This is a genomic window from Rhizobium sp. N122 (assembly GCF_002211295.1).
Taxonomy (GTDB): domain Bacteria; phylum Pseudomonadota; class Alphaproteobacteria; order Rhizobiales; family Rhizobiaceae; genus Rhizobium.
In genome coordinates this window covers 167,179-224,849 of record NZ_LOKU01000023.1, presented here as the reverse complement: position 1 = coordinate 224,849, position 57,671 = coordinate 167,179, and the positions used below count along the sequence as shown (strand labels likewise).

The 57,671-nt window shown below is 62.6% G+C and carries 46 protein-coding genes and 1 pseudogene (2 of these 47 only partly in view); 21 read left to right on the top strand and 26 right to left on the bottom strand.

Features of this window, described 5'->3' with window-relative positions; translation table 11 throughout:
• The 3 genes from ATY75_RS17865 to ATY75_RS17855 form a co-directional block, all read left to right on the top strand.
• On the top strand, nt 1-52 hold the final stretch of the coding sequence (locus ATY75_RS17865) for an amino acid ABC transporter permease (protein ID WP_088938607.1). Its footprint begins 605 nt before the window's first position; the window shows 52 of its 657 coding nt (coding positions 606-657); the start codon falls outside the window, past its left edge; it ends in the stop codon at nt 50-52.
• An 87-nt stretch (nt 53-139) separates the two neighbouring features.
• The gene (locus ATY75_RS17860) at nt 140-871 is read left to right on the top strand and encodes a GntR family transcriptional regulator (protein WP_088938606.1); all 732 of its coding nucleotides are present in this window, start codon (nt 140-142) and stop codon (nt 869-871) included.
• 10 nt (nt 872-881) lie between these two features.
• Nucleotides 882-2,462, top strand: a complete 1,581-nt coding sequence (locus ATY75_RS17855; RefSeq protein WP_088938605.1) for an FAD-dependent oxidoreductase — start codon at nt 882-884, stop codon at nt 2,460-2,462.
• An 82-nt stretch (nt 2,463-2,544) separates the two neighbouring features.
• Here ATY75_RS17855 and murI read toward each other — a convergent pair whose 3' ends face one another.
• The 4 genes from murI to ATY75_RS17835 form a co-directional block, all read right to left on the bottom strand.
• Nucleotides 2,545-3,345 (bottom strand): glutamate racemase, encoded by an 801-nt coding sequence (murI, locus tag ATY75_RS17850; protein ID WP_088938604.1) that lies wholly within the window; start codon nt 3,343-3,345, stop codon nt 2,545-2,547.
• Nucleotides 3,326-4,156 (bottom strand): RNA methyltransferase, encoded by an 831-nt coding sequence (locus ATY75_RS17845; RefSeq protein ID WP_088938603.1) that lies wholly within the window; start codon nt 4,154-4,156, stop codon nt 3,326-3,328. The genes murI and ATY75_RS17845 overlap by 20 nt, the downstream gene beginning before the upstream one ends.
• A gap of 4 nt (nt 4,157-4,160) precedes the next feature.
• On the bottom strand, nt 4,161-6,194 hold the full coding sequence (locus ATY75_RS17840; protein ID WP_088938602.1) for an FUSC family protein: 2,034 nt from the start codon (nt 6,192-6,194) through the stop codon (nt 4,161-4,163).
• 103 nt (nt 6,195-6,297) lie between these two features.
• Nucleotides 6,298-6,825: a hypothetical protein gene (locus ATY75_RS17835; protein ID WP_088938601.1), complete on the bottom strand. Its 528-nt coding sequence runs from the start codon at nt 6,823-6,825 to the stop codon at nt 6,298-6,300.
• 187 nt (nt 6,826-7,012) lie between these two features.
• Between ATY75_RS17835 and ATY75_RS17830 the strand changes: the two genes are divergently transcribed.
• The 3 genes from ATY75_RS17830 to ATY75_RS17820 all read left to right on the top strand — a co-directional run bounded on the left by ATY75_RS17830 (nt 7,013) and on the right by ATY75_RS17820 (nt 9,435).
• Nucleotides 7,013-8,224, top strand: coding sequence for an NADP-dependent isocitrate dehydrogenase (locus tag ATY75_RS17830; protein ID WP_003586206.1), 1,212 nt, complete (start codon nt 7,013-7,015; stop codon nt 8,222-8,224).
• A gap of 69 nt (nt 8,225-8,293) precedes the next feature.
• Nucleotides 8,294-8,740 (top strand): GNAT family N-acetyltransferase, encoded by a 447-nt coding sequence (locus ATY75_RS17825; RefSeq protein ID WP_064838642.1) that lies wholly within the window; start codon nt 8,294-8,296, stop codon nt 8,738-8,740.
• Nucleotides 8,741-8,808: 68 nt separating this feature from the next.
• Nucleotides 8,809-9,435 carry a glutathione S-transferase family protein gene (locus ATY75_RS17820; protein WP_088938600.1) on the top strand — a complete coding sequence of 209 codons (627 nt, stop codon included), beginning with the start codon at nt 8,809-8,811 and terminating at the stop codon, nt 9,433-9,435.
• Nucleotides 9,436-9,508: 73 nt separating this feature from the next.
• On the opposite strand, the gene ATY75_RS17815 is transcribed toward ATY75_RS17820, so the two are convergent.
• From ATY75_RS17815 to recA, 3 genes are all read right to left on the bottom strand, one after another.
• Entirely contained in the window at nt 9,509-10,360 is an 852-nt protein-coding gene (locus tag ATY75_RS17815) for an AraC family transcriptional regulator (RefSeq protein ID WP_088938723.1), read from the bottom strand.
• Nucleotides 10,361-10,745: 385 nt separating this feature from the next.
• A complete protein-coding gene (gene alaS / locus ATY75_RS17805; protein ID WP_088938599.1) occupies nt 10,746-13,400 on the bottom strand; it encodes an alanine--tRNA ligase in 2,655 nt (884 codons plus the stop codon).
• 154 nt (nt 13,401-13,554) lie between these two features.
• Nucleotides 13,555-14,643: a recombinase RecA gene (gene recA, locus ATY75_RS17800; protein ID WP_003586201.1), complete on the bottom strand. Its 1,089-nt coding sequence runs from the start codon at nt 14,641-14,643 to the stop codon at nt 13,555-13,557.
• Nucleotides 14,644-14,871: 228 nt separating this feature from the next.
• Here recA and ATY75_RS17795 point away from each other — a divergent pair, with 228 nt between their 5' ends.
• Together ATY75_RS17795 and ATY75_RS17790 are read left to right on the top strand one after the other, a co-directional pair.
• Nucleotides 14,872-15,816: a carbohydrate kinase family protein gene (locus ATY75_RS17795; RefSeq protein WP_088938598.1), complete on the top strand. Its 945-nt coding sequence runs from the start codon at nt 14,872-14,874 to the stop codon at nt 15,814-15,816.
• Nucleotides 15,817-15,901: 85 nt separating this feature from the next.
• The gene (locus ATY75_RS17790) at nt 15,902-16,828 is read left to right on the top strand and encodes a pseudouridine-5'-phosphate glycosidase (protein WP_088938597.1); all 927 of its coding nucleotides are present in this window, start codon (nt 15,902-15,904) and stop codon (nt 16,826-16,828) included.
• A 255-nt stretch (nt 16,829-17,083) separates the two neighbouring features.
• Here the strand turns inward: ATY75_RS17790 and ATY75_RS17785 are convergent, their stop codons facing one another.
• Entirely contained in the window at nt 17,084-19,687 is a 2,604-nt protein-coding gene (locus ATY75_RS17785) for a PAS domain-containing sensor histidine kinase (protein WP_064838649.1), read from the bottom strand.
• 307 nt (nt 19,688-19,994) lie between these two features.
• Between ATY75_RS17785 and ATY75_RS17780 the strand changes: the two genes are divergently transcribed.
• Both ATY75_RS17780 and ATY75_RS17775 read left to right on the top strand, forming a co-directional pair.
• Complete coding sequence (locus ATY75_RS17780; protein ID WP_088938596.1) at nt 19,995-21,077, top strand: flagellar biosynthetic protein FliO; 1,083 nt, start codon at nt 19,995-19,997, stop codon at nt 21,075-21,077.
• Between the two features lie 412 nt (nt 21,078-21,489).
• A pseudogene (locus tag ATY75_RS17775) lies at nt 21,490-22,119 on the top strand (DUF1062 domain-containing protein).
• Between the two features lie 79 nt (nt 22,120-22,198).
• Here the strand turns inward: ATY75_RS17775 and dksA are convergent.
• Complete coding sequence (gene dksA / locus ATY75_RS17770; protein WP_003569003.1) at nt 22,199-22,618, bottom strand: RNA polymerase-binding protein DksA; 420 nt, start codon at nt 22,616-22,618, stop codon at nt 22,199-22,201.
• A 275-nt stretch (nt 22,619-22,893) separates the two neighbouring features.
• On the opposite strand from dksA, the gene ATY75_RS17765 reads away from it, so the two are divergent.
• The 4 genes from ATY75_RS17765 (at nt 22,894) to ATY75_RS17750 (ending at nt 26,777) form a co-directional block, all read left to right on the top strand.
• Complete coding sequence (locus tag ATY75_RS17765) at nt 22,894-23,388, top strand: histidine phosphatase family protein (RefSeq protein ID WP_088938595.1); 495 nt, start codon at nt 22,894-22,896, stop codon at nt 23,386-23,388.
• A 75-nt stretch (nt 23,389-23,463) separates the two neighbouring features.
• Nucleotides 23,464-24,939 carry a YcjX family protein gene (locus ATY75_RS17760; protein ID WP_088938594.1) on the top strand — a complete coding sequence of 492 codons (1,476 nt, stop codon included), beginning with the start codon at nt 23,464-23,466 and terminating at the stop codon, nt 24,937-24,939.
• A complete protein-coding gene (locus tag ATY75_RS17755; RefSeq protein ID WP_088938593.1) occupies nt 24,936-26,015 on the top strand; it encodes a TIGR01620 family protein in 1,080 nt (359 codons plus the stop codon). The genes ATY75_RS17760 and ATY75_RS17755 overlap by 4 nt, the downstream gene beginning before the upstream one ends.
• A gap of 210 nt (nt 26,016-26,225) precedes the next feature.
• A complete protein-coding gene (locus tag ATY75_RS17750) occupies nt 26,226-26,777 on the top strand; it encodes a hypothetical protein (RefSeq protein WP_003579600.1) in 552 nt (183 codons plus the stop codon).
• Between the two features lie 68 nt (nt 26,778-26,845).
• Here ATY75_RS17750 and folK read toward each other — a convergent pair whose 3' ends face one another.
• From folK to folP, 3 genes are read right to left on the bottom strand one after another with little or no spacing between them, the layout of a single operon-like run.
• Nucleotides 26,846-27,364, bottom strand: a complete 519-nt coding sequence (gene folK, locus ATY75_RS17745) for a 2-amino-4-hydroxy-6-hydroxymethyldihydropteridine diphosphokinase (RefSeq protein ID WP_190241382.1) — start codon at nt 27,362-27,364, stop codon at nt 26,846-26,848.
• Nucleotides 27,357-27,722: a dihydroneopterin aldolase gene (gene folB / locus ATY75_RS17740; RefSeq protein ID WP_003586182.1), complete on the bottom strand. Its 366-nt coding sequence runs from the start codon at nt 27,720-27,722 to the stop codon at nt 27,357-27,359. The genes folK and folB overlap by 8 nt, the downstream gene beginning before the upstream one ends.
• Nucleotides 27,719-28,588, bottom strand: a complete 870-nt coding sequence (gene folP / locus ATY75_RS17735; protein ID WP_088938591.1) for a dihydropteroate synthase — start codon at nt 28,586-28,588, stop codon at nt 27,719-27,721. Before folP ends, folB begins: the two co-directional genes overlap by 4 nt.
• A gap of 101 nt (nt 28,589-28,689) precedes the next feature.
• Here folP and ATY75_RS17730 point away from each other — a divergent pair, with 101 nt between their 5' ends.
• Nucleotides 28,690-29,316 (top strand): DUF922 domain-containing protein, encoded by a 627-nt coding sequence (locus ATY75_RS17730; RefSeq protein WP_088938590.1) that lies wholly within the window; start codon nt 28,690-28,692, stop codon nt 29,314-29,316.
• Between the two features lie 312 nt (nt 29,317-29,628).
• Here ATY75_RS17730 and ATY75_RS17725 read toward each other — a convergent pair whose 3' ends face one another.
• Both ATY75_RS17725 and ATY75_RS17720 read right to left on the bottom strand, forming a co-directional pair.
• Nucleotides 29,629-29,949: a 2Fe-2S iron-sulfur cluster-binding protein gene (locus ATY75_RS17725; protein WP_088938589.1), complete on the bottom strand. Its 321-nt coding sequence runs from the start codon at nt 29,947-29,949 to the stop codon at nt 29,629-29,631.
• 201 nt (nt 29,950-30,150) lie between these two features.
• A complete protein-coding gene (locus ATY75_RS17720) occupies nt 30,151-30,534 on the bottom strand; it encodes an Hpt domain-containing protein (protein WP_003569019.1) in 384 nt (127 codons plus the stop codon).
• 464 nt (nt 30,535-30,998) lie between these two features.
• Between ATY75_RS17720 and ATY75_RS17715 the strand changes: the two genes are divergently transcribed.
• Together ATY75_RS17715 and ATY75_RS17710 are read left to right on the top strand one after the other, a co-directional pair.
• Nucleotides 30,999-38,000 carry a hypothetical protein gene (locus tag ATY75_RS17715; RefSeq protein ID WP_088938588.1) on the top strand — a complete coding sequence of 2,334 codons (7,002 nt, stop codon included), beginning with the start codon at nt 30,999-31,001 and terminating at the stop codon, nt 37,998-38,000.
• 121 nt (nt 38,001-38,121) lie between these two features.
• Nucleotides 38,122-38,682: a cysteine hydrolase family protein gene (locus tag ATY75_RS17710; protein ID WP_088938587.1), complete on the top strand. Its 561-nt coding sequence runs from the start codon at nt 38,122-38,124 to the stop codon at nt 38,680-38,682.
• A 39-nt stretch (nt 38,683-38,721) separates the two neighbouring features.
• Here the strand turns inward: ATY75_RS17710 and ATY75_RS17705 are convergent, their stop codons facing one another.
• Together ATY75_RS17705 and ATY75_RS17700 are read right to left on the bottom strand one after the other, a co-directional pair.
• On the bottom strand, nt 38,722-39,222 hold the full coding sequence (locus tag ATY75_RS17705; protein WP_088938586.1) for an AAA family ATPase: 501 nt from the start codon (nt 39,220-39,222) through the stop codon (nt 38,722-38,724).
• A 144-nt stretch (nt 39,223-39,366) separates the two neighbouring features.
• Nucleotides 39,367-40,116 (bottom strand): aminoacyl--tRNA ligase-related protein, encoded by a 750-nt coding sequence (locus ATY75_RS17700; protein WP_088938585.1) that lies wholly within the window; start codon nt 40,114-40,116, stop codon nt 39,367-39,369.
• A gap of 368 nt (nt 40,117-40,484) precedes the next feature.
• Between ATY75_RS17700 and ATY75_RS17695 the strand changes: the two genes are divergently transcribed.
• Nucleotides 40,485-41,360, top strand: a complete 876-nt coding sequence (locus ATY75_RS17695; RefSeq protein ID WP_064838662.1) for a D-alanyl-D-alanine carboxypeptidase family protein — start codon at nt 40,485-40,487, stop codon at nt 41,358-41,360.
• A gap of 110 nt (nt 41,361-41,470) precedes the next feature.
• Here ATY75_RS17695 and ATY75_RS17690 read toward each other — a convergent pair whose 3' ends face one another.
• From ATY75_RS17690 to ATY75_RS17670, 5 genes are all read right to left on the bottom strand, one after another.
• On the bottom strand, nt 41,471-42,724 hold the full coding sequence (locus tag ATY75_RS17690; RefSeq protein ID WP_088938584.1) for a sensor domain-containing diguanylate cyclase: 1,254 nt from the start codon (nt 42,722-42,724) through the stop codon (nt 41,471-41,473).
• A 147-nt stretch (nt 42,725-42,871) separates the two neighbouring features.
• A complete protein-coding gene (locus tag ATY75_RS17685; protein ID WP_088938583.1) occupies nt 42,872-43,483 on the bottom strand; it encodes an ABC-type transport auxiliary lipoprotein family protein in 612 nt (203 codons plus the stop codon).
• 24 nt (nt 43,484-43,507) lie between these two features.
• Nucleotides 43,508-44,878, bottom strand: a complete 1,371-nt coding sequence (locus ATY75_RS17680; protein WP_064838665.1) for an MlaD family protein — start codon at nt 44,876-44,878, stop codon at nt 43,508-43,510.
• Nucleotides 44,879-44,886: 8 nt separating this feature from the next.
• Nucleotides 44,887-45,726 (bottom strand): ABC transporter ATP-binding protein, encoded by an 840-nt coding sequence (locus ATY75_RS17675; protein ID WP_088938582.1) that lies wholly within the window; start codon nt 45,724-45,726, stop codon nt 44,887-44,889.
• A gap of 1 nt (nt 45,727) precedes the next feature.
• Entirely contained in the window at nt 45,728-46,897 is a 1,170-nt protein-coding gene (locus ATY75_RS17670) for an MlaE family lipid ABC transporter permease subunit (RefSeq protein ID WP_172599170.1), read from the bottom strand.
• 98 nt (nt 46,898-46,995) lie between these two features.
• Here ATY75_RS17670 and dgcA point away from each other — a divergent pair, with 98 nt between their 5' ends.
• On the top strand, nt 46,996-47,979 hold the full coding sequence (dgcA, locus tag ATY75_RS17665; RefSeq protein ID WP_088938580.1) for an N-acetyl-D-Glu racemase DgcA: 984 nt from the start codon (nt 46,996-46,998) through the stop codon (nt 47,977-47,979).
• Here dgcA and ATY75_RS17660 read toward each other — a convergent pair.
• Nucleotides 47,931-49,148 (bottom strand): MFS transporter, encoded by a 1,218-nt coding sequence (locus ATY75_RS17660; RefSeq protein WP_088938579.1) that lies wholly within the window; start codon nt 49,146-49,148, stop codon nt 47,931-47,933. The genes dgcA and ATY75_RS17660 overlap by 49 nt on opposite strands.
• 164 nt (nt 49,149-49,312) lie before the next feature.
• Nucleotides 49,313-50,125 (bottom strand): UDP-2,3-diacylglucosamine diphosphatase, encoded by an 813-nt coding sequence (locus ATY75_RS17655; protein ID WP_088938578.1) that lies wholly within the window; start codon nt 50,123-50,125, stop codon nt 49,313-49,315.
• A 172-nt stretch (nt 50,126-50,297) separates the two neighbouring features.
• Here ATY75_RS17655 and ATY75_RS17650 point away from each other — a divergent pair, with 172 nt between their 5' ends.
• Nucleotides 50,298-51,047, top strand: coding sequence for a phosphoglycerate mutase family protein (locus tag ATY75_RS17650; RefSeq protein ID WP_088938722.1), 750 nt, complete (start codon nt 50,298-50,300; stop codon nt 51,045-51,047).
• Between the two features lie 91 nt (nt 51,048-51,138).
• Here the strand turns inward: ATY75_RS17650 and ATY75_RS17645 are convergent, their stop codons facing one another.
• Both ATY75_RS17645 and ATY75_RS17640 read right to left on the bottom strand, forming a co-directional pair.
• Complete coding sequence (locus tag ATY75_RS17645; RefSeq protein ID WP_088938577.1) at nt 51,139-54,294, bottom strand: efflux RND transporter permease subunit; 3,156 nt, start codon at nt 54,292-54,294, stop codon at nt 51,139-51,141.
• A 5-nt stretch (nt 54,295-54,299) separates the two neighbouring features.
• Nucleotides 54,300-55,472: an efflux RND transporter periplasmic adaptor subunit gene (locus ATY75_RS17640; protein WP_088938576.1), complete on the bottom strand. Its 1,173-nt coding sequence runs from the start codon at nt 55,470-55,472 to the stop codon at nt 54,300-54,302.
• Nucleotides 55,473-55,711: 239 nt separating this feature from the next.
• Between ATY75_RS17640 and ATY75_RS17635 the strand changes: the two genes are divergently transcribed.
• The gene (locus ATY75_RS17635) at nt 55,712-56,272 is read left to right on the top strand and encodes a TetR/AcrR family transcriptional regulator (RefSeq protein WP_088938575.1); all 561 of its coding nucleotides are present in this window, start codon (nt 55,712-55,714) and stop codon (nt 56,270-56,272) included.
• A gap of 227 nt (nt 56,273-56,499) precedes the next feature.
• On the opposite strand, the gene ATY75_RS17630 is transcribed toward ATY75_RS17635, so the two are convergent.
• Nucleotides 56,500-57,671 carry the 3' portion of an FAD-binding oxidoreductase gene (locus ATY75_RS17630; RefSeq protein ID WP_088938574.1) on the bottom strand. 268 nt of this gene lie beyond the right edge of the window, so the window shows 1,172 of its 1,440 coding nt (coding positions 269-1,440); the start codon falls outside the window, past its right edge; the stop codon is at nt 56,500-56,502.

Genomic DNA, 57,671 nt, shown 5'->3' with positions numbered 1-57,671 from the left:
ACTGTCCAGGCTAAGCATGAGTCTGGAACGACGTTTGGCTTGGAGGCGATGAGGCTTGCTGAAGACGATCAAAGGCGGTAGGTCAAAAGGAAATCAAATCTGATTTTCAATTTGATTGTTGTCGTTGGAGAGTAAACGCATGACACGGGGTGTGGCATCCGCCGCGGAAGCTACAAGCAAGCAGCAGCTTGCATACGACTACATCAAAGAGGGTATCGACCGCGGCCTTTACGCGCCCAAGCAGCGCCTGGTGATCGACACGCTTGCAAAGGAATTGTCGATCAGTCCTGTTCCGGTTAGGGAAGCAATTCGCCGGCTTGAAGCTGAAAGCCTCGTGATCTTCAGCAAGAATTCCGGCGCGATCGTTGCGGGTGCGGATCCGGATCTCTGGGCTGAGCAGATGGAGCTTTTAGCGGTATTGGAGGGCTACGTGACAGGCGCTGCGGCGCCGAGGATCACTGGCGCCGATATCAAACAATTGAAGGCCGTCAACGGTGAGATGGCAAAGGCGCTCGCGTCGTTCGACCTTGTCGGATGGACCCAAGGCAACCTGGACTTCCACGCGGTCATCAATCGACGCTGCCCGAATGCGTCAATCGTGGATCAAATCGGTCAGCTGAGGTCGAGGATCGCGATGATCAACCGTTTCATTCAACCCCGAACGGAAGCGACCATCCTTCATACTTTGGGCCGAGACAGCGGAAAGTCCACACTGGCCGGGCACGGGTGGATCATCGAAGCATATGTGAGCGGAAAGTCTTCCAGCGAGATCGAAGCACACGTTCGAACCAACATTCTCATGTTGACGGAAGAAACGCGCCGCAACCTTTCAAATAGCCACGACAGGCGAGTGAGCAGGTCGCTTGAATAGAAACAAAAACATGCGAAGTTATGACGTCGTCGTTCTGGGAAGCGGCGGCGCTGGTCTGGTGGCTGCCCTCACTGCAGCCTCGAGAGGTTTATCGGTTGGGATCTTTGAAAAGTCGCCGTTGATTGGTGGGACAACAGCTATCTCCGGTGGCGGTATCTGGATCCCGAGCAACCACGTCATGGCTGTCTCCGGTTTCGACGATAACGAGGGCGACGCTAAGATTTACCTTGACCGCCTGACGCTCGGCGAAACTCCGTTCGATTTGCTGCAAGCGTTTCTGAAAACCGGCCCCGAAATGCTGCGGTTCATCGAGAGGCATTCGGACCTTCGCTTCTTTAGCGTCGACCGCCCCGATTATCATCCTGGGTGGCCTGGTGCGAAGACGGGACGATCCGTCGAACCTTTGCCGTTTGAGCCCGCAATGGATGCCTCGCTTTTCGAGAAACTGCGATACTCAACCTTGCGACAACCAGTTACTTCAACGGAAGCCAGGAAGGGCATATCTGCCGACATAGTCGCCGATCGTCTAGATCGAAACATCCGCACGCAAGGTGCCGGCCTGGTTGCAGGGATGGTTCAGGCTTGTGCGAAGGAGGGCGTCGAGTTTCATGTCAACATGCCCGCGACTGGTCTCTTTTTCGATGGCGGGCGCTGCCTCGGCGTTGAGACGGCAGAGGGATCAGTTTCGGCAAACGTCGGCGTCGTACTGGCAACCGGCGGCTTTGAGTGGAACCGGGAGATGGTTGCTGCTTTCCTTCCCGGTTTTTCCAGCGCACCGACGACGCCTCCCGGAAATGACGGGGATGGGCTCAGATTTGGCTTGGAAGCCGGCGCCGCGGTCGCGAATATGACGGAAGCGTGGTGGACAGCAGCTTTTCAGATTCCTGGCGAACAGTTGGATGGAAAGCCGTTAACGCGGAACATTGTTCGAGAACTGGCACTTCCCGGATCTATCCTGGTGAACGGCAACGGCGAGCGATTTGTCAATGAGGCCACCTCCTACAATGATCTAGGAATGGCCTTCAACAATTTCGATCCAGGATCATTCTCCTATATTAATCGGCCGGCCTGGCTGATCTTCGACCATGCTTTCAAAAACCGCTACGCCGTCGCGTCGATTTCTCCGAGCCAGGCTGCGCCAGGCTGGATGCGCACCGCGACGTCGCTCAAGGAGCTTGCTGACAAACTCTCAGTCAAAGCGGAACGCCTGCGGACGACGGTCGCCCGCTTCAACGAAGACGCGCTCGGCGGCCATGACCGGGCGTTTCGGCGAGGAGCAGACGCTCACGGACTCTTTTATGGTGACCCGACCGTTTTACCCAATGCATGCCTTGGACCAATCAGAGAAAGTCCTTTCTATGCCGTGCAAATCTTGCCTGGCAATAACGGGACGAAAGGCGGTCTAAGGACGACGATACATGGGAAAGTTAGGCGTAACGACGGGACAACTATCGACGGGCTATACGCCTGCGGTAACGTCGCCGCGAGTGTCTTCGGAAAGGGATATCCCGGGCACGGCGGATCTTTAGGGCCAATCATGGCCGCAGCCTATGCCATCGGCGTCAATCTGGGAAAGAGTGGCAAGAGGTGAACGCTGACATGACTTCGGGCTCCGGTCAGAGCTTCTAGCCGAAATCGGCGACATTCAGTCAGCCGAGCGTCAAATTACAATTCTACGCCCTCAAGCCAAAACCCTGCATCAGCCGCCGCGTCGCGAAATCCTGTTGCCCAGAGGTGAAGACCGCGAAGTCGAAATTATCGGGATGCACGGCATCGGCAACCAGCGGAACCAGCGTGCGGGCGCGCCGTGCGATCGCTTCGGCCGGATCGAGCCAATCGACCGGCCAGGGGGCAATCCGCCGGAAAAGATTGGCCATGAAGGGATAATGGGTGCAGGCGAGCACCACGATATCGGTCTTGTGGCCGTCCTTCTCGACGAAACATTGGTCGATTTCCGCAAGCACGGCGTCATCGGAGACGGCGTCGCCGCGAATATAGGCTTCGGCCATACGCGCCAGGTTCTCCGAGCCGACGAGGCGGACATGGCACTGCTGCGCGAAGGACTGGATGAGATCGCGCGTATAGGCCCGCTTCACCGTGCCCGGCGTGGCCAGCACCGAGACGAGGCCGGAGCGCGTGCGCTCCGCCGCCGGCTTGATGGCCGGCACGGTGCCGACGAAGGTCATCTGGGGAAAGGCGGCGCGCAGATCGGCGCCGACCAGCGTGAAGGCGGTGTTGCAGGCAATGATGCAGACTTCGGGATCGTGCTCCGCGAGCAGCCGGCCGAAGAGCCCGATCACACGCTCCTTCAGCGCCTGCTCTTCCCAGCCGCCATAGGGAAAGCCGGCATCGTCGGCGACGTAGATGAAGCCGCGCTCCGGCATCAGCACACGCGCCTCACGCAGCACGGTCAGCCCGCCGATGCCGGAATCGAAGAGCAAGATGGGTTTCAGCTCACGCGTCGTCGCTGTCATCTGGCGGTGTTTCCTTGGCCGATGTCGGGAACCTGCCGCCGCGCGGGCTCTTGCGCGAGAAGCGGTCGAGGGAAGAGATGACGCCGCGCAACACGCTGATTTCCTGCTCCGTGAAAGCCCGGCGGGATAGAACTGCACGCAGATTGTCGACCATTTTGGGCTTTTTCCCGGCAGGATGGAAATAACCGCGCGCATCGAGCGCGTCTTCCAACTGATCGAACAGACCGAACAATTGCTCCTTGGTCGAGGGCGTCTGCCCAATTGCCTGGAAGGGCACGGCGCCAATATCCTCCATGCCGGATTTCATCCATTCATAAGACATCAGCAGCACGGCCTGGGCGATATTCAGCGAGGCAAAGGCCGGATTGACGGGAAAGGTGACGATCTCGTCGGCCAGCGCCACTTCCTCATTGGTCAGCCCCCAGCGCTCGCGCCCGAAGAGAATGCCGGTGCCCTCGCCCGCGCGGAATTTCGCCCTCAGCGTCTCGGCGGCGATGACCGGGGAGCGCACCGGCTTATAACCGTCGCGCTCGCGCGCCGTCGTCGCATAAACGAAGTTGAGATCGGCGACCGCCTGCTCCAGCGTGTCGTAGACCTTCGTTGCCGTGATCACATGATCAGCCTTGGAGGCGGTCGCCAGCGCCTTTTCGTTCGGCCAGCCGTCACGCGGATTGACGAGGCGCAGTTCTGCCAGACCGAAATTCGCCATGGCCCGCGCCACCATGCCGATATTCTCGCCCATCTGCGGCTCGACCAGAATAATGGCCGGCCCTTCGGCCAGAAGTTGACGCTCGCTGTTCGTGCCTGCCATGGTCTTATCCTTGTTTCGAGCGGGCAATAGCCTCGCCCGCTGCAAACGGCAAGACGTCGGCCTGCGGATATAGCCTTTCCAGCGCCGAACCGATCATTTCGAGCCCCAGCCTCGCACCCTCGCGCGACAGCGGCAGGTGCCGCCCCGTTGTCCGCGAGGCCTTGCGCTTGATCAAGAAGCAACTGGAGCCGCGCGGGGCGGCATCGTCGATCAGCGCCAGGTCCGCTGCGATCAGCCTGTTCTGAGTGTCCTCGGCGGCCGGCGCTTGATAATTCTTCGCCAGGATACGCGCCCAATAGGTGCAGGACAGGAAGATCGCCAGCGTCTGGCGAATCTGGCCCGGCCGCGTCACCACCGACCAGGAAGAGCCGAGTGGCCGCGCCGCCACCGTCACGTCGCGGTAGCAGGCATCGATCTTCTGTGACAGCGCCATCAGCTCGAAACCGCTCTTGCCTTCGCTGAGCGCGCCCAGCAGGTCGCGCAGCGCCTGGAACCAGCGGGCAAGCGCGGAATCGAGCGCGCCGCGTGTGCGTGTGGGAAAGACGATGAAAGCGACCGCCGTTCCGGCCGCAGCCCCAATCATGGTCTCCCCGATGCGCAGCTTCAACAGATCGAGCGTCAGCACGCCTGTCATGCCGTAGACCAGGCAGAGCACGATCGAGATGAAGAAGGTCATCGTCGCATAGGAAACCTGCAGGAAATAGAAGGCGAGGAAGATACAGACGGCGGCAACCGGAATGGCGATATCGGGCTTGCCTGAAATCAGCGTTGCCAGCACAAGGCCGATGGCAATCCCGAACACGGTGCCGAGCGAACGCGACAGCGCCTTCATCGCAGTGTCACCGCGCGAATTGGTGTTGGTGAAGACAAGGAAGGAAGCAAGCACCGCCCAGAACCAGCGTTCGCGCGACAAGAGCAGGCCGAAGCTCATGGCGATTGCCGACGCGATGGTGATCTGCAGTGCCGCGCGCAGCAGCGGATTGGCGAGCGAAACGTCGATCGACGGGGATGGTGCCGCATCACTGACCGCATCGATCTCGGAGAAGCCGGAGGCCTGCCCCTCGCCGATCGCCTGCGTCAGTTGCTGCCTGGCCTCGCCGAGCCAGAGGAGCGCTCGCACGGTTTCGCCCTGCGGCTGATCCGGGATGCCCTCGTCCATCCCCTCGAATCTTGCGAGTTCGGCCGCATCCGCCTCGATGACGGCATGGACGAGCGCAAAAGGCGGCGGGCTCTGGAAGCTCAGCACGATCGCGCTCTCGGCCGCAAGATGGGCGTCGAAGAGCCGGATCGCCAGCTCGGCTGCAGGATCGGAGGCGCCGTCGAAAACGCCGGCCGGCGGGCGCGGGATGAAGGTCTCCGCCATCAGCACGACTTCCTTCAGCCGATCTTCCAACTGGCGCAGCTCCTGCCGGTCGGCTTCGCCGATCTCGCCGCCGCCGGCGATGGCGGCGAGCTTGAAAAGGATCTGGTTGATCCGCCCGCGCACGCTTTCGAGCGCGCGCAGCAGGTCGCGCCGCCAGTCGTCGGGCAAAAGCACCGTCCTGACGAGATGGCCGACGAGCACCGAGACGACCGGGCCGATCGTCACCTCAGGCAGTTCGGCAAGCGGCGGACGGAAATAGGCGCCCATAAAATAGGAGGTGAAGGCGAACATGCCGATGGCAAAACCGCGCGGCCCGAACACCCGTCCCGCCGATGCGAGCGCAATCACCGCCAGGAAGACGAGATCGGAGAGAAAACGGCGATCCTCGAGCCCCGCGGCAATGCCGACGACGGCAAGGCTTGCCACACAACCGAAGAGCCGCGTCACCAGCTGGCGGGAATTGCCCTTGTCGCGCACCGCCACTCCGCCTTCGATCGACAGCACGATGCCGAGGCCGAAGGCCGCGGTCGGCAACGGCAGGATGAACATGTCGATGGCAAGAAGGACCAAAAAGGAGAAAACGATCGTCAGCGTCACCCGCAGCGCCATGCGCAGGCGCGAAAGCGCCGGATCATTGGCAAGCAGCCAGTCGCGAGCCTGAAAGCCGGAAAACAATGCAGAAACCCCTCATGCCGCGGAAGGATCGACAGATAATGCCATGCCGGGCGAAAGCAAACTGCCCGAGATCGAAATCTCGACGCTCGCGAATGCCGCGTCCCTATTGGCCCTTGGCAATCAGCGCCATCGTCGCCTTCAGGGAATCGCGGCCCTGCGTTTCCAGATTCTCGGTGACGATATCGTCGATCACGGCTTGGCCGGCCTCCTCGACCACCTCGAAACGAACGGTGGTGTAGTCCTTGGCGTCAGCTGTGTCCGCGCAGGCGGATTTCTTGAAGCGCACCGTGACCTCGGTCGTGCCGTTGACCGGCGCCGCCGCCGCCATCGTCATATCCTCCAGCGGGCATGCATCCTGGCCGTTGACGATGACGTCGTAATCGAACGGCGATATGCCGTCGTCGTCGGCGGCAGGAAATTGCGCGGCCGCCTTGTATCTGGCGACGAAATCCTGGCTGTAGAGATGGTCGAGCCGGCTCGCTTCGAAAACGTCGGTCCAGTCGCTGTTGTTGTCGGCCCAGTTGCTCTTGGTCGCGTCCATGATCTCCTTCACCGGAGCAGTGGCGTCGGCCGCGTAAGCGGCGCCTGAAAAGGCGATAAGGCTTGCGATAACAAGGGTGATTGTCTTCATGGTCGAATGTTCCGGGCGGGCAAATCAAGCGGGACAGTAGCCAGATTTCGGCGCTTGGCAATGGCGGCAAAAACGCATTGTGAAACCCGTTGCAGCTTTGCGTTCCCGGTTCACAGTGCTATAGCGCTCCTCATCAGGTCACCCACCCGGGACGCTTGTCCCCTTCAAGCTCGAACGAGGCAGATACATGAACAAGATCAAGGTCGCCAATCCCGTCGCCGATCTCGACGGCGATGAAATGACGCGCATCATCTGGCAGCTCATCAAGGATAAGCTGATCCATCCGTATCTCGACCTCGATATCGACTATTTCGACCTCTCCGTCGAAAACCGCGACGCCACCAACGACCAGGTGACCGTCGACGCCGCCAATGCCATCAAGAAGTACGGCGTCGGCATCAAGTGCGCGACGATCACGCCGGATGAGGCTCGCGTCAAGGAATTCAACCTCAAGGAAATGTGGAAGAGCCCGAACGGCACGATCCGCAACATCCTCGGCGGCGTCATCTTCCGCGAGCCGATCATCTGCAAGAACGTGCCGCGCCTGGTTCCCGGCTGGACCCAGCCGATCGTCGTCGGCCGCCACGCCTTCGGCGACCAGTACCGCGCCACCGACTTCAAATTCCCCGGCAAAGGCAAGCTGACGATCAAGTTCGTCGGCGAAGACGGCACCGTCATCGAGAAGGAAGTCTTCAACGCGCCGGGCGCCGGCGTCGCCATGGCGATGTACAACCTCGACGAATCGATCCGCGAATTCGCCCGCGCCTCGATGATGTACGGCCTGATGCGCAAGTGGCCGGTCTACCTGTCGACCAAGAACACCATCCTCAAGGCCTATGACGGCCGCTTCAAGGACATTTTCGAGGAAGTCTACGAGACCGAATTCAAGGATCAGTTCAAGGAAGCCGGCATCACCTATGAACACCGCCTGATCGACGACATGGTCGCCTCGGCGCTCAAGTGGTCGGGTGGTTATGTCTGGGCCTGCAAGAACTACGACGGCGACGTCCAGTCCGACACCGTTGCCCAGGGCTTCGGCTCGCTCGGCCTGATGACCTCGGTGCTGCTGACGCCGGATGGCAAGACGGTCGAAGCCGAAGCCGCCCACGGCACGGTTACCCGCCATTACCGCCAGCACCAGAAGGGCCAGGAAACCTCGACGAATTCGATCGCCTCGATCTTCGCCTGGACCCGCGGCCTTGCCCATCGCGCCAAGCTCGACGACAACGCCGAGCTGGCCCGCTTCGCCTCGACGCTGGAAAAGGTCTGCGTCGATACCGTCGAATCCGGTTTCATGACCAAGGACCTGGCGCTCTTGATCGGCCCCGACCAGCCGTGGCTCTCGACCACCGCCTTCCTCGACAAGATCGACCAGAACCTGCAGAAGGCGATGGCGTAAGCCTCCTCTTTCGGGATAGCGTTGAAACGGCGGGGATTTCCCCGCCGTTTTCATTTGGGAGAACAGCTGATGACGACGACCGTGCGCCCGCTCGAACCATCCGACCGCGCTGCTTGGCAACCCCTGTGGGAGGCGTATCAGCGCTTCTACGAAGTGGTCATCCCGCCCGAAACCACTGATCTCACCTGGGGCCGCTTCCACGAGCCCAGCGAACCGATGCATGCGCTCGGCGCCTTCGATGGAGACGGCCGCCTTGTCGGCATCGTCCATGCCATCTTTCACCGCTCCTGCTGGCTGCCGCAATGGACCTGCTACCTGCAGGATCTCTATGTCGAAAACAGCCAGCGCGGGCTCGGCACTGGCGCCGCGCTGATCGACGCCATCGCCGATTTTGCCCGTCAAAACGGCGCAGGCAGGCTTTATTGGATGACGCATGAAACGAATGCAACGGCGCGGCGGCTCTATGACCGGATCGCCGAGCGCTCAGGCTTCATCCAGTACCGCAAGGCACTCTGAAGATCGGGGGTTGCAGAAAGACCTCGCCGCGCTATTGATTCCTGGCGACGCAAGAGGAGGAGGATGTCATGACCGAAGAATTGGTATTCTACACGAACCCGATGTCACGCGGCCGCATCGCGCGCTGGATGTTGGAGGAAATCGGTCAGCCCTATCGCACCGAACTCCTGACCTTCGGCGACGGCATGAAGGCGCCGGAATATCTGCGGCTCAACCCGATGGGCAAGGTGCCGGCGATCCGCCATGGCGACACCGTGGTCACCGAATGCGCGGCGATCTGCGCCTACCTCGCCGAGACCTTCCCGGAAAAGGGGCTGGCCCCCGAACCGGAAGAGCGCGCCGCCTATTACCGCTGGATGTTCTTTGCCGCCGGCCCGTTGGAATCGGCGGTGACGATGAAGGCACTCGGCTTCGAAATTCCGGCAGAGCGCCTGCGCATGGCCGGCTGCGGCAGTTTCGGCGACGTCATGAACACGCTTGAAAAGGCTGTGTCCGGCTCGACCTACCTCGCCGGCGAACGCTTCACTGCCGCCGACGTCTATGTCGGTTCCCATATCGGCTGGGGGCTCGCGTTCGGCAGCATCGAGAAACGCCAGGCCTTCATCGATTATTTCGGCCGCATCAGCGAGCGTCCGGCCGGCAAGCGCGCCAAAGCCCTGGACGACGAGGCCGGCGAGAGGATGCAGGCCGCCTGAGCGTTTGATAACGACATGCGTAAAACAAAGAGCTATGGAGGACGCGGCAGCTCAGCCGCGTCCCCGGACGATGTCAGACAAGCGGCATGTGGATTTCCGTCAGAAGCTCGGTTGGCGGCACATCGCGCGGGTTGTTGAGGTATTCCTCGAACATGACGCTGTCCTTCAACTGCCGCCCGGATTTCGGCAGCCACTCCGCATAAAGCCACTGGTAGGCCTTGTGCATGTCGGCATAGGGACCTTTATGGCGCAGCACGGCGTAGTCGCCGCCGTCGATCGTACGCCTCTCGAACGGCGCTTCGGCCGGCCCCGCGGAAACGCCGGTGACGCAGGCGATCGAGCGCAGCTTTTCGGCCGGCACGATATCGGGATCGTCGAGATAAACGCCGATCATCCGCATGTCGGGTCTGGCGAGACCGCGTGCGTAAAGCGTGCCGAACAATGTTTCGAAGGCCTTGCCGATCTCCATATAGGAGCCGGCATGGGCGACACCGATCAGCTCCGTCGGTGCGATCTCACGTATGGTAACGTCGAACATGGCTTTGGTCTTTCCGTAAGGTGAGGGTTGAAAGGCTGTGTGGCTTCCCTCTTTCCGGTAGCGTGCCGGCGGCATGCCGTAGACCGACTTGAAAATGCGGTTGAAGGATTGGAGATTGGGATAGCCTGATCGCTTCGCAATCTCACGGACGGCAAGCTCCGTGCGGACAATCTCGCCCGCCGCGCGATGCAGCCGGAGCCGCTTGACGGTGGCCGCCAGCGTCTCGCCGTAAATCGCCCGATAGATCCTGTGCCAGTGATAGCTCGACATACAGGCAATTTCGGCCAGGCGTCCCATATCCAACTCCTCGTCGAGGTGGTCGTGAATATAAGCCGAAACCCGTCTCAGACGGGTTTCATAGAGCGCCCATGCTGCATCGCCATTCATGTCAAAGCCCTTATGCAAATCGATCGGCTGCAGAGAACCATATCCCGATTTGACAAATCCTGCTGACTTGCCGGCTCCGGAACGCCAACGCTGCGCCATCGACCCGCTAAGCGACAGAGGAAAACGTCGCCATATGCCGCTACGCCGATTTCCCCTCCCTCATTCCTGTGCTCGTCACGGGAATCCAGCCACGGCGCGTCCGCGCCGTGAATGAATCAAAACCTAAAGAAAAGGGTCTTTGGCGCCCAAGGACTTGGGCGCACTGGATTCCTGTGACGAGCACACGAATGAGGAGGGCTGGAGGGGCGGCGAATAAAGAACAAATCTATCAGAATGGCGGAAGCCAAGCTTCCGCCTTTTCGAAACTTAGGAATGAACCCGCAGCTCACCCGGCGAGTGCCAGGGCCACCGCTTCGATCGCCTCGTCTGCCTTCGAGCCGTCCGGACCGCCGGCCTGGGCCATGTCGGGACGGCCGCCGCCGCCCTTGCCGCCGAGGGCGGCAGAGGCGATGCGGACGAGGTCAACGGCGCTGTAGCGCTCGACGAGATCCGGCGTCACCGCCACGACAGCGCTTGCCTTGCCGTCGTCGGACACGCCGATCAGGGTGACGACGCCGGAGCCGATGCTGGTCTTGCCGTCATCGGCAAGTCCCTTCAGATCCTTGGGATCGACGCCTGAAATCGATTTGCCGAGAAACTTGACGCCGGCGACTTCGCGCACGGCATCGACCGAGCCGCCCTGCCCGCCGCCCATGGCGAGCTTACGCTTGGCATCGGCCAGCTCCTTCTCCAGCTTGCGGCGCTCGTCCATCAGCGCCTCGACGCGCGACAGAACTTCCGAAGGCTGAACCTTCAGCGAGGCAGCGAGCGTCTTCACGCGATCATCCTGCTCGGCGAGATATTCGCGCGCCGATTCACCGGTCACCGCTTCGATGCGGCGAACGCCGGCGCCGACGGCGCTTTCGCCGAGAACGCGGATTAGGCCGATCTGACCGGTGGCCGACACATGCGTGCCACCGCAGAGCTCGACCGAGTATGGCTTGTTGCTCTTTGCGCCATGAAGGCCTGTGCCCATCGAGACGACCCGCACTTCATCGCCGTACTTCTCGCCGAAGAGTGCCATGGCGCCTTCCTCGATGGCGTCGTCGACGCTCATCAGCCGGGTCGTGACATGAGAATTCTGCAGCACGATCTCGTTGGCCATATCCTCGACGATCTTCAGCTCCTCGGCCGACATCGGCTTCGGATGCGACACGTCGAAACGCAGGCGCTCGGGCGCGACCAGCGAACCCTTCTGGGCAACATGGGTGCCAAGCACCTCGCGCAGCGCCTCGTGCAGCAGGTGTGTTGCCGAGTGGTTGGCGCGCAGGCGCGAACGGCGGGCGTGATCGACGGTCAGAACAACCGCATCGCTGATCTTGAATGCGCCTTCGACAACGACGCCGGAGTGCACGAAGAGACCTTCGCCCTTCTTCTGCGTGTCCGAGACCTCTATTCTGCCGTGGTCGGACGAGATGACGCCGGTATCGCCCATCTGACCGCCGGATTCGCCATAGAACGGCGTCTGGTTCACGACGATCTGCACCTTGTCGCCGGCCCTGGCTTCGTCAGCAGCAGCCCCGTCTTTGACGATCGCCTGCACCACGCCTTCGGCGGTTTCGGTGTCGTAACCCAGGAATTCGGTTGCACCGTTCTTTTCCCTAAGCTCGAACCAGATGGTTTCGGTTGCCTTCTCGCCGGAACCGGCCCAATGCGAGCGGGCTTCGGCCTTCTGGCGCTGCATGGCATCGGTGAAGCCGGAGATGTCGACGCCGATCTCGCGGGCACGCAGCGCATCCTGCGTCAGGTCGAGCGGGAAGCCGTAGGTGTCGTAAAGCTTGAAGGCGGTCTCGCCGTCCAGCATGTCGCCCTTGCCGAGATCCGTGGTCGCATCCGACAGCAGCGACAGGCCACGCTCCAGCGTCTTGCGGAAGCGGCCTTCCTCGAGTTTCAGCGTCTCCGAAATCAACGCTTCAGCGCGCACGAGTTCCGGATAGGCGCGGCCCATCTCCTGCACCAGCGTCGGCAGCAGCTTATACATCAGCGGCTCCTTGGCGCCGAGAAGCTGAGCATGCCGCATGGCGCGACGCATGATACGGCGCAGCACATAGCCGCGGCCTTCATTCGACGGCAGCACGCCGTCGGCGATCAGGAAGGCCGAGGAGCGCAGATGGTCAGCGATGACCCGGTGACTGGCGCTACCCTCCGCCTTAACGCCCATCGTCTCCTCGATAGTACCGATCAGCGTGCGGAACAGGTCCGTGTCGAAGACGCTCTGGACGCCCTGCAGGATGCAGGCCATGCGCTCCAGACCCATGCCGGTATCGATCGACGGACGCGGCAGCGGGTTGCGCACGCCGGGTTCGATCTGCTCGAACTGCATGAAGACGAGGTTCCAGAATTCCAGGAACCGGTCGCCATCCTCTTCAGGCGAACCCGGAGGGCCGCCCCAGACGTTCTCGCCCTGGTCGATGAAGATTTCAGAGCATGGGCCGCAGGGGCCAGTATCGCCCATCTGCCAGAAATTGTCGGAGGTCGGGATGCGGATGATCTTGTCGTCGGACAAGCCGGCGATCTTCTTCCACAGCGTCGCGGCTTCTTCGTCTTCGGAATAGACGGTGACCAGCAGGCGATGTTTCGGCAGATCGAAACCTTCGGTGACGAGCTTCCAGGCAAGCTCGATCGCATTCTCCTTGAAATAGTCGCCAAACGAAAAGTTGCCGAGCATTTCGAAGAAAGTCAGGTGGCGGGCGGTATAGCCGACATTGTCGAGGTCGTTGTGCTTGCCGCCGGCGCGCACGCATTTCTGCGAGGTCGTCGCCGTGGAATAAGGGCGTTTCTCCAGACCGGTGAAGACATTCTTGAACTGCACCATGCCGGCATTGGTAAACATCAGCGTCGGGTCGTTGCGCGGCACGAGCGGGCTCGACGAGACGATCTCATGACCGTTCTTCTTGAAATAGTCGAGGAATGTCGACCGGATATCGTTCACACCGCTCATGCTATGCCCTTCAATGCTGCCGGAGGCAGGTAAATCTAAATCCATCGGCTTTTAACGTTCGCCTCCGCCACTGTCCAGCAGGCAAACAAAACCGGCCGCATTCTCATCAGGAATGCGGCCGGTTGGATTTGTCCGATGCGCTCAAGCGCGAAAATCACATTTCCGCGGCAGCGTCACCGTCATCAGGGTCCGGTCCGCCGTTCTGCAGGAAGCGGTCGGCGATCAGGCCGGCATTCTGGCGCAGCGACAGTTCAATCTCGCGGGCAAGATCCGGATTGTCGCGCAGGAAGGTCTTGGCGTTCTCGCGGCCTTGGCCGAGACGCTGGCTGTTATAGGAGAACCAGGCACCGGATTTCTCGACGATTCCGGCCTTGACGCCGAGATCGACCAGTTCGCCGGTCTTCGATACGCCCTCGCCATACATGATGTCGAATTCGACCTGCTTGAAGGGCGGCGCCATCTTGTTCTTGACGACCTTGACGCGGGTCTGGTTGCCGATCACCTCTTCGCGCTCCTTGACCGCGCCGATGCGGCGGATGTCGAGGCGTACGGAGGCGTAGAACTTCAGCGCATTGCCGCCGGTCGTCGTCTCGGGCGAACCGAACATGACGCCGATCTTCATGCGGATCTGGTTGATGAAGATCACCATGGTGTTCGACTTGGAGATCGAAGCCGTGAGCTTGCGCAGCGCCTGGCTCATCAAGCGGGCCTGCAAGCCGGGAAGGCTGTCGCCCATCTCGCCTTCGATTTCGGCGCGCGGCGTCAGTGCGGCGACCGAGTCGACGACGAGAACGTCGACGGCGCCAGAGCGCACCAGCGTATCGGTGATTTCGAGCGCCTGCTCGCCGGTATCGGGCTGCGAGATCAAAAGGTTCTGCAGATCGACGCCAAGCTTGCGGGCATAGACGGGATCGAGCGCATGTTCGGCATCGACGAAGGCGCAAATGCCGCCCTTCTTCTGCGCTTCGGCAATGGTCTGCAGCGCAAGCGTCGTCTTACCCGAGCTTTCCGGCCCGTAAATTTCGATGATACGGCCCCTCGGCAGACCACCGACACCAAGTGCGATATCGAGGCCAAGCGAGCCGGTCGAGATCGTCTCGATCTCGACAACATTCTCGTTGGAGCCGAGTTTCATGATCGAGCCCTTGCCGAACGACCGCTCTATCTGTGAGAGTGCCGCTTCAAGCGCTTTGCTTTTGTCCACCGATTTGTCCTCTACCAGCCGCAATGAATTCTGAGACATCCGATCCACCTTTAGGTTATTGAAGCCGCCCAAGCAATGTCGAGTTTGTACCCCATTTGTTCTATTCCCGCAATAGGCGATCAAACGATTGAAAGAAAAAGGTAAAACAGCCTGTGTTCTATATTTGTTTTATCGATGCAAAGCAACGGCTTAGGCCATATGCACCCGCTTTGCCGCGGCCGCTAGCACCACCTCGATTCGCGCCTCGGGCATCGGAAGGCGGTTGAAATGAAGAAAAAGATTCTTGTTCTCGGCGGCGCCCATATCGACAGGCGCGGCCGGATATCCGGCGAAACGGCGCCGGGCGCCAGCAATCCCGGCACGTGGTTCGAGGAGCCGGGCGGCGGCGGTTTCAATGCGGCGCGCAATCTGGCAAGGCTCGGTTTTCAGGTGACGATGATTTCGCCTCGCGGCGGCGATCCCATCGGCGAGATGGTCGGCGAAGCCGCCGATTTCGCCGGCATCGACGACCGGCCTTTCGTGTTCCTCGACCGCAAGACCCCGAGCTATACGGCGATCATCGAGAAGGACGGCAATCTGGTGGTCGCCCTTGCCGACATGGATCTCTACCGATTCTTCGTGCCGCGGCGTCTCTCCATCCGCTGGGTGCGCGAAGCCTTCGCCGCCCATCATCTCATTCTTTTCGACGCCAACCTGCCGGAGGAGACGATCACGGCGATCGTTGCCAAGGCGCATTCCCTGGCAAAACCGGTCGCGGCGATTGCCATCTCGCCTGCCAAGGTCGTCAGGCTGAAACCCTGCCTTGGGGATATCGACTATCTGTTCCTGAATGAGGCCGAGGCTTCCGCCCTTGCCGGGCAACAGCCGGAAGACGCTGCCGGCTGGCCGCCGCTTCTGTACGGGATCGGCATCCGAAACGCGGTCGTCACCCGCGGCCGCCGCGAGCTCGTCGCACTTTGCGACGGCCGCGCCGTGACGCTGCAGCCGCCGGTCGCCGATACTGTCGCCGATGTCACCGGTGCCGGCGATTCGCTTGCGGCCGGCACGCTCGCCGCCTTGATATCAGGCCTGCCGCTCGAGGAGGCCGTTCGCCACGGCACAGCGGCCGCCACGCTGACCGTACAGTCGCGGCATGCCGTCGACGAAAATCTGACACCGGATCTCTTGAATGCGGCGCTTGCCCTTGTTCCCGAGGTCAGAATTCTGCATTGAAGCCGCTATATTAGATAGTCGAGCATGAGGTGCGAAAACCGCTGACACGTTTCGGCATCATGCTCATCGACGACAGGACCAGATCATGACCAAGCCCATTTCACCCCTTCTGCCGATCGCCTATTCGAAAGAGGTCGCCAGCGCCAAGCAGCGCGGCGCGCCGCTGGTGGCGCTGGAATCGACCATCATCACCCATGGCATGCCCTATCCCGGCAACATCGAGATGGCCCGCAGCGTCGAGACGATCATTCGCGAACAGGGTGCGGTGCCGGCAACGATCGCCGTCATTCACGGCACGCTGCATATCGGTCTTGAAGCCAGCGAGCTGGAGCAGCTCGCCAAGGCGACCGAGGTGATGAAGGTGTCGCGCGCCGATCTCGCCTTCGCGATCGCCGAGCGCCGCACCGGCGCCACCACGGTCGCCGCGACGATGATTGCGGCGGCGCGTGCCGGCATCCGCGTCTTTGCCACCGGCGGCATCGGCGGCGTGCACCGCGGCGCCGAGGAAAGCTTCGATATCTCAGCCGATCTCGAGGAACTGGCGCGCACCGGCGTCATCGTCGTCTGCGCCGGCGCCAAGGCGATCCTCGACATTCCGAAGACGCTCGAAGTGCTGGAAACCCGCGGCGTGCCGGTCGTCACTTACGAGAGCGAAGAATTTCCCGCCTTCTGGTCGCGCTCCTCGGGCATACCAAGCCCGCTGTCGCTGAACAGCCCGGCCGCCATTGCCAATTTCCAGACGGTGCGCGACCAGCTCGGCATCGACGGCGGCATGCTCATCGCCAACCCGGTGCCCGAGGCCGACGAGATCGCCCGCGAAGAGATGGAAATCTATATCGAGCGGGCGCTTGATAGCGCCGCGCGCGACGAGATCACCGGCAAGGCGGTGACGCCCTATCTGCTCTCGACCATCTTCGACCTGACGGATGGCCAGAGCCTGAAGACGAATATTGCGCTGGTCGAGAACAATGCGCGGCTGGCGGCGGAGATTGCGGTGGCATTAGGTGAGTAAGGGATAATGGGAGGGCAAGAATGCCCCGGCAGATAGGGCGTCCCGTGCAAGCCCCCCTCCGCCCTGCCGGGCATCTCCCCCACAGGTGGGGAGATGGGCTGGGCGCACCGGTTTTCCTCAACAATCAGCGTTGCAATCCGGCGAAACGGTAGCGAGGCGGGAGGAGCACGCCTCTTGTCGATCTCCCCACCTGTGGGGGAGATGCCCGGCAGGGCAGAGGGGGTACCACACGGCACAACCTCTCTGACGGCGCCCTCACCCGTCCAACGTCTCCTTCACCACCACAGCCAGTTGCTTCAGCGAAAACGGCTTCGGCAAAAATCCGAATTTGGCTTCCGGCGGCAGGTTGCGGGCGAAGGCATCTTCTGCATAGCCCGAGACGAAGATGAATTTCATGTCGGGATAGGACTTGCGCAGCTCGCGCAGCAGTGTCGGGCCGTCCATTTCGGGCATGACCACGTCGGAAACGACAATGTCGACCTTGCCGTCGAGCTCTTCCATGATGCTGAGCGCCTCGACGCCCGAGCCCGCCTCGTGCACGGTGTAGCCGCGCGTTTCCAGCATGCGCTTGCCGCCACGGCGTACCGCCTCTTCGTCTTCGACGAGAAGAATGACCGCCGATCCCGTCAGGTCCTCCGGCTGCTGCGCCGCTGGCGCCTCCGGCTGCATGCCGATTTCAGCGACGGCGGCGTCGATCGCGCCGGCTTCGGCGGCAACCGCCGGTTCCGGGATGTGGCGCGGCAGGAAGACCCGGAATGTGGTGCCCTTGCCGACTTCGGATTCCGGCTGGATGTAGCCGCCCGATTGCTTGACGATGCCGTAGACCATGGCGAGGCCGAGCCCGGTGCCCTTGCCGACATCCTTGGTGGTGAAGAACGGCTCGAAGATCTTGTCCATGATTTCGGGCGCGATGCCGGTGCCGTTATCGGCAACCTCGATCAGCACCATGTCCTCGGCCGGCATGTAGGAATAGTTGAAGGCGGAGACCTCTGAAGCTGTCAGGTTTCGGGTGCGCAGCGTCAGCGTGCCGCCCTCGGGCATGGCATCGCGCGCATTGACGCAGAGATTGATCAGCACCTGTTCGAATTGCGAAAGATCGGTTTTGACGGGCCAGAGGTCGCGGCCATATTGCACGTCGAGCTTGACGTTGGTGCCGGAAAGCAGCCGGTCGACCAGCATGCGCAGGTCGCCGACGACATCCGTCAGGTTCAGCACCGAGGGCCGCATCGTCTGCTTGCGCGAGAAGGCGAGCAGCTGGCGCACCAGCACCGCGGCGCGGTTGGCATTGCGCTTGATTTCCATCAGGTCGGCAAAGCTCGCATCGGCCGGCCGCGCCTGCAGCAGCAGATGGTCCGAGGAAAGCAGGATCGCCGTCAGCACATTGTTGAAATCATGCGCGATGCCGCCGGCAAGCGTGCCGACAGCATTCATCTTCTGCGTCTGCGCCATCTGCGCTTCCAGTGCCTTCTGCTCGGTCACTTCGACGGCGTAAACAATTGCCGCCTCCTCGGGCGCCTCGTCGCTCTGATCGATGACGGCGTTGACATAGAAACGGAAATAGCGCGCCTCGTCGGTCGGCGTGCGGGTATCGAGCGGCGCGATGTCGCCTTGCCGGTCCTTGGCCGCCGCCAGCGCCTCGGCGAGCTGCGGCCGGTCGCTTTCCTGCACGATGGTTTCGAGATGCGGCGCCTTTTCGAGATCGTCGCGCGAGACGACGCCGGAGAACAGCTTGAGGAACGGCGCGTTCGTCCGCAGGATGCGCCCATCGCCGTCCACCGAGGCGATCGCCATCGGGGTGTTGTTAAAGAAGCGGGTGAAGCGCATGGCGGCGGCAGAAGCGGACTGACCGCCGGCATCGCTCTTTTCACGCCCCAGCACGATCGTCCGGCTTTCGCCGGGTGCGCCGTCGCGCATCGACGTGACGCTGTGGATGATCTGCACCGGCAGGCTCTGGCCGTTGGTCTTGCGCAGGTCGAGATCGAGCGTCACGGTCTTTTTCAGGCCGGGTTCTGCCTGCACCGACTGGATCAGCGCTAGCCCCTCGCCCGCCACCACGTCGCCGATCGTCATCGAGCCCGGCACGAATTTGGTGAGGTCGAGCCCCAGCCACTCGGCGAGCGTCGCATTGAGATAGAAGATCTCGCCCTTCCTGCCGGCGGAAAAGAATCCGGCCGGCGCATGGTCGAGATAGTCGATCGCGTTCTGCAACTCCTTGAAGAAGCGCTCCTGATCGTCGCGCTCGGTGGTGATATCGGTGATCTGCCAGATCTGCAGCGGCTTGCCGCCGTTCTCTTCCTGAGGCAGTAGCCGCGCTTTCAGCCGGTACCAATGGGCGCCGGAGCTGTTGCTGCCGGGGCCGACAGCGCGCAGCAGGCGGAATTCCTCCCGGCCTTCCTTGCCCTCACGCAGTCCGTTGACCAGCCTGTAGAGCGCCTCGTTCGATTCGCGGTGGCGCGACAGCAGGCTTTCCAGCGTCTGCACCTCCGTCGCCTTGCGCGCGCCGGTCAGCGCGCCATAAGCGGCATTGGCATAGATGATCCGGCCCTTTTCGTCGGTGATCAGCGTGCCGTCCGGGTGACTGTTGAGGAAGGCGCGCGCCAGGCTGTCGGACTGGCGCTGCGGCATCACCTCGATGAAGCCAATGACCGAGGATACCAGGAAGAAGATGCCGACCATGGCGAGCACGCCGAGACCGCCGAGCACGACCTCGTTATCAAGCGACCGTTTGAAGACGATGAAGCCGCCGGCGGCGGCGATCAGCACGAGAGCCAGCAGAAGAATGCGCAAGACCGTGCCAGAACGCCCCCCACGATCCACAAGCGGTGCGTTATAATCGTCGGCCTGACGCGGTTTCGTCATGTATTCCTCACATAAGCCCCATCAGCTTCGTAGCACGAACACGAAGCGGGAATCAGGCACTCTTTTCTTCTTAGCAATTTGCCGCGTCGGCAAAAACACCGGTCGCCGGCAAGACTGCTTGAATTCACAGGCAACAGCGCCATCTGCCCCTGAACCCTGATACGGCCGCCCGTGCGCAAGATCGCCCCGCACCCAGGCAGCGGAACACGAAATCGCGTTCTCCCGTGACTGGACAGCACCGGCAGCCCTTGCCTAAGGAACGGAAAAGTCGTCAATATGTGCCAAATATGAAATGGAGTAAGTGATTATGTTGGATGATGTTGTCGGAGCGTATGGCAGCCGTTTTCTGCTTGCAGCCGGTGGCGTCGGCCTAGCGCTTCTTTTGCTCATCCTGGTGCTCTGGGTGATCCGCAGACGGGCGCCCTCGCCCTTCGTGCGCGGCGGCCGCAATCGCCAGCCCCGTCTGCAGGTTCTGGATGCCGCAGCTGTCGATACCCGCCGCCGGCTGGTGCTGGTGCGCCGCGACGATGTCGAGCATCTGATCATGATCGGCGGCCCGAGCGATATCGTCATCGAAAGCCGTATCCTGCCGGCAACGGCGCAACAGCCGGAAACCGCCGACCACCCGCAACCCGTCGAGCAGCGCGCAATATCCCCGGCGCGCCCGGAAACGCCATCGCTTTCTCCGCCCCGCGCCCCAGTTGCAGCGCCGGTTGCAGTCCCCGTCGCCGCTCCTGCCGCAGCCCGCAGCGAGCCGGCCGCCGAGCCTTCCTTCTCCGCGCCGGTTTCGGCGGAGCCGCGCCCGCGCCCCGAACCGCCGGCCCAGCCGGTCGTGGCGCCGCCGGTGGCGACGAGCCCTCTTCCGGTAACGCCCGTGACACCTCCGCTGTCGGCCGAACGCGACATTCCTGCGCCTCCCGCCCCGCCTCAGCCGCGCCCGCCGGAGCGTGTCGTTGCTTCCCCGGTCGCGCAGCCCGCATCGTTCCACGATACCGCAAGTGCGGCCGAGATTCTCGATGCCGCCCGCCAGCGCGTTATGCCGCAGCAGCGCATCGAACCCGAAATTTCCGCTCCATCTTTCCAGGGCATGCCGGCCGCCGCCCGCGCAGCGCCCGGCACAACCGAGGACGATGCGGCAGCACAGCCGGCAGCAGCGATCCGCGGTGATTTCCAGCGAGTGCTGGAAGAGGAGATGGCGAACAATCTGACAGCCGAACGCATCGTCCCGGTGCCGGCAAACCAGCCCTCCCGCCAAGCCGTGCCCCAGCCGCAGCCAGGCAATCTGCCGCGCCGCGATCCCGACCTTGCCCCGATCACCGGCGCCGACACGGAACTGCAGAAGGAAGTCGCCCGCATCTTCGGTGAAATGAGCGTCAATCGCGACAAATGAAGGCGAAGACGCCCGCGTCACACCGGGTTGCCGCACTTTCTCCTTCACCGTGAAGTTGCACAAAAGCCGCAATGCCGCGGCTTTTTCAGTTTGCGAGGCCTCAGGCCTCCCTTTCACGCCGATCATTTGGTATCGATCGGGTGAAGAGCGTTGGCGCATCCGAGGTTGCACTTTGCCTAAGTAAACACCGGTCTCACTCCAGTTTCACCCGTACTGCCGCCTGGCGACGCGCTGGCGGCATGCGAACATGTTCATCGGGTGGTGGCGAGAGACCGGTTTGGCATTGTTACAATGTGCCACGGCAGCGCCGCTGTCTCAGCTCTTCAGCCACCCGCAACATCGCCACACCGCGCCCGCAAGGGTTTTCTCATGCACCATCTCGATGGACTTCCGAACGGAAGACCAAAACGATATGTGCAAGACGCTTCGAGTCCGATGGACCATAATTCCCAAGACGGCGCCCCAGCCCTGGATTGCATGCGGCGGATGCGGGGGCCTGAGAGCCTTCCAATCCAGCGGCAAAATCCGGCTCAACGCCAACGGCCGCAAGCTGGACGCCTGGCTCATCTATAAATGCCTGACCTGTGAAAGAACGTAGAACCGGCCGATCCTCGAGCGCCGCAATGTCCGCGACATCGATCCTGCCGTCCTTGAGGCGCTGCAGTCCAACGATCCCCGCTGGATCCGGACCGAAACCTTCAATCTCGACGCTCTCCGGCACAAATCGCTGCGTGTGGATGAGTTTGCCGAAGTTGAAATCGCCAAGGAGATACAGCACGAAACGGCGAATTGGACAAAATTGGCAATCGAACTGACGGTCCCCGTTCCAACGAGCACCCGCCTCGACCGCCTGCTGGCGTCCGAGCTGAAACTTTCACGCTCGAAGCTGCAGGCTCTTCACGCTGAAGGCATGGTTCGGACAGAGCCTGAGAAAGCGGACATCCTCCGACGACGAATCAGGAACAGCACTGTTGTCACGATCGACCTCTCGATGGAGACCGAACGAGAGCGATCATGGAAACCGCTGGCGACAGGCAATTAGACGGTGGAGCAGTGATCAGCAGACAAGCGCCGTGATCCGATCACGGCGCTTGTCTGCTCTCATCTCTGCATGAAAACCATTATTCGTCGCGATAGACTTTTTCGCGGCGTTCGTGGCGCTCCTGCGCCTCGATCGACAGCGTTGCGATCGGGCGGGCGTCGAGACGCTTGAGGCCGATCGGTTCGCCGGTTTCCTCGCAATAGCCGTAAGTGCCGTCTTCGATGCGCTGCAGTGCCGCGTCGATCTTGGAAATCAGCTTTCTCTGCCGGTCGCGAGCGCGAAGCTCGATCGCCCGGTCGGTTTCCGACGACGCCCGGTCGGCGAGGTCGGGATGGTTTGCGCTTTCCTCGGCCAGATGGTCGAGGGTTTCACGCGCTTCTCTAAGGATGTCATTCCTCCATGCAACCAGCTTGGTCCTGAAGTAGGCACGCTGGTTTACGTTCATGAACTCTTCCTCTTCCGAGGGAACGTAATTGCTAAGATCGATCTTCTCACTCAACGCGATTCTCCTGAAGAACATCTCATCTGGGCGGGTGTATATCCCAAGCGCTAGCCGCGGTTCAAGCCAAATACGACAGGTAAACAGATTTTTAAATCTGTTACAATTTTAGGCTAACGACCTATTTTGTCATGGTTATTCCGGTCGCCATTTTTTTCTTCGCCTTCAAAACGCCGTGTTGTCAGCCACGTTTTGCGCCATTGCGGCATGGCTGGCGATTGACGGCGGCCGACTGCAACCGCTACTGAAAAGACCCGCCGATCCTGGATTTGCCCATGACCGTACCGCTGCCTCCGCCGAACCGCATCTATCTCCTGCGTCATGCCGAGGCCGCCTGGGCCGAACCCGGGCAGCGCGATTTCGACCGGCCGCTCAACGAAAAGGGCTTCGGCGATGCGGAGATCATCGCCGACAAGGCCGCCGACAAGGGCTACCGTCCCGATCTTCTGATCAGTTCGACGGCGCTGCGCTGCCGCGGCACCGCCGATGCGGTTCATCGGGCAATGGGTCTCACGCTCGACATGCGTTACGTCGATGCGCTCTACAACGCCACGGTCGATAACTATCTCGAAATCGTCGATTCGCAGGATGAGGCGGCCGTCATGCTGGTTGGCCACAATCCGACCATGGAGCAGACGCTGGAGGCGCTGATCGGCCATGAGGCGATGGCCAGCGCCCTTCCCGGCGGCTTCCCGACGGCGGGCCTTGCCGTCGTCGATTACGACGCTTCAGCCGCCGGCTGGCGTCTCACCGATTTCTTGGTCGTCTGAAAGCTTTCGCGCCGCGTCTTTTTCAGGCGGCGCGCCCTTCCTATATTGCCGGCAGTCACCAACCGGAATTGCGCCTTGCCGCCACGCCTGACATCCTTTGCCGACGACGCCCGCATCGCCCTCGACAATCTCGCCGACCGGGCGAGCGACCTCGTCAATCCGACCGTGCGGCTCGGCGTTACCGGCCTATCCCGCTCCGGCAAGACGGTCTTTATTTCCTCGCTGGTGCACAATCTTCTGCATGGCGGCCGCCTGCCGCTGTTCGAGCCGGTGCAGTCGGGCCGCGTCTCGGCGGTGCGGCTGGAGCCGCAGCCCGATGATGCCGTGCCGCGCTTCCAGTACGAGGACCATATCCGTGCGCTGGTGAAGGATCGAATCTGGCCGGATTCGACCCGCGCCATCTCAGAGCTGCGCATCACCCTGGATTATCAGAGCGCCAGCGGCTGGAACCGGCTGTTTTCCCCCGGCCGCCTGTCGATCGACATCGTCGATTATCCCGGCGAGTGGCTGCTCGACCTGCCGTTGCTCGGCAAGGATTACCGCACCTTCAGCGAGGAAACGATCGCACTTGCGCAAACCGGCATCCGCTCCGAGCTGTCGCGCGGCTGGCTGGCGCTGACGCAGGCCGCCGATATAAACGCCGGCGCCGACGAAATGGTCGCTCGCGATCTCGCCACCGCCTTTGCCGATTATCTCAAGGCCTGCAAGGCCGACGAACGTTCGCTCTCCACCCTGCCGCCCGGCCGCCTGCTGCTGCCCGGCGATCTCGACGGCTCGCCGGCGCTGACTTTCGCGCCGCTGGCCTTGCCGGCGGACGCACGTCCCGGACGCAACTCGCTGTGGACGATGATGGAACGGCGTTACGAAGCCTATAAATCGGTTGTCATCAAACCCTTCTTCCGCGAGCATTTCGCCCGTATCGACCGGCAGATCGTGCTGGTCGATGCGCTGCAGGCGATGAACCGCGGCCCGGAAGCCGTGCAGGATCTGGAACGCGCGCTGACCGATGTGCTCGCCTGTTTCCGCCCCGGCACCAATTCGCTGCTGTCCTCGCTGCTCGGGCGCCGCATCGACCGCGTGCTGGTCGCCGCCACCAAAGCCGATCATCTCCATCATGAAAGCCACGACCGGCTGGATGCGCTCACCCGCCGCCTGGTGGATCGTGCCATCGACCGCATCGGCATGGCGGGTGCGGGCATCGACGTCATGGCGCTCGCCTCCGTGCGCGCCACCCGCGAGGCATCGGTCAAGCGCGACGGTCATGAACTGCCGGTCATCGTCGGCACGCCGATGGAGGGCGAAACCATCGCCGGCGAGCGTTTCGACGGCCAGAGAAAGACTGCAATCTTTCCCGGCGACCTGCCCGAGGATCCGGAAAGCCTGTTCGACCGTATCGCCTCGGGTGTAACAGGCCTGCGGCTGCCCGATGTCAATGTCGTCAGGTTCCGTCCGCCGCAGCTTGAGGAAACCGGCGGCGGCATCAAGCTGTCGGTGCCGCATATCCGCCTAGACCGCGCCATGCAGTTCCTGTTCGGAGACCGTCTCGCATGAGCAAGCCCCCGTCAGAGCCGCCACGCCGCCCGCCCGCCGTCTTCACCTACGAGGACGAGGCCACCGATCGCCATGACAATGGCCGCCGGGGAGAGCCGCGGCGCAAGCCGGAAAGCTTTTCCGAAAACATCGTCGTGACGGCGGATGAGGACGATCCTTTCCTCAATCCCGACAAGGATCTGAGCGCAGTGCCGGTGGCGACGCCGCTGAGACGCCGGACCTCCTTCGGCAAGATCGCCGCCGGCGCCTTCGGCATTCTGCTGTCGCTTGGCCTCGGCCTCTGGACCGATAGCCTGATCCGCGATCTCTTCACCCGTGCCGACTGGTTGGGTTACGCGGCGCTAGCCGTGCTCGCGGTCGGCCTCCTCGCCGTGCTTGCGCTCGTCATCCGCCAGACATTGGGAATGATGCGCCTTGCCGCCGTCCAGGCGATCAAGGCCGAAGCGGAAGCCGCCATGGTCGAAACCCGGCCGGCAAGGGCGCGCGCCGTCGTCGCCCGCCTCACCACGCTGCTTTCGGCCAATCCCGAGACATCGAAGGGCCGCGCCACGCTGAAGGCGACGGAAGGCGAGGTCATCGATCCCCCGCATCTGATAGCACTCGCCGAACGCGAATTGCTCGCGCCCCTCGACCGCAAGGCCCGCGCGCTCATCGTCAACGCCTCCAAGCGCGTCTCGATCGTCACCGCCGTCAGCCCGCGCGCCGTCGTCGACCTGCTCTATGTACTCTATGAGGCCGTGCGCCTGATCCGCGCCATGGCCGAGCTTTACGGCGGCCGCCCCGGCACGCTCGGCATGGTCCGCCTGTTGCGCGACGTGCTGGCGCATCTGGCCGTCACCGGCTCGATCGCCGTCGGCGACAGCCTCGTCCAGCAGGTGCTCGGCCATGGGCTGGCCTCCAAGCTCTCGGCCCGGCTCGGCGAAGGCGTCATCAACGGCCTGATGACCGCCCGCATTGGAATCGCGGCGATGGATCTCTGCCGCCCGCTCGCCTTCCATGCCCTGAAGCGGCCGGGAATCGGCGATTTCATCGGCGACCTCACGCCCTCCATGTCGCCGCGCGGCAACACTCCCTGAGAGACGGAGCAAATCCGCACAGTTTGCCATCCCTAACGGAATGTTGGCGAAATTACAGCAGATTCAAGGCTCTAATGGCGACAAGCTAAAATCTTGACCGCGCGAAACCCCTGTATTCCAGCGCATTTCGGCGCGATTGAAAGGAAGGATTAACCATTCCCAGGCAAAACTTGCAGCCAGTTCGTGAGTGGTGTTTGCCAAGGAAAATCCATGTATTCGCGCAAGTTTCTCATTATATGCGGTCTGGCCGCCGCGGCATTGTCTCCCGTCGCAGACGTCGCTCCGGCAGCCACTGCCGCAACCCGTGACAAGGCCTTCTTCGATTCCGTCGCCGGCTCCTGGAAGGGCCCGGGCGAAATCGTCGCCGGCAAGTACAAGGGGACGAAATTCACCTGCAATCTGATCGGCGAGCCCACGGGCGATAGCGGCGCCGGCATCAAGCTCGACGGCACCTGCCGCGTCGGCGTCTTCAAGCAGCCGATGACCGCCGTCATCTCTCAGTCGGGCTCGACCTACAAGGGCAAGTTCCTCGACGGCGCCGCCGGCAAGGGTCTCGACGTCGTCTCCGGCGCGGTCAGCGAGGATACCGTCGTCGTCGGCATCAACCGCGCCAAGCTGAACGGCGCGATGATCGCCCGCGTGCGCGACGACAAGACGATGAACGTCACCGTTTCGGTCAAGGTCGAAAGCCAGATGATCCCGGTCATCGGCCTGACGCTGACCCGTCAGGTCGACGAGATGGCCGTCGGCTCCATCCAGTAGATCAATCGCACAGCGGATTTTCCTGAAGCGGCGGGGTTCCCGCCGTTTTCCTTTTCAGGATCTTCGCCTCAGATCTGTAGCCACCAGTCGCGGCGGTTATCGGCGATTTCGATGCCGGCCACCTCGGCATCTTCAAGCCAGTCGCTGACCGCCCTGCCCTTGACGACAAGGTCCGGCGCGATATCGGCAAGCGGCATCAGCACGAAACCGCGATCGGTCATGCGCGGATGCGGCAGTTCCAGCCGCGGCGCCTCCTGGATGACATCGCCATAGGTCAGCACGTCGATATCGAGTGTGCGCGGCCCCCAGCGCTCGATACGCTCGCGTTTCATCTCCCGTTCGATCGACAGGCAGACATCGAGCAAGGCCTCCGGCTTCAGCCGGGTTTCGACGGCGGCGCAGGCGTTGAAGAAGAAGGATTGGTCGGTCTTGCCCCAGGGTGGCGTGCGGTAGAGCCGCGAGACCGCCGTAACCCGGCAATCGTCTCGTGCGTCCAGCCGCTGCAAGGCGGCGGCCATCGCCTTGACGGGATCGCCTATATTGCCGCCGAGGCCCAGTGTGGCCGATTGCAATGCAGTTTCAGGCAAAGTGTTCAACGCTCACCTGCACGAAATCGAGCACGCCGGGCACCGGCGCGTTCGGCTTGCGCACCGTGATCTTCGCCCGCCGGACCTGCGGGAATGTCTCGCAGAGCCCCTTGGCGATATCGAGCGCCAGGGCTTCGATCAGGTAGCGCCGTTTGCCGGTGACGATCCCCTCGATCACCGTGAAGGCGATGCCGTAATTGACGGTATCGTCGATCGAATCGCTTTTCAGCGCCTCGCCGGCAACGACATCGAGTTCGGCATCGACGAAGAAGCGCTGGCCGAGGAATTCCTCCTCGTCATGCACGCCGTGGCGCGCAAAGAAGGCGCAGTTCTGCAGCGTGATCGTGTAGGTGGTCATGTCGGCCGCTTCCTCTCGAATTCCTGGCGCGCATTCAGCATAGCATCGGCAATATCCAGCGCATCCCTGTTGATTGCGACATTATGCACCCGGAAAATCGCAGCCCCCTTAACCCTGAGCAAGGCGCTGGTGACGGCCGTTACCGCATCCCTGTCTGCCGCCTCGCGCCCGGTCACCGCGCCGAGGAAACGCTTGCGCGACGTGCCGGCAAGCAGCGGCAGGCCGAAGCGGGAAAGTTCGGAAAACCGCGCCATCAGCTCGAGGTTCTCCTCCGTCGTCTCCTTGGCGAAGCCGAAGCCCGGATCGAGCACGATGCGGTCGCTGCTGACGCCGGCGGCGGCCGCGATCTCAAGCGATCGTTTGAGAAAATGCACCTGGTCGGCAATCACGTCGGGAAGCTTGGCCCTGTCGCGGCCGGTATGCATGATGCAGAGCCCGGCCCCGGTCGCCGCGGCTATGCCGGCGATATCGGGCTCTCTCTGCAGCCCGAAGACGTCGTTAACGATATGGGCGCCAGCGCTGACCGCCAGCCGCGCCGTCTCGGCGCGATAGGTGTCGATCGAAATCAGCGCCTGGGTGCGCCCGCGCAGCGCCTCAATGACCGGCAGTACGCGCGCCTGCTCCTCGGAAGGGCTGACGGCAGCGGCGTTCGGTCGGGTCGATTCGCCGCCGATATCGATAATCCCGGCCCCTTCGCTCACCGCCCGAAGCGCATGTTCGACCGCAGCATCGACGGTTTCGAAGCGTCCGCCGTCGGAAAAGGAGTCCGGCGTCACGTTGATGATCGCCATGATGAGAGAACGACGGCCGAGTTCGATCTCCCGGCCATGGCCCACACGCCACAAACTGCCTTCGAACCCTGTCACCTGACTTATCCCATCGATCGCGAAAAAAGCGCCATCCGATATTGCGCTTGCGGTGGCTATGCCCCAAGCTCCGGTCGATTTCAACACGGGTTGCGTTCAGAATGCCGCTTGCAGTGCGTTATATGGTCCTTCCTACCGCCTTTTCCATTGCTCTTTCCGTCTGCAGCCCAGCGCAAGCAGAAGTGATTGCATCGAAAAGCTATTCCTATTTCGACATTCGCGGCAAAACCGCGGATGAGCTCGACCGCGAACTCAGCCGGCGCGGCCCGACGTCGAGCGGCTCCTCGGCCCGCCATCCCGGCGCCACGAAGATCCGCTTCGGCGGCGAAGCCACCTATATCCAGGATAACGGCCGCTGCCGCGTCGGCAACGTCAAGGTCACGGTCCACACCCAGATCATCCTGCCGCGCTGGAACAGCCGCAAGGGCGCCAGCAAGGAGCTGTCGATGATCTGGGACGCCCTGTCGAGCGATATCAAGCGCCACGAGGAGCGCCATGCCGAAATCGCCCGCGATCAGGCCCGCGCCATGGAACGCGCCATCCGCACCCTGCCGCAGCAGCGCAGTTGCGAGGCCATGCAGGAACTCGTCTCGGGCGAATCAGCTCGCGGTATAGAGGAGCACGATCGGCAGCAGGCGCGATTCGACCGGGTCGAGGCGGTCAATTTCCAGAAGCGCATGCTGAGGTTGCTGAACAATCGAATCAACGGCCGAGCCGGCGCAAAATAAGGCTTTTTCAGTCTGGTTGCGAGCGGAAAACCTTAGCTGCACAACGAAACCTGTGCGAAACTTGCCGCCTCCCCAGTGATTGAATGGTCATTTTTCATCCTGGCAGACTCAACCGGAACGCGTTAATATGAACACATTCGAAAGTGCAGCTACGGCATCTGCCCTTTCATCGCTGGGTTCTCCTGGCGCGTTCCGAAGCCGCGGATGTTCCTCCCTCATCCGTAGGTAATGCGCCCGCCTCGCCTCGCTCGCACCAGCGCGCGAGGCGTCTTTTTTCTGGATCCTATTTCGGCGAAGGTGAAGCGCAGGCGCTTAAGCCTGGCGCTCCGGCACATGCACCACGAGGCCGTCATAGGCAGCCTTCATGCGGATCTGACAGGACAGCCGCGAGGTCGGGCGCACATCGAAGGCGAAGTCGAGCATATCCTCTTCCATCGCTTCCGGCTGGCCGATCTGCTCGGTCCATGCCTCGTCGACATAGACATGACAGGTCGCGCAGGCGCAAGCGCCGCCGCATTCGGCCTCGATGCCGGGCACCGAATTGCGCACGGCATTCTCCATGACGGTGGAGCCTTGGTCGACGTCGAGGTCGAAGCGCGTGCCGTCGAAGGCGACGATGGTAAGTTTGGGCATCAGGACTGTTTCCGGTCTTCAAATGATGGGCGGATTTTCTTCCGACAATTCGACGCTTCAGTCAACATCGGGAAAGTCGCCATAACCTCGCAGATCGCGCCCTCGCCCGCCGTCTTCAAAGCGTCATGGAAGACGTCGCAAAAAGACCCGCGGTTCCGCAATGGAACAACGGGCCTCATTTGAACGCATCTAGAACAGGGATCAGCCGCGGCAGAGCTTCAGGATGAAATTCTCGGCGTCGATGACGGCGGCACCGAGCGCAGCCGTCGCACCGGCGTCACCGCCGGTTTCCTCGACGGCTTCGGCCGTCTGCGACACGCGGAACGCGCCGACCGAGCTTGCCGCGCCCTTCAGGCGGTGCGCCGCCGCGCCGACCCGGATGGTTTCGCCGCTCGCAATATCCTGCAGACATGCGCGAGCCTGGCGTGCAAACATCTGAAGGACTTCAATTTCCAGCGACTTGTCGCCCATCGTCTGCTTGGCGAGATGGACGAGATCGATCGGCCGGACCTTGGAGGGACAGGGTCCCTTTGCATTATCCGGCGCCTCGAATACGATGTTCAATGCTGCCATCTGAGCTGCCATTGCCAATTCTCCCGTCTCGTGTCGTGCGCTGTTGCAACAGTTCTGCGTCAGGAGGGTGGCCATCGCGTTAAATTCCGGCACATCCGGGCCGGAAATCTCGCCATATGGTTAATGTCCGTTAAATATCCCTAAATTATTGGTTTTTAAGCACTGCCGCGGATTCAAAGATGTTAACAACGAGTTAACGAGCCTTGAATCTCAAGCCTTCATTAATTGTGTGAAGAGCCCAGATGTGTCACTACGATACTGGTGGAGCGGGTTTATGGTACGCGCCTTTGCCGAGCGAGTGGATAATGGTAGTGTTTTGATACCTTCCGTTTGAAAAAGCGGCTATCCACTCTGAAATGACATGCTTATCCGTCCGTCGTTAGGATGGAAGGCTGAAACGGCAAAGTTGTTCCCCGGGTGAGGCGGAAGCCCGGGATTGCGTTGCCGGACCGGCCGACAGTAACGAGGCATAACCAATGGCGAACAACAAATATAACGAGTCGATTGAGGACAAGGCGTTCAAGGCATTGGACGAGGCGCTCCAGATCGACTTCGGCAAAGATAACGTGCCGTCTCGCCGCGGCGACGCGCCTGAGGCCCCGGAGGCTAATGTGTCTGATCCAGTGAATGCGCGTAACCAGCAGGCCCAGGAAGAAGCGCAGCGCCGCAACCGCCGCGGTGGCGCTGGCGAACAGGCTTCGAGAGGGCCGGCTTTCACGCCCGCCAACGATGCCAGCCGCAACACGCCCGCCTCGATCCTGAAATCCTTCGACGGTGCTTCCAGCCGCTCGGCGATGCGCACCGCAACGCTGTTCTCAGTGCTCTGGGTCATGGGCGGCCTCGGCCTGATGTCGCTGCTGTATGCGCCGCAGATCTGGCAGATCCGCTCGCTCGCCGATCTCGTTGCCCTGCCCGGCGTCATTGCCGGCCTCGTCGGCATCATCATTCCGGTGATGATGTTCTATGCTTTCGCCATCATGATCGCCCGCGCCCAGGACATGCGCAACGCCGCCCGCTCCATGGCGGAGGTCGCATTGCGCCTGGCGGAGCCGGAAACCATCGCCTCAGAGCGCATCATGACCGTCGGCCAGGCCGTGCGCCGTGAGGTCTCGGCCATGAACGAAGGCATCGAGCGCACCATAGCGCGTGCGTCCGAGCTCGAAACGCTCGTCCATTCCGAAGTCAATGCACTGGAGCGCTCCTATGCCGATAACGAGTTGCGCGTCCGCGGTCTCGTCCACGAACTCGGTTCCGAGCGCGAGGCGATCGTCAACCATGCCGACCGCATCCGCACCTCGATCGGCAGCGTCCACGACCAGTTGAAGGAAGAGCTGTCGCTTGCGACCGAAGAGATCGCAGTGCGGCTTTCCACATCTGGCGAAGCCTTTGCCTCGCTGATCGATACGCGCGCGGCGACGATTTTGGAAAAATCCGACAACGCCCTGCAATCGATCGGCAGCCTGCTCGCCGCCAAGACCGACAGCCTGTTGCAGACGTTGAACGCATCGGGTTTCGCGCTCGCCACCGAATTCGACAACCGTCTCGAAGCGCTCTCCGTCAACCTCAATGATCATGGCGAAAAACTGCTCAGCCAGTTCGAGACGCGCGCCTCGACCATGGACAGCAGCACCGAGAAGCTGAATGCCGCGCTGCACGAGCGCACGCAGCAGCTCAGCGAAATCCTGATCGCCCGCACCCGCGAGATCAACGAGAGCCTGACATCAGGCGAACGCACCATCGGCGGTACGCTCGACGATGTGCTGTCGAAGCTGAACAGCGCCCTCGATGAGAAGGGCGCAAGCTTCCGCCAGAGCCTGCAGAGCTCGGCTGACGACGCCGTCATGGATCTCGACGTCCGCTCCGGCTTCTTCGAAGAGCGGCTGCAGACGACCGTTGCCCAGTTGTCGACCGCCTTCGACGAACGTGTCGCCGAATTCACCAGCGCCTTCGACAAACGCACCGGCTCGCTTGACACCAAGCTGATGGAGAGCCTCGCCCGCATCAACGAGACGCTGACCGGCGGCTCGGAGTCGATCGACGGTATCCTGAGTTCCAGCATCGACCGGCTCGGCTCGTCGATGACCGATCAGTCGCTGGCGCTCGCCACCGCGCTCGCCACCGGCCATGAAATGCTGGAAAGCGCGCTCGGCACCCGGGCGGACGAAATCACCACTGCGCTCAGCAGCCGCACCGGCGAACTGACTTCGGCACTGCAGAGCGCTACTTCGGACATCGCGCTGACGCTTGCATCCGGCACTTCCGAGCTGCAGAACAATCTGCAGACGCGCTCGGCCGAATTGCGCGACACGCTGCGCACCACCACCACCGATCTGACAACCGCCGTTGCCGAAGGCACCGAGCGGGTCACGTCTGCCTTCGGCGGTCGCGCCGAGGAACTGAGCGGCGTGCTTTCGGCGCGTGCGGCAGAAATCAGCGAGGCGGTCGGCACGGCCCACAGCCGTATCGACAGCGTCATGGCAGAGCGCGGCGGCGCGCTCGTCGAGGCGCTCACCGCCCATCACGGTCGCTTCGAGGAAGCGCTGACATCACGCTCCGATGCCATCATCAACGCCGTGTCCGGCACGCACGACCGCCTGGCCGAAACGCTCGACGAAAAGGCCATGGCTCTCGCCATTTCGCTCAACGAAAACCAGGCCCGCATCGAAGATACGCTCGAGACCCGCTCCGCGGCCCTGCTAAACGCCGTCGCCGGCACCCATGACCGCCTGTCCGAAACTCTGGACAGCAAGGCGGCCGCCCTGACCACCTCGCTCGACGAGCGCCATGCCCGCATCGAGGATGCGCTGGGAGCGCGTGCCGAGGCGCTGCTGAACACCGTATCCGGCACGCGCGACCGTCTTGCCGAGACCCTCGACGAAAAGGCGGCGGCCTTCGCCATCTCCTTGAACGAGAGCCAGGCGCGCATCGAAGACACGCTCCAGACCCGCTCGGCCGCTCTGCTGAACGCAGTCTCCGGCACCCACGACCGCCTGTCCGAGACTCTGGAAGGCAAGGTGGCAGCTTTTGCAACTTCGCTGAGCGAAGGCCAGACCCGCATCGACGAGACGCTCGAAACCCGCTCCGCCGCGCTGCTGAACGCCGTCTCCGGCACGCATGACCGGCTGTCCGAGACACTGGACGACAAGGCGATGGCGCTCGCCATTTCGCTGAACGAAACCCAGACGCGCATCGAGGATACGCTGCAGACCGGCTCCGCAGCCCTGTTGAATGCCGTCTCCGGCACCTATGAGCGCTTGTCCGAAACGCTGGACGAGAAGGCGATGACGCTTGCCATCTCGCTGAATGAGAGCCAGTCGCGGATCGAAGACACGCTGGAAGCGCGCTCGGAGGCTTTTCTCAAGACTGTGTCCGGCACGCATGACCGTCTTTCGGAGACGCTCGACGAAAAGTCGGCAGCCATCGCCGCCTCCCTGGACGAGGGTCGGAGCCGCCTGCAGGACACCCTGGAGAGCCGCTCGGCATCCATCCTCAGTGCGGTCTCCGCCACCCACGACCGCCTGTCCGAGACGCTCGACGACCGGGCGATGGCGCTGGCCATTTCGCTGAACGAAAGCCAGAGCCGTCTCGAAGAGACGCTGACCTCGGGCGCCGAAGCGATCACAAACGCGGTCTCCGGCACGCATGACGGCCTGAACGGTGTGCTCGACCGCAACGCCGCGGCCATTGCCACCTCGCTGAGCGAAGGCCAGGCCCGCCTCGAGGAAGCGCTGGGGCACCGCACCGCTGCGATCATCGGCGCGGTAACGGCAACGCACGACCGGCTCACCGATACGCTCGACGAAAAGACCATGGCGCTCGCCATTTCGCTCGACGACAACCAGAGCCGCTTCGACAGCGTGCTCGAAGCGCGCAGCAACGCCATCATGGAGGCCGTTTCCGGCGCCGAGTCGCGCGTTGCCGGCGCCTTCACCGACAAGACCGATGCCATCCGCGCCGCCTACACCGACAACCAGCAGCGGCTCGAAAATGCGCTTTCCGAACATAGTGCCGCCCTTTCCGGCGTTCTGGACGCCGGCGGCGCCCGCTTCGAGGATCTCGTCGGCGGTCTTACCGGCCGCATCGAAGGTCGTCTGACCGATGCCCATACACGGCTCGGAGGCCTCGCCGACGAGGCCGCGGCACGCATCGAAGGCGGGCTTACCTCTGCCCATGAGCGCATCCGCACGACGCTTGAGGATCGCGCCAACGCCATCGACCTGTCGCTGAACCAGGCGCATGCGCTGATCAATGATACGCTCACCGAACACGCGACCAGCATCGGCACCTCGGTGGCGACCAGCGTCAGCATGCTCGAAATGTCGCTGGAAGACCGTGAAGCCGCGATCCGCCAGGCGATCGATGCCAGCGCCCAGACGTTGGAAGACCGCATGCACGCCGGCGCCGGCCAGATCGCCGGCCGCTTCCAGGAGGCGGCAAATGCGATTTCCAGCTCCACCCAGAATTTCTCCGCTCAACTCGATCAGTCTGTGGAAAGCCTGACGGGCCGTTTTGAAGAAACCGGATCGCGTGTCGAAGCCGGTCTTGCGGCGATCGAAACGCGCATCCGCGACGGCGTCGGCGGCGTTGCCGAAAAGGTCGAAGCCGCCAGCGGCCAGCTCTCCGGCGTGCTTGCCGACGGCATCTCCCGTTTCGGCGCGCTCAGCGACGACGCCAACAGGCGCATCTCGTCGACGCTGGAAGGCAGTGCCGCAAACCTTACTCAGGCCATCGACAGCCGCACCGCTCATCTGGCCGAGACGCTCGATAGCCGCGCCACCAGCCTGACGGGCGCCATCGAAGGCCGCACGGCGAACCTTGGCGAAACCCTCGACCGCGGCAATGAACGCATCGAGGAACGTCTCGCCACCATGGACCGTGCGTTGACCGTCGGCCTCGAGGCCGTCAATCGCACCATCGAAGGCAAGGCCGCGGGCCTCGCCTCGACGCTGCGCAGCGCGGTTGCCGAAGCGGCGCAGGAAATGGAAGGCGAAGCGACGAGAACCACCGAACTGCTCGGCAAAACCGGCCAGCAATTCGCCGTCGATCTCAATGCCAAGAGCGACGAATTCACCCGCACCATGGATGAGCGCTCGTCGCAGATCGTCACCCGCGTCACTGAGGCCCAGAGCAGGCTCGCAAGCCAGGCCGCCGCCGTCGCCCAGACCTTCTCGGAAGCCGGCAACGCCATCGTCAACAAGGTCGCCGAGGCCGAGACCATCGTCGGCACGCAGGTCAATGCCATCTCCAAGGCGCTGTCGGATGCCGGCCAGTCTCTGGAGACGCGCGGCGATGCCATCCGCTCGACGCTGTCGGGAGCCGGCAGCGAGATTTCTGCCACGATGGCGGATGTCGATCGGGCGCTCGAGGCCCGCAGCAGCGCTATCCGCTCCAATCTCGAAGAACGCGCACGCGAGATCGATACGACCTTCTCCGAGATCGACCGGGCGCTCGAAGCACGCGGCAATTCGATCCGCGCGACGCTCGACGAACGCACCCGCGACCTCAACTCGATGCTGGCAGGCCGTTCGGTCGAATTGACGCGCATCCTCGACGAAACCGCCCGTCCGATCATCGACCGCTATACCGATGCCGGCGAGCAGGCCGCCGCCCGCATCACCGCCGCCGCCAACCTCAGCGCCGATCGTCTGCGCGCCGAAAACGAAGCGCTCGCCAGCGCCGTTGCCGCCCGCACCGAGAATGTCGCCAATGCCGTCAGCGCCATCGAAAACAGCCTGGTCGGCAACGTCAACGGCCTCGTCGAGCGTATGTCGGAAAGCAGTGCGGCGATGGCGATGATGATGAACCGCGCCGCCGAGCAGTTGTCCAGTGTCGACAGCCGTCTCGGCGAGACCACGACGCGCTTTGCCGACTCCACGACCAAGGCTGCCGAGATGGTCAACGCCTCGACCCGGCTTCTCGAAGGCAAGGTCGACCGTCTTTCCGACATTTCGGGCCAGACGCTGTCGCAGGTCGGCGGCATCATCGGCCGCTTCGACGAACACTCCAAGGTCCTGACCCAGGCCTCGCAGCTTCTCGGCGCCGCCCAGTCCAACCTCGCCTCGACGCTCGAAGAGCGCGAAGGCGCGCTGCAGGCGCTCTCCGTCAGCCTGGTCCAGCGCTCCGACGAGATCGAAAAGACCATGCGCGGCCTCGGCGGCATGATCGAAACGGTGTTCGAGCGGGCGGAGCAGCGCTCCAACCAGGTCACCGGCAATCTGCGCCAGGGCGTGCAATCCTCTTTTGCCGATATCGGCCGCATTCTCACCGAAACCGAGAAGCGCGCCCAGGAAGCGGCCGAGACGATGCGCGAAGCGATCACCCGCGCCGGCGACGAGGCCAATACGACGATCGACGGCACCTTCGCCAATGTCGAGCGCCGCTCCGGCGATCTCTCCAACCGCATTCGCGGCGGTCTGACGGCCTCGCTGTCGGAAGTCGAGCGCATGCTCGGCGAAGCCGGCCGCGCCTCCGACGGCGCCGCCCAGAACATGCGCGAAGCGTTGCGCGAAGCGATCGACGATGCCGTCGGCCGCTTCTCCGGCGCCACGGATGATATCCGCCGCTCCGCCGCCGACATCCGCAACGAGCTCGACGCCACCCGCGCCGAATTGAAGCGCGGCGCCTTCGACCTTCCCGAAGAAGCCAAGGAAAGCGCCTCCGCCATGCGCCGGGCGGTTGCCGAGCAGATCAAGGCGCTCCAGGATATCTCCCAGCTCGTCGGCCGCTCCAGCCAGCAGCTTGAGATCTCCGAGCCCGTCGCCCGCACGCTCGCTCAGGCGCAGCCGGCCGCGCGTGCCGCCCAGCCCCCCGCAAGCCAGCCGGTCGCCAGCCAGCCGGTCGCAGCCCAGCCGCAGCAGCCGGCGGCGCGTCCGCCGATCGAAGCGACGGGCCTGCGCGGAACGATCGCCCCGTCTGCACCGGCCGCCCCCCAGCGCGCCGCTCCGCAGGCTGCCCCTGCCCAGCAACCAAGCCGTCAGGAGCCGGCTCGTCCGGAAAGCGGCGGCTGGATCAGCGATCTCCTGCGCGGCGCATCGCGTGAGGAGGCCGCCGACGAGGCGCCTGCCCGTAGCCCGGCGCGACCGGCGGAAACCGCCGCACCGGCCGCGCGCAGCAATGACAGCCGCAATCCGCGCCACGTCGTCGAATCACTGAACTCGCTCTCGGTCGATATTGCCCGCGCCATCGACCACGACGCCTCGGTCGATCTCTGGCGCCGGTACCAGCGCGGCGAGCGCGACGTCTTCACCCGCCGCCTCTACACGCTGAAGGGCCAGCAGACCTTCGACGAGATCAAGCGCAAATACGACCGCGAACCGGAGTTCCGCACCGCCGTCGACCGCTATATCGGTGATTTCGAAAAGCTGCTCGCCGACGTCGCCCGCACCGACCCGAACCAGACTGTCACACAGTCCTACCTCACCTCGGATACGGGCAAGGTCTACACCATGCTCGCCCATGCGGCCGGCAGGCTCAGCTGAGTTTGCCGATCTGAACTGAAGCTCAGGGAAAGCCGCTTGAACATGTGTCAGGCGGCTTTTCGCGTAATACGCCAGTGCGAGCAAAATCTCTTTGGCGACAAGCAAGGAAAACTTCCCCCAAATGACCCAGGCTCTTCTGATCATCGACGTGCAGAATGCGATTCTCTCCGGAAAAGCCTCGCCGGAGCGGCAGCCTCAGATTGATGCCGCACTCGACGAGACCGTCGCGCGACTGGCCGCGCTTCAAAAGCAAGCCCGGCAAGCAGGCGCGCCGGTCGTGCTGGTCCAGCATGACGGCGATAGCGGCCATCGCCTGGCCGTCGGCACGCCGGGATGGGCGCTGCGCCAGGAGATTGCGCTGGGAGCAGGCGAGGTCGTCGTGCGCAAGAAAAGCGCCGACTCCTTCTTCGAGACCGACCTCGCCGAATGCCTGGACGAACGCTCGATCACCCACCTCGTCATCGGCGGCTGCATGTCGCAATTCTGCGTCGACACGACGGTCAGGCGCGCCGTCTCGCTCGGATATGGCGTGACGCTGATTGCCGACGGTCATACCACCGGCGACACGGCCACCCTCACCTTCTCTGAGATCGTCGCCCACCACAATGAAACGCTCGACGGTTTCGACGCGGGCCAGGCGACGGTGGAAATCCGCCCCGCCGCCGACATTGCCTTTTCATAAGGCTCGGCATGCCCGAGCTGAAATCAAATCAGTCGGGCATCAATTCCCGAGCCTGACGATCAGCGCATCGACGATCTCTTGCACACTCCTCGCAGCCGTATCAACAACGATCGGCCTCGGCCCCCAGTCTTCATAGACGTGCTCGACGATTTGCGGCCATGTCGGTTTGATAAGACCTTCGACGTCGGTTTTGCGCGTCTCGGCCCGGCGGCGATGTTCGGTCTTGTCGGAACAGATTACCTCGACCTCGGCCGCGATCACGCCGGAGCGCGCAGCGACCGCCAGCCAGGCCTCGCGGGTTATGGTCAAAGGGTTGACCGAATCTGCGACCACCGGCCTGCCGAGCGTCAGATTATCCTGCGCGATGCCGTAGGCGACGACATAGCCTGCCGGGCCGATGTCATGGGAAGAGTCGCCCGACGTTCTGATTGCCTGTTCGATCGTATCGACCCGCACATGCACGGCTCCGAGCCGGGTCGCGAGGGCGCGCGAAATAGTCGTCTTTCCACTGCCCGGCAAGCCGCCGAAGATCACCAGCATGGTCTCTCACCCGTTTGTGAATATGCGGCGGAGAAGCCGGACCGACTTGTCCGGCCTCGTCCATCCCTTATTTGTAGAGGAGATGCATGCCAAGGCAAGCAGAAGTAGTCTGCCATAGCAGACTGACGCCTTTGCCGCCCTGTCCTATCTGTCGGCTGCCATGCCCCAATTGTAAACGCATCGATCGAGACCGATGGCGATTTCCAGCACGAGGACATCGTGGTCGACGACCGCTCCCTTCTTCGGCTGCGACCGGTAGCGTTGCGGAAAGTCCGTGCGCCGTGAGATCGAGCAGACCTCCATCCACTTGTCGCCGTTGTCGACCTCGATATCCATCGTCACCTCGGAATAGGCCGGCAGCCGGTCGGAGGCCACGATCCGCGTCGGCAGATGGATCAGCGAGGAAATCATGCGGCGCACCGGTTCGAGGCAGGCGGCGTGATAGTCGTTGCCGCTGTCGGCGGTGAAGGCGCATTGGAATTCCAGCTGCCAGAACTCCTTCAGCCGCATATGTTTCGCCGGCTGCTCCTGCTCGCGGCGATAAGACCGGCCCGCCTGCCAGACGCAAAGCGGCAGTCGCGTCTTCGAGTGATTTCCGAGAATATGCTGCATATAGGCATAGGTCGACGGCGTGGTCTCCGGTCTCAGCACCAGCGCGGTATCGCCGGTGGAGAGCTGCTCCTGAATCCAGATGTCGGAGTTCGAATAGGCGCTGGAAACCAGTACCCGCGGCATCAGTGCCGGTGCCTCGACCCTTCGCACATCCCAGGCCGGATTGACCGATTTGAGAAAGCTGCGGACCTCTTGCGAGAAGAAGGCGATCATATGATCGCGCAGATGGATTTCGCGCTCCTCCCAATGGACGAGCGAACTGACATGATAAAGATTGAGCACGGTGCCTGTCTCCCTGGCAGCCTTGATTGACGTGGTGGGGGCTTTACGTCCAGCGGTGCGCCGGACGCCCACAGCGCCCAACGTCACAGCAGGACGCGGAGACCTCGTCCGTCAAAAGCGCGCACAATCGCGACCTGCAGGCAGGTGCTGAATTGGCAGGAGAAGGAAGCGCGCTTCATGGTCATGATGAATTTTCTACGTGCCGCCCGTGCCGTTGTCAAAGGCCAAGACGGCGAGACAAAATGAATCAGCTGTGGATGGGGCTTTTTTATTGCCGTCCGTCCTTCATTTCGTCACAAACTTTCTCGATCGGCTTGCGTTTAGCCGATTGCTCACCCGACCGTCCAACGACAGAGACAGTAACATCGATGACCAAGACGACCTCACGGCTCCTTGCCACCGCGCTCTCTTCAGCCGTGCTCATGGGCGCTTTCACGCTGGCTCAAGCCGGCCAGGCAAGCTTCGTCGTCGATGCCCAGTCCGGTCAGGTTCTCGAAGCCTCCAATCAGGACGTCCTGAACTATCCGGCATCATTGACCAAGATGATGACGCTCTATCTCGCCTTCGAGGCCCTGCATGGGGGACGCCTCACCTGGGACCAGAAACTGACCATGTCGGAAAATGCCGAGAGCAAGGAGCCCTTCAAGCTCGCCGTCGGCGCCGGCCGGCAGGTGACGTTGCGCGAAGCGGTCGAAAGCATCGTCGTTCTGTCTGCCAACGACTCTGCCGTCGCGATTGCCGAACAGCTCGGCGGCTCCGAACTGGCTTTCGCCACGACGATGACCGACAAGGCGCGCCAGCTCGGCATGACGAATACCGTCTTCAAAAATCCCTCGGGCCTCCCCGATCCGGAGCAGGTGACCACGGCGCGTGATATGGCGACCCTCGGCCTCTCGCTGATGCGGGATTTCCCCGAGGAGTTCAAGCTCTTCTCCATGCGTGGCTTTCAGTTCCGCGGCATGAAGCTGCGCGGTCACAACAACCTCATGTATCGCTATGACGGCGTCGACGGCATCAAAACCGGTTATACCGATGCATCCGGCTATAACGTCGTAACGTCGGCACTGAAGGATGGCCGCCGCGTCGTCGGCGTGGTCATGGGCGAGAAGACCGCGAGCCTGCGCGACGACAAGATGGCAGGACTGCTGGACAGCACCCTGTCTTCCTCATCGAACGCGACAGCTTCGACAACGCCAGGCAACCAGCCGGGAGTGACGATGACGGATACGCAGCCGACGAAGTAGGCTGCTGTCTGAGAGTGGTTTTTGATGGAAGCGCAGAACCGCTCTCGCTTTTTGTTTTTACGCAATTGCGGACAGAAAACCGCTTCGCACTTTTCCTGGAATTGCTCCAGCTATCTGAACGCCACTTCCAGGTGCTGCCGGTCCTGGGCGATCACCCTGCAATTCGTTTCGAATCCTTCGCCCTTGATGGCAAGAATGAACTCGGAAGGAATGCCGGCCGAATTCGAAACCGAAATGCCGGCGCTTTCCGAGCCGATGGATTTAACGGTGCAGTCGATGGTCGAGCGTCGATCGTTGAACAGGATCGAACCTGCCTTCAGCACCCGCCGCCGCGCGCCGATGGCGTGGTCGGCGTGGATGGAACTCCATGACACGCAACGATTCCGTCCCGCATGCTTGGCCTGATACATCGCGGCATCCGCCTGAGCCAAGAGCGTTTCGATCTCCTTGCTGACCATCGAGAGCGCCGAGGTTCCGAAGCTCGCCGTGACGTTCAAGGCGCCGTGATCGCCGCGAATGGGCTGCGCGGCGATGGCGGCTCTGAGTTTCTCTGCGACGGCGACAGCTCCCTCCCGATCGACATGTGGCAGGACGACGGCAAACTCCTCGCCGCCAATACGCCCGAACAGATCGCCGGCGCGAAGGGTCGCTTTGCAAATCGAGGCTACCGTCTTGAGAACCGCGTCTCCCGCGGCATGCCCATAGGTATCGTTCACCTGCTTGAAATGGTCGATATCGAAAGCGATGCAGGACAGGTCATGCTGGTGCCGCAAGGCAATCGAAATGAGTTGATCAGCCTCCTGCTTGAAGGCGCGCCGCGTCATCGCCTCCGTCAGGCTGTCGGTGGCAGCCGACTGCACAAGTTCGAGACGGTCCATCGCCGCCCCCGCCAGTTCCTCAAGAATACCGAGGTCTCTGCTGCCGAACGATCTTGGCCGGCGATCGATCGCGCATACCGTTCCGATCATGTGCCCGGCCTTCGTTCTCAACGGCACACCCGCATAGAAGCGGATATGGTCCTCACCGGTCACCGCGGAATGTTTTGAAAAGCGGGCATCCTTGGTGGCATCCTGCACGATGACGGGCTCGTCACAGTCGACGACGCAGCGGCAGAACGTGTCCTCGAGCGACACCTCATCGGCCGACAGGCCGGAACAGGCCTTGTACCATTGCCGGTGTCCATCGATCAGAGAGACGATCCCGATGTCGATCGAAAAGATCTGCTTTATCAGGCGGACGATCCGCTCGAAGCCTTCGTCCCTCGGCGTGTCGAGGAGATCGAGCTGCTGCAACGCAGCCAGGCGCTCGCTATCGCGCTGTATCGCTTCCGACGACGACTTTCCGAATACGCGTGCGACCACCATGCAGCATGCCTCCTGACAGCGATAACATGATGCGTTCCACAAATTCGTGAAGAAATTGAATACGATGGCAGCCGCAGCCTCATGGCGCCAAATATTTTTTAGTATCGGCAACCCTCGATGTCGACGCAGCGGCCGCGCAACGCCATCTCAGATTGAACGCAGCGTCCAACTGACGATCTCGGAGGCAACCGTCGAGAAGGCGCGGTCCAGGCTCTTGACGAACCCGTCATTGTCGCCGCCGGCCGGGGCCGTGGCGCGGAACACCTTCTGGGCGCGCACCGAGCCGTTGCGGTCGTTGAGAATCTTGGCGGAGATTTCGACCACCGCCTGGTTGCCGTTCGACGCATCGATCTCGAAGGATCGGATATCGGTAACGACCTGATAATCGATCGCCAGCCCCTGCCCCGGCATGCCGACGCCGCCGAGCTTGCCCGAGTTCTCGAAGGCTTCCACCAGCTTCGACTGCACCATGCGCGGCAGCTTGTCGCCCCATTGCGCCCGCGAGAGATACTGGATTTCCGAAGGTCCAACACGGATGACGATTTGCTCGCTGCCGAGCGCACTCAGCGCCGTGGGCGGTGCGATCAGGATCTGGCGCGATTTGGCCCCGGGTCCGTCGCCGTCGACGGCGGCAGACAGGTCATAGGTATCGTTCTTGGCCGCGGTGCCGCACCCGGAAAGGATCAACGCCGTCAGCGGCAGCGCGATCACCGTTCCCCTGATCCAAGAACGGCGCGACAACAGATGCGATGCGACCATATTAGGCTACCCCTGACTTCCCAGTTAACGCCGCGTCCGGCCGTCATATTGCTTGACCGTGTCCCCGCCGAAGATCAGACGTTGCGGATTGCGGTCGAAGTTTGTGATCGTGTCGTTCAGATTGTTCACGGTTCCGCGCATGTCGTTGACGAGCGTCTGCACGTCGCGCAGGCCGCCGCTGGAGAATTTCTGCAGATTGTCGGCGATCGGCCCGATGCGCGCATTCAGGTTGTCGGCGACCTTCTTAAAGGATTCCAGCGTATCGCGCGCTTGCGCGAACATCGACTGCGTATTGTCGGTTCCGAGCAGCGCATCGACTTTGATAAGAATGCCGTCGATCCGGGTCGAGGCAGAATTCAGCTTGTTGGCAAGCTGCGAAACGTCCTGAATCGTCTGGTCGATATCTTTCTGGCGCGACGAAACCGTGTTGGCGACATCGCGGATCGAGGCGACGGCGGCACGTGCATCCTTGGTGGCCTGCGCGATGTCGTCGACAGAGCCTTTCACCTTGGCCGGGTCGATCTGGGCGACGAGCGTGTCGACGCGGTCGAGCGTCGCCTGGGCCTGCTTGCCGAAATCGTTGAAGGTGGTGGCCGTCTGGTCGAACTTCTGGATCGCCCCCTTCAGGTCGCCGGAGGCATCGGCGACATTGGCGGTGATCTTCTCGGCGTTGGAGACGATGTTGTCGATCTTCTGCGCGTCGACCGCCTTGACGAGCGATTCCACCGCTTGAAGCGTCGAATCGACCCGCCCGGAGACCGCCTTCACCGTGTTCGAAAGCTCACCGACGCTTTGCAGGAAGGCGTCGATATTGCCGGAATTCTTGGCAAGCGCATCCGAGAAGGTCTCGGCATTCTTGAACGTCTGGGTCAGCGGCGCGCGTGAATCTTCGATGAATCCCTGAAGTTCGCCGACCGCGTCATTGGCGCGATCGAGGATCTTGTCGGCGGTCGCCAGAAGATTGGTGACGCTCGACTGGTCGGCGACGATGACGGCGCGTTTGCCGTTGTCGATCGCGTGCTGGAGGATGCTTTCCTCGCCCTTGCGGCCGCCGGACAGTTCGATATAGGCGGCGCCGGTCAGGCCCTGAATTTCAAGGGCGGCCTTGGTCGACGGGTAGATCGGCGCGTCGGTGCGCACCTGGGTGAAAGCCAGCGAATATTGCGGATCGTCGGCATCGATCGACAGCGTCTGCACCGAGCCGATCTGAATGCCGTTGAAGCGCACCGGCGAGCCGACGCTGAGGCCGTTGGCCGAGCCCGGAATACGCACGATCAACTCGGTCATCGGGCCGCCGCGGCCGTATTCGGCCATCCAGTAGACGAAGCCGAAGGCCGCCGCGATCACCAGCACCGTGAAAAAACCGACAATCGTGTAATTGGCTTTGGTTTCCATTTATCCGGTCACTTCCCGCTGCTGCCGTGCCGCGCGCCATCATTCTGCGGCACGATCGAGCGCGCCCGCTTACCTTTGAAATAGGCCTGCACCCACGGATCGTCATAGGCCAGCATGTCGTCGATCGTGCCTTCCACCATTACCCGTTTCTTTCCGAGCACGGCAATACGGTCGCAGACCGAGAACAGGCTGTCGAGGTCATGCGTGACCATATACACGGTCAGTCCCAGACTATCGCGCAGGTTGGCGATCAGTTCATCGAACTCGGCCGCGCCGATCGGGTCGAGACCAGAGGTCGGTTCGTCCAGGAAGACGAGTTCGGGATCGAGTGCGAGCGCCCGGGCAAGAGCTGCGCGCTTGATCATGCCGCCGGACAGTTCGGACGGGTATTTGTCGGCGGCATCGGCGGCAAGCCCGACCATGCGAATCTTCAGATGCGCCAGTTCGTCCATCAGCGAGCGCGGCAGGTCGAGATATTCGCGCATCGGTACCTGGATGTTCTCCTTGACCGTCAGCGACGAAAACAGCGCGCCCTGCTGGAACAGCACGCCGAGCCGCATGTCGAGCGCGTTGCGCTGCGGTTCGTCGAGTTCGTCGAAATCCTGGCCGAGGATCTTGATCGTGCCGGAGCGGCGCGGCAGCAGCCTGAGCACGGTGCGCATCAGCACCGATTTGCCGGTGCCCGATGCGCCGACGAAGCCGAGGATCTCGCCGCGATAGATATCGAGGTTGAGATTGTCGAGCACGACCTTGGAGCCGAAGGCGACGGTGACGTCGCGCGCCGACAGCACGATGTCCCTTTCGTTCCTGTCTTCCGTTTCGATCGGTTTTTCCACGCGATTCGCCATGCTAGAAGTCGATCGCTGCATAGAACATCGCAAAAAGGCCGTCCATCAGGATGACCACGAAAATCGCCTTCACCACCGCGGCGGTGACGTGCTGGCCGAGCGATTCGGCGCTGCCGCCAACCTTGAGCCCTTCGACGGCGGCAACAATGCCGATGACCAGCGCCATGAACGGCGCCTTGATCATGCCGGAGAGCACCGTCGACAGCGTCACTGCCTCGTGCAAGCGCGACAGGAAATTGGCGAAGGTGATGCCGGAATAGCCCCAGGCGACGGCCGCCGCGCCGGCGAGCGAGGCGAAATTCGCCAGCACCGTCAAAAGCGGCAGCGCGATGGTCAGCGCCACCAGCCGCGGAAAGATCAGCACACCGATCGGGTTCAGCCCCATCACCTTCAGCGCGTCGATCTCCTCGCGCATCTTCATCGAGCCGATCTCGGCGGTGATCGCGCTGCCCGAACGGCCGGCGATCATGATCGCCGTCAACAACACGCCGATTTCGCGCAATTGCAGAATGCCGACGAGATCGACGACAAAGACCTCGGCACCGAAATAGCGCAACTGGAAGGCGCCCTGCTGGGCAATGATCGCCCCGATCAGAAACGACATCAGGAGGATGATCGGAACGGCGCGAACGCCCATATGGTCGATCTGGTTGACGATCGAGGCCGGCGAGACGCCGCTGCCGCGGCCGAACTTCATCTGCGCGCCGCGCACCGCCGAGCCGAGGATATACATGGCGGCGGCAAAATTGTCCCAGACGTCGTAGGTCATCCTGCCGATCGGCGCGAGGATGCGCGCGGCAAGCGAGACCTTCTCCCTCTGCTCGGGCTCCGGTTTGGCCGGCTCCTCGGAAAACATCGCCAGCATTTCGTCGATATGCGGATTGGTGCCTTCGAAGCGGACGGTCCGTCCGGCCGCCTCCTCTTCCTTCTTCAGCCGGCACAGCAACCAGATCCCGGCAGTGTCGATATCGGTAATGTCGGAGAGATCGACCGTCAGGTCGCCGGCCTTCTGATGCAGCAGCTTCTCGAAGTCGCGCAGCACGAAATGCACATAGGCGCTGCGCCAGTTGCCCTTGAGACGCACATGCTGCCCCGAACCATCGGACTGGTCGTCCACATCTAGTGAGGCAACGTTGCGATTCTCGGCGTTCAAGATACTTATGTCTTTCAAGGCTTACTGCGACATTGCCGACTCGGCGGATCCTTCGTCGCCCGGCGCGTCAATATACAGAAGCAACGTGCGATTTCCATGCTCACAGGACAGCAATAATGCCGCGCACCCTCGATATTCAGATGAATTCCTTTCCGATTGCCGGGACCTTCACCATCTCCCGCGGCGCCAAGACCGCGGCCGAGGTGATTACCTGCACACTCGCCGAAGACGGTGCGCAAGGGCTTGGCGAATGCGTGCCCTATCGCCGCTACGGTGAGACCATGGAGAGCGTGTTCGCCCAGATCGATGCCGCGCGTCCGCTGATCGAGGCCGGGCTCTCGCGCCGCGACCTCTTGTCGGCGATGCCGCCGGGTGCGGCCCGCAACGCCGTCGATTGCGCCCTCTGGGACTTTGAGGCGAAACGAACGGGTGAAAGTGTTGCCGCCCGTCTCGGCCTTGCCGATCTGAAGCCGCTCACCACCGCCTATACCATTTCGCTCGGCGAGCCGGAGGTGATGGCCACCCAGGCCCGCGAACATGCCGGCCGCGCCCTGCTGAAGGTCAAGGTCGGAACCGGCGACGATGAAAGCCGTATCCGCGCCGTCCGCGCGGCCGCGCCCGATGCAACAATCATCCTCGACGCCAATGAGGGCTGGCCGGAAGCGGTGCTGGAACGACATCTCGACATCGCGGCGCAAGCGGGTGTGGCTCTGGTCGAGCAGCCGCTGCCGGCCGGCCGCGACGCTCTGCTTGCCGAAATCCGCCGCCCGCTGCTCGTCTGCGCCGACGAGAGCGTTCACCACACCGGCGATCTCGCAAGCCTTGCCGACCGCTATGACGCGATCAACATCAAGCTCGACAAGACGGGCGGGTTGACGGAGGCCTTGGCGATGAAGGCCGAGGCGGAACGGATTGGTTTCAGCATCATGATCGGCTGCATGGTCGGCACCTCGCTTGCCATGGCGCCGGCCGTGCTGCTCGCCCAGAACGCCGACTTCGTCGACCTCGACGGCCCGCTGCTGCTTGCCCGCGACCGCGAACCCGGCCTGCGCTACGCCGCTTCCCTGGTTTTTCCGCCCGAAAGCACGCTCTGGGGCTGAAGGTAATAGGCTGAAATGACGAGGCCGAGGCCGGAGAACGCGACCAGCGCCATGACGTAATAGCTGACGACGCCGAGCCAGGCATAGAGATAACCCGACGCCAGCGTCATCAGCGCCATCGCCATGCCGACATAGAAGAAGTAAGCGCCCTGCGCCGAGGATTCCTGCGTCTCCTGCACCGTCGCCATGATCCGCCGCTGCACCCCGGTATGCACGAAGGCATAGGTGAAGCCGTGGAAACATTGCAGCAGGAAAAACCCGGCAAAGCCCGCATTCATCGGAAACAGGATCCAGCGGCAGACGCTGACGGCACAGCCGAAACGGATCAGCGTCCAGGCATCGAAGCGCCGGTTGAGACGCTTCGACAGAAAGAACACCGTCACCTCCGAAGCAACGCCGGCGCTCCACAGCAGGCCGACTTCTGTGCCGGAAAAGCCGAGATGATGCCAATAGATCGACGAAAACGCGTTGAGCACCGCGTGGCTCGACTGCTGGATGGCGACACCGATCAAGAGCAGCAGCAAATGCGGCTCGCGCAGCCCGCCGCCGGTGGCAGCCGGAATGTTGATCGGCTGGCCGCGCCGGCGTGTCGGCCCGATGCGCGGGCAGAAGATCGCCACGACAACGGTCGTGGCAAAGCCGAACACCATGACATCAAGCACCAACCCGCCGCCCCACCGGCTGATCAGCTGACCGCCGACCAGTGTCGAGACGATGAAGGCAATCGAACCCCAGACGCGCATCGATCCGTAATCGAGCCCCCAGCGGCGCACGCCCGAGATGACGATCGATTCGACGACGGGCACATAGGGCGCGAAGGTGGCGCCCTGCAGCGCATAAACGATCGCCACCGGCCAGAAACTCGTCGTCCAGAACAGCGCGATCGCCGTCAGCAGCGACAGGCCGCCCGACCAGAGCAGCACGTCGGCGCGCTCCTTCAGACGGTCGGCGATCATCGCGACGACAGGCGCCACCAGCACGCGAACCACCATCGGTATGGCGAGGATGATGCCGATCTCATGGTCGCTGAAGCTGTGGGTCGCGAGCCAGACGGGAAAGAACGGCAGGACGATGCCGTTGACGAGCAGCGGCGCGCAATAGGAAAGCGCGCTGAGCAGCCGGAAGCGTGGCGGCGCTCCCTCACTCGGGGACTGTTGGGCGGGAATCATTGGTGGACCTGAAGGAAATTGGTCGTTGTCCTAACACACCACCCTGGAGGCGCCTATTGCGAGAAATAGCCCTACTGAAACGTTTTAGAAAATAAATACAGCCTGTCGCCCGACGGTAACGGGTAAGTCGGTGGAGCGCGGGCGCGGGCCCGGCGATGCCGATATCAGGCTGCCTGCGGGGCCAGTTCGCCTTCATCGCGCATTTCAATGGCGGCAAGCGCCGGCACGCTGCTGGCGAGCGCCCGCCAGGTGATCAGTTCGAAGGTGCCATCCTCATGCTCGGCGACTGCCGTGCAGCTTTCCACCCAATCGCCCGTATTGATGTAGCGGATGCCGTCCATGTCCTGGATGATGGCATGATGGATGTGTCCGCAGATCACGCCGTCGGCGCCGCTTTTGCGCGCTTCCTCCGCCACGACGCGCTCGAACTCGCCGATGAAGTTGACGGCATGTTTGACCTGCAGCTTTGCCCAGGCCGAGAACGACCAGTATGGCATGCCGAGGCGGCGGCGCACGGCCGCCAGCAGGAGGTTGATGCGGATTGCCGTGTCGTAGGCCCAGTCGCCGAGATAGGCGAGCAGCCGGGCATTGCGGACGACGACGTCGAATTCGTCGCCATGCAGGATCAGATATTTTTTGCCGTCGGCGCCGTCATGCATCATGCGGTCGACGACCTCGATGCCGCCGAAATGCATGCCCGGGAAGTCGCGCAGGAATTCGTCGTGATTGCCGGGGATATAAACGACGCGCGTGCCCTTGCGCGCCTTGCGCAGCAGCTTCTGGACGACGTCGTTGCAGACCTGCGGCCAGTACCAGCTGCGCTTCAGGCGCCAGCCGTCGACGATGTCGCCGACCAGAACGATCGTATCGGCCTCGTGGTGGCGCAGGAAATCTAGGAGGAAATCAGCCTTCGCGGCCTTCGAGCCGAGATGGACATCGGAAATGAAGAGCGTGCGGAAATGTCTGGGTTCCATCATGTCTATCACGAGCGTCGCTCATGCCCCATCTTTCATCTCACCTTCCAAAACCAGACTCGTGTTTCAGGAAGATGACAGGTTGCGGAAAAGCCGGCGCGGTGGCGATGTTGCCCTCTCCATCGGGCACGTTCATGATGACGGCGATTCCAGATCCGACACTGCGGGATGGCTGATGCGCCTCTTTCTCGTTCGCCACGGCGAATCTCTCGGCAACCTCAACGAACAGGCCTATCGCCAATTCGGCGATCACAACGTGCCGCTGACTGAGTGGGGCCATCGCCAGGCGGTTGAAGCCGGCGGGGCCATCGCCTCCTATCTGAAGGCATTGCAGCGCGCCGATTTCGGCAAGCTGCAGATCTGGTACTCGCCATTCCTCAGGACACGGCAGAGCAAGGATGCGTTGCTCACAGCCCTGCCGGAAAGTGCCGTCGGCGAGATCCGGGAGGATTACCTGCTGCGCGAGCAGGATTTCGGCCTCTTCACCGAAATCTATGACCATGCCGAACAGAAGCAGAAGTTTCCCGAGGAATTCGAAAAATGGGCAAGGCTGCGCAGCAACAGCGGCAAATTCTACGCCCGGCCGCCGGATGGCGAGAGCCGGGCGGATGTGGCCCAGCGGGTGCGTCTCTTCCTGCAGACCGTCATGCGCGACGCTGAGAATAGCGACCACAACGTCGTCATCGTCGGCCATGGCGTCACCAACCGGGCGGTCGAAATGAATTTTCTGCACCGCCCCGTCGAATGGTTCGAACGCTCCGACAATCCCGGCAATGCCGATATCACACTGATCGAGGGGACGCGCTCGCAAGGATACCAATCGATCCTGCTGCACCAGGCCGCCGACCGGCAGCCGGGACAGGAAGGTGAGTTGCGCGATGCCTATGGCGCCGATGTGACGATCACGCCCAAGGCCGGTGGATAGGTTTCTGGCGGGTTACGCAAGGCAACCCGCCAACTCCTCATTTCAGGTCCTTCGTCACCTCGGGCGAATCCTCACCTCGGGTGACGCATCACTATGTCGGTGACGTCACCGTTGCCGGGTCGTCCTGCCCGGCCGGGACGTCCTCGGTCACGGTCTCCGGCCGCTTCGTCCGCAGCAGGCGCAGTACGAAGACGAAGAAGACGGGGACGAAGAAGATCGCCAGCACCGTCGCCGAGATCATGCCGCCGAGCACGCCGGTGCCGATCGCATTCTGGCTGGCGGCACTTGGCCCGGTGGCAATCGCCAGGGGCACCACGCCCAGGGTGAAGGCGAGCGAGGTCATGATGATCGGCCGGAAGCGCAGGCGAGCGCCTTCGATCGCGGCATCCATCAGCGATTTCCCTTCGGCGAAGCCATCCTTGGCGAATTCGACGATCAGGATGGCGTTCTTCGCCGACAGGCCGATGATCGCGATCAGGCCGACCTTGAAGTAGATGTCGTTCGACATGTCGCGGCTCATCACCGCCAGTACGCAGCCGATCACCCCAAGCGGCACGACCAGCATCACCGACAGCGGGATCGACCAGCTCTCGTAAAGCCCCGACAAAAGCAGGAAGACGAAAAGAATGCTGAGGCCGAACAGGAACGGCGCCTGCGATCCCGATCTGAGCTCCTCCAGCGACTGGCCGGTCCATTCGAAGCCGAAGCCATCGGGAAGTTCCGAAGCCAGCCGTTCCATTTCGGCGATCGCCGCGCCCGATGAATATCCCGGCGCCGGAGCGCCCGAAATGCGAACGGCGGGATAGCCGTTATAACCGACGATCTGTGCCGGCCCCTTCTGCCACTCAGCGACCGCGAAGGATGAGAGCGGCACCATGCCGCCGCTCGCATTGCGGACGTTGAGCTTCATCAGGTCTTCGGCCTGAAGCCTGCTCTTGTCTTGCGCCTGCACGATGACGCGCTGCATGCGGCCGGAATTCGGGAAGTCGTTGACATAACTCGAGCCGAGATTGGCGGTGATCGTGCTGTTGATGTCGGCGAAGGCGACGCCGAAGGTGTTGGCCTTTTCGCGGTCGATGACGAGCACCAGCTGAGCCGAATCCGGCATGCCTTCCGGCCGGATGCCGGCGATGATCGGATTCTGCGATGCCTTGCCGACGAGCAGTCCCGCCGCCTCGGTCAGCGCCGCCTGTCCCTTTGCGCCGCGATCCTGCAGGCGGAAGGTGAAGCCGTTGGTCGTGCCGAAGCCTTCGATCGGCGGCGGCGACAGCGCGAAGGATGTCGCATCCTTCAATGCAAACAGCTGCATATTGACCCGGTTGGAGATTTCCTGCACCGAATTGCCTGCACCGCGCTCGGCCCAGTCCTTGAGCGTGACGAACACCAGGGCGGCATTCGGCCCCTGGCCGGAAAAGCTGAAGCCCTGGATCGCGACGACGTTCTCAACCGCCGGCTCCTGCTTGAAGATCGCCTCAATGCTTTCGAGCGAGGCGACCGTGCGGTTGCGGCTCGCCTCCGGCGGCCCCTGCACGTCGACGATCAGGAAGCCCTGGTCCTCATCCGGCACGAAGCTGCTCGGCAGATTGACGAAGAGATAGCCGAGGCCGACGACGACCGCGAGATAGACGACCATGACCCGCCAGGAGCGCTTGGCCAGTCCCTCGACGGTGCGGGCATATCGGCCGGTCAGCCGGTCGAACTTGCGGTTGAACCAGCCGGCGATGCCCTTCTTCTCGTGATGGCCCTTTATCGGCTTCAGGAAAGTGGCGCAGAGCGCCGGCGTCAGCGACAGCGCCAGGAAGGCCGAAAACAGGATGGAAACGACCATGGTCAGGCTGAACTGGCGGTAAATAATGCCGGTCGAACCGGGGAAGAATGCCATCGGCACGAAGACGCAGGACAGTACCAGCGTGATGCCGAGGATCGCGCCGGTAATCTGCCGCATCGCCTTCTTGGTCGCCTCCTTCGGCGACAGCCCTTCCACCGCCATCAGCCGCTCGACGTTTTCGACCACGACGATGGCGTCGTCGACCAGAATGCCGATGGCAAGCACCATCGCGAACATCGTCAGCACGTTGATCGAGAAACCGGCGGCAAACATCACCGCCAGCGTCCCGAGCAGCGCGACGGGCACGACGAGCGTTGGAATGATGGTGTAGCGGAAGCTCTGCAGGAAGATGAGCATGACGATGAAGACGAGCGCGACGGCTTCTGCAAGCGTATGCGCCACCTTCTCGATCGATGCGGAGACGAACGGGCTGGTGTCGTAGGGAACGGAATATTCGACACCCGCCGGGAAGAAGCGCGACAGCTCCTCCATCTTCGCCTTGACGAGGTTGGACGTGTTGACGGCATTGCCCGTCGACGACAGCTGGATGGCGATGGCAGCGCTCGGCTGCCCGTTCAGCCGGGTGGAGAAACTGTAGCTCTCGCTGCCCTCTTCGATCCGCGCGACATCGCGCAGCCGGACGTTCGATCCGTCGGCATTGGCGCGCAGCACGATGTCGCCGAATTCCTTGCTGTCGGTCAGCTGACCCTTGACCAGCACCGTCGCCGTCAGGTCCTGCGAGATCGGATTGGGTGCGGCGCCGATCTGGCCGGCCGCCACCTGGGCATTCTGCGCCGAGATCGCCGCACTGATATCGGATGTGGTGAGGTTCAGGCCGACCATCTTGTCGGGATCGATCCAGATGCGCATTGCCCGCTGCGAGGCAAACAGCTGTGCGCGGCCGACGCCGTTAAGACGGCGCAGCTCGCCGATGACGTTTCTGTTGAGGTAGTCGCCGAGCGCCACCTCGTCGGTCTTCCCATCCGTAGAGGTCAGCGAGATGAACATCAGGAAGCCTGATGACGCCTCCTCGACCGTGATGCCCTGATCCTTGACCGACTGCGGCAGCCGCGGTTCGACGCGGCGGATGGCATTCTGAACGTCGACGGAGGCCTGATCGATGTCGGTGCCCGCCGCAAACGTCGCGGTGATCGTCATCGCGCCCGAGGTATCGGAGGTCGATTCAAAATAGGAAAGATGCTCGACCCCGTTCAGCTCTTCCTCAATCTGGCGGGTGACGCCCTGATAGATGTCCTGCGGCGATGCGCCGGGATAGCTGGTGGTGATGCTGAGCTGCGGCGGCGCGACCTTCGGATATTGCGCGACCGGCAGGAACGGCAGCGCGATCAGGCCTGCGATCGAGATGAAGATCGCAAAGACCCATGCAAGGATCGGGCGATCGATAAAGAAACGTGCCATCGATCTTACTCCGGCTTCCTGGCGTCACCGGAGGCGACTTCGCCGCTACGCCACTCCTCAGGCGCGACCTTGGCGCCAGGTTGCAGTTTCTGCACGCCGTCGACGACCAGGCGTTCGCCCGCGGACAGGCCGCTTTCGACCACCCATTCATTGCCAGAGGATTGACCGAGTTCGACATCGCGCGGCTGCGCCACGTCTCCCTCCTCGACGACATAGACCTGCGCCTTGCCATCGGCCGCGCGGATGACGGCGCGCTGCGGGATGAGGATTGCCTTCTCGCGGACGGCCTGCTCGATGCGGACCCTGACGTAAAGACCCGGCAGCAGATCGCCCTTGGGATTGGGGAATTCGGCGCGCAGGGTCACCTGGCCCGTCGTCGCATCGACCCTGGCGCTACGGAAAAGCAGCTTTCCGGCTTGGCCGTAGACCGTGCCGTCGTCGAAGACCAGCTTGATGTCGGCTTTGCCTGCTTCCGTCGAGGCGAGGCTGCCGTTTTCGACCGCCCGCTTCAGCGCCAGCAACGCGCCTGAGGACTGCGTGAAGTCGGCATAGACGGGGTCGATCTGCTGGATCATCGCCAGCGCATCGCCGGCATCGGCCGTCACCAGCGCGCCTTCCGTCACCAGCGCACCGCCGATGATGCCTGATATCGGTGCCCGCACTTCGGTATAGCCGAGATTGATCTTCGCTTCGTCAAGTGCGGCCTGCGCCAGCGCGACATCGGCATCGGCCTGGGCAACGGCGACCGCCGCCGTATCATATTCGACCCCGCTTGCGACATCGCGGTCACGCAGCGATTTCTGCCGCTCCAGCTGCTGGCGGGCATTCAACTGCGTGGCCTTGGCACGCTCGAGGCTTGCTTCGGCGCTTGCGACGCGGACCCGAAATAGGGCGGGATCGATCCGATAGAGCACATCGCCCTGCTGAACGAGACTGCCCTGCTCGAAGACCCGTTCCTGCAGGATGCCTGAAACCCTGGCTCGCACCTCCGAAACCCGCGTCGCAGCAATCCGCCCGGGCAATTCGCTGACAACGGGAACCGGACGCGCATTCAGCGTCAGCACGCTGACGGCGGCCGGCGGCATCGCGCCGCCTTCCTGAGCGTAAGCCGGCAAGCCGACGGCGAGGAACAGCGCCAGCGTTAGCGCATAACGCAATGATTTCGTATGAAAAAACATGTTCGTAAGCCTTCCTGACGGTCCCACTGAGGTCCAAAAAAGCACAGCCCGCCGACATGACGTTCGGCGGGCCTCCTGGACCGACAGATAGTCGATCTTTTTTCGCTTTGCAAGATACCTACCGGTTGGTATGATAGCAACATCACTTTTCGCGGCGCCATAGCCCGGTGATCCCGGGAGTGATACTGATCCCCTCCGGTCTCCTCCTCGCGAATCTCATCTCGAACCCAGGTCATGCATTGGTAGATAGCCCCCGCAACAGAAAGAAACAGCCGGATGTGGTGCGGCAGGCTCTCCTCGATTGCGCCACCAGGCTGGCGCTGGAGCACGGTCTGGCCGCCGTCAGCCTCCAGGCGGTCGCCACCGCCGCCGGCGTCACCAAGGGCGGCCTGTTTCATCATTTCCCGAATAAACAGGCTTTGGTGGAGGCCGTCTTCGACGGCATGATGGAAAGCTTCGACCGCGAAATCGATGAAGAGCTGGCAAGGGATAACGGCGGCCACGGCACATTCACCCGCGCCTATGTCCGCACCCTGTTTGCCGACCGCGCCCTCAACAGCAGCCCATGGTCGGCGCAAACCATGACCGTTCTTGCCGATCCTTACTCCAAAAACCTCTGGCACAAATGGATCAATGACCGGCTCATCAGGCACGCCGCGACCGACACGGGAACGCGGCTCGAGATCGTTCGCCTGGCGGCCGACGGGGCCTGGCTGACCCATGTTATGAGGCCCGACGATCAAGATGGATCCGACGACACGGCTCTGCTGCAGGAGTTGATCGAGCTCACCGCGAAGTGACGGGCAACCGGCCTGTCACCGTCCGGCGCTCGCAAACCTACGAAAAAACCCCTCCCCAACCCCTCCCCACAAGGGGGAGGGACTTAGATGCGGTGCCGGCGTACCCCATTTCATCGTTTCATCCGCGGAACGGCCGATGTCCGCCTCAGGTGGCGCCGCGCGTTAGTCCCTCCCCCTTGTGGGGAGGGGTTGGGGAGGGGTTTTTACGACCGCCGGTTCCGTATCCCTTAGGCAGCCCGCACAGCTGCCGTCGGTTTCACGTTCTGGTTCATCCGGAACAGATTGTTCGGATCATAACGCCGCTTGATTTCGGCAAGCCGGCCGTAGTTGGCGCCATAGGCCATTTCCACCCGATCGGCCTCGTCCTCAGGCATGAAGTTGATATAGGCGGTACCCACGGCATGCGGCTTGGTTGCCTCGAAAAGCTCCCGCGCCCAGCCGATACAGCTTGCGTCCATCCCCGTCTCGCGCCAGCGCGCATGCACATTCATGACGAAATGCGAGCTGCGCTGCGGAAAGGCCGTGGCTTCGGTGGGAATGCGGCCAGCCGCGCCGCCGACATGGCCGACGAAGATTTCGCATTCCGGGCCGGGCAGCTGGCGCACGGCGTTGAGGAGAACGTCGATCGCCGCATCCGAGAGCGAGGCGAAATCCTGGCTCTTCCAGTAATTGCGCGCACCCGGCGTCAGCAACGGGTCGAATGCCTGCTGCCAGCCGGTGAACGGCACCGGGCCGACGACGTCGGCAATCGGTTTTCCGATCGCCCGCAATCTTTCCGTCGCTTTTTCCCCGGCCGCGATCTCTCCGCAATAGCACATGGCGAGCACCACGACCTCCTTGCCGTGCCACTCGGCCGGCAGGAACGGCAGCGGCGGCGCCTGGCGCATCACCACCCAGCAGGTCAGTTCATCGGGCGCCGCTTCCAGCGCCTGCCGATATTCCCGCAGCACTTTCTCCGCGTCAGCGAAGGGATGCACCACCAGCCCGGCGAGGACCTCTGTCTTGAGCGGATTGAGCTGGAACTCGAAGGAGGTGACGACACCGAAATTACCGCCGCCGCCGCGCAGTGCCCAGAAGAGGTCCGGCCTTTCCGTCTCGCTCGCCTTGACTAGCTCGCCATCGGCCGTCACCACATCGACCGAGACCAGATTGTCGATCGTCAACCCGAATTTGCGGGTCAGCCAGCCGAAACCGCCGCCGAGCGTTAGGCCGGCGATGCCGGTCGTCGAATTGATGCCGGTCGGCAGCACCAGACCGAAGGCCTGCGTTTCCTGGTCGATATCGGCAAGCGTTGCCCCCGGCTCGATCCTGGCGCGGCGCGTCTCCGGATCGACCCGCACCGATTTCATCGCCGACAGGTCGATGACGACGCCGCCATCGCACACCGCGTTGCCCGCAA

What these genes read in the sequence shown, in the direction of transcription:
- ATY75_RS17780 (WP_088938596.1), top strand. Translation starts at nt 19,995, where the DNA reads ATGTTGGATGATGTTGTCGGAGCGTATGGCAGCCGTTTTCTGCTTGCA.
- ATY75_RS17645 (WP_088938577.1), bottom strand. Translation starts at nt 54,294, where the DNA reads ATGGCACGTTTCTTTATCGATCGCCCGATCCTTGCATGGGTCTTTGCG.
- ATY75_RS17825 (WP_064838642.1), top strand. Translation starts at nt 8,294, where the DNA reads ATGACGACGACCGTGCGCCCGCTCGAACCATCCGACCGCGCTGCTTGG.
- ATY75_RS17675 (WP_088938582.1), bottom strand. Translation starts at nt 45,726, where the DNA reads ATGGCGAATCGCGTGGAAAAACCGATCGAAACGGAAGACAGGAACGAA.
- ATY75_RS17860 (WP_088938606.1), top strand. Translation starts at nt 140, where the DNA reads ATGACACGGGGTGTGGCATCCGCCGCGGAAGCTACAAGCAAGCAGCAG.
- ATY75_RS17830 (WP_003586206.1), top strand. Translation starts at nt 7,013, where the DNA reads ATGAACAAGATCAAGGTCGCCAATCCCGTCGCCGATCTCGACGGCGAT.
- ATY75_RS17695 (WP_064838662.1), top strand. Translation starts at nt 40,485, where the DNA reads ATGACCAAGACGACCTCACGGCTCCTTGCCACCGCGCTCTCTTCAGCC.
- dgcA (WP_088938580.1), top strand. Translation starts at nt 46,996, where the DNA reads ATGCCGCGCACCCTCGATATTCAGATGAATTCCTTTCCGATTGCCGGG.
- ATY75_RS17715 (WP_088938588.1), top strand. Translation starts at nt 30,999, where the DNA reads ATGGCGAACAACAAATATAACGAGTCGATTGAGGACAAGGCGTTCAAG.
- ATY75_RS17795 (WP_088938598.1), top strand. Translation starts at nt 14,872, where the DNA reads ATGAAGAAAAAGATTCTTGTTCTCGGCGGCGCCCATATCGACAGGCGC.
- ATY75_RS17725 (WP_088938589.1), bottom strand. Translation starts at nt 29,949, where the DNA reads ATGCCCAAACTTACCATCGTCGCCTTCGACGGCACGCGCTTCGACCTC.
- ATY75_RS17680 (WP_064838665.1), bottom strand. Translation starts at nt 44,878, where the DNA reads ATGGAAACCAAAGCCAATTACACGATTGTCGGTTTTTTCACGGTGCTG.
- folB (WP_003586182.1), bottom strand. Translation starts at nt 27,722, where the DNA reads ATGACCACCTACACGATCACGCTGCAGAACTGCGCCTTCTTTGCGCGC.
- ATY75_RS17765 (WP_088938595.1), top strand. Translation starts at nt 22,894, where the DNA reads ATGACCGTACCGCTGCCTCCGCCGAACCGCATCTATCTCCTGCGTCAT.
- ATY75_RS17640 (WP_088938576.1), bottom strand. Translation starts at nt 55,472, where the DNA reads ATGTTTTTTCATACGAAATCATTGCGTTATGCGCTAACGCTGGCGCTG.
- recA (WP_003586201.1), bottom strand. Translation starts at nt 14,643, where the DNA reads ATGTCTCAGAATTCATTGCGGCTGGTAGAGGACAAATCGGTGGACAAA.
- ATY75_RS17730 (WP_088938590.1), top strand. Translation starts at nt 28,690, where the DNA reads ATGCCGCTTGCAGTGCGTTATATGGTCCTTCCTACCGCCTTTTCCATT.
- ATY75_RS17705 (WP_088938586.1), bottom strand. Translation starts at nt 39,222, where the DNA reads ATGCTGGTGATCTTCGGCGGCTTGCCGGGCAGTGGAAAGACGACTATT.
- ATY75_RS17835 (WP_088938601.1), bottom strand. Translation starts at nt 6,825, where the DNA reads ATGAAGACAATCACCCTTGTTATCGCAAGCCTTATCGCCTTTTCAGGC.
- ATY75_RS17785 (WP_064838649.1), bottom strand. Translation starts at nt 19,687, where the DNA reads ATGACGAAACCGCGTCAGGCCGACGATTATAACGCACCGCTTGTGGAT.
- ATY75_RS17845 (WP_088938603.1), bottom strand. Translation starts at nt 4,156, where the DNA reads ATGGCAGGCACGAACAGCGAGCGTCAACTTCTGGCCGAAGGGCCGGCC.
- ATY75_RS17815 (WP_088938723.1), bottom strand. Translation starts at nt 10,360, where the DNA reads ATGAATGGCGATGCAGCATGGGCGCTCTATGAAACCCGTCTGAGACGG.
- ATY75_RS17655 (WP_088938578.1), bottom strand. Translation starts at nt 50,125, where the DNA reads ATGATGGAACCCAGACATTTCCGCACGCTCTTCATTTCCGATGTCCAT.
- alaS (WP_088938599.1), bottom strand. Translation starts at nt 13,400, where the DNA reads ATGAGCGGTGTGAACGATATCCGGTCGACATTCCTCGACTATTTCAAG.
- ATY75_RS17710 (WP_088938587.1), top strand. Translation starts at nt 38,122, where the DNA reads ATGACCCAGGCTCTTCTGATCATCGACGTGCAGAATGCGATTCTCTCC.
- ATY75_RS17650 (WP_088938722.1), top strand. Translation starts at nt 50,298, where the DNA reads ATGCGCCTCTTTCTCGTTCGCCACGGCGAATCTCTCGGCAACCTCAAC.
- ATY75_RS17750 (WP_003579600.1), top strand. Translation starts at nt 26,226, where the DNA reads ATGTATTCGCGCAAGTTTCTCATTATATGCGGTCTGGCCGCCGCGGCA.
- ATY75_RS17790 (WP_088938597.1), top strand. Translation starts at nt 15,902, where the DNA reads ATGACCAAGCCCATTTCACCCCTTCTGCCGATCGCCTATTCGAAAGAG.
- ATY75_RS17820 (WP_088938600.1), top strand. Translation starts at nt 8,809, where the DNA reads ATGACCGAAGAATTGGTATTCTACACGAACCCGATGTCACGCGGCCGC.
- ATY75_RS17720 (WP_003569019.1), bottom strand. Translation starts at nt 30,534, where the DNA reads ATGGCAGCTCAGATGGCAGCATTGAACATCGTATTCGAGGCGCCGGAT.
- ATY75_RS17855 (WP_088938605.1), top strand. Translation starts at nt 882, where the DNA reads ATGCGAAGTTATGACGTCGTCGTTCTGGGAAGCGGCGGCGCTGGTCTG.
- murI (WP_088938604.1), bottom strand. Translation starts at nt 3,345, where the DNA reads ATGACAGCGACGACGCGTGAGCTGAAACCCATCTTGCTCTTCGATTCC.
- ATY75_RS17755 (WP_088938593.1), top strand. Translation starts at nt 24,936, where the DNA reads ATGAGCAAGCCCCCGTCAGAGCCGCCACGCCGCCCGCCCGCCGTCTTC.
- ATY75_RS17660 (WP_088938579.1), bottom strand. Translation starts at nt 49,148, where the DNA reads ATGATTCCCGCCCAACAGTCCCCGAGTGAGGGAGCGCCGCCACGCTTC.
- ATY75_RS17685 (WP_088938583.1), bottom strand. Translation starts at nt 43,483, where the DNA reads ATGGTCGCATCGCATCTGTTGTCGCGCCGTTCTTGGATCAGGGGAACG.
- ATY75_RS17690 (WP_088938584.1), bottom strand. Translation starts at nt 42,724, where the DNA reads ATGGTGGTCGCACGCGTATTCGGAAAGTCGTCGTCGGAAGCGATACAG.